This window comes from Parashewanella sp. 2304DJ23-3, assembly GCF_056591695.1.
The window spans coordinates 1-57671 of sequence record NZ_JBWQOH010000004.1 but is presented as its reverse complement, the minus strand read 5'-3'; the positions used below and the strand labels follow the sequence as shown (position 1 = coordinate 57671).

Annotated in this window: 52 protein-coding genes (1 of these 52 running past the window's edge); 34 read left to right on the top strand and 18 right to left on the bottom strand. The window is 39.7% G+C overall.

From position 1 onward, the window contains the following. The 4 genes from nusA to truB form a co-directional block, all read left to right on the top strand. Positions 1-286, top strand: the 3' end of a protein-coding gene (nusA, locus tag AC1EU2_RS10180) for a transcription termination factor NusA (RefSeq protein ID WP_480298178.1). Its footprint begins 1220 nt before the window's first position; 286 of the gene's 1506 nt are visible here — the last part of the coding sequence; its start codon lies off the left edge, out of view; it ends in the stop codon at positions 284-286. Between the two features lie 26 nt (positions 287-312). After that, positions 313-2958: a translation initiation factor IF-2 gene (infB, locus tag AC1EU2_RS10175; RefSeq protein ID WP_480298177.1), complete on the top strand. Its 2646-nt coding sequence runs from the start codon at positions 313-315 to the stop codon at positions 2956-2958. A gap of 68 nt (positions 2959-3026) precedes the next feature. Further along, positions 3027-3428 (top strand): 30S ribosome-binding factor RbfA, encoded by a 402-nt coding sequence (gene rbfA / locus AC1EU2_RS10170; protein WP_480298176.1) that lies wholly within the window; start codon positions 3027-3029, stop codon positions 3426-3428. Further along, positions 3428-4375 (top strand): tRNA pseudouridine(55) synthase TruB, encoded by a 948-nt coding sequence (truB, locus tag AC1EU2_RS10165; protein ID WP_480298175.1) that lies wholly within the window; start codon positions 3428-3430, stop codon positions 4373-4375. The genes rbfA and truB overlap by 1 nt, the downstream gene beginning before the upstream one ends. A gap of 37 nt (positions 4376-4412) precedes the next feature. Here truB and AC1EU2_RS10160 read toward each other — a convergent pair whose 3' ends face one another. Further along, on the bottom strand, positions 4413-4592 hold the full coding sequence (locus AC1EU2_RS10160; RefSeq protein ID WP_480298174.1) for a hypothetical protein: 180 nt from the start codon (positions 4590-4592) through the stop codon (positions 4413-4415). A gap of 388 nt (positions 4593-4980) precedes the next feature. Between AC1EU2_RS10160 and AC1EU2_RS10155 the strand changes: the two genes are divergently transcribed. From AC1EU2_RS10155 to rpsO, 3 genes are all read left to right on the top strand, one after another. Further along, positions 4981-5166: a hypothetical protein gene (locus tag AC1EU2_RS10155; RefSeq protein ID WP_480298173.1), complete on the top strand. Its 186-nt coding sequence runs from the start codon at positions 4981-4983 to the stop codon at positions 5164-5166. A gap of 59 nt (positions 5167-5225) precedes the next feature. Then, complete coding sequence (locus AC1EU2_RS10150) at positions 5226-5888, top strand: hypothetical protein (RefSeq protein ID WP_480298172.1); 663 nt, start codon at positions 5226-5228, stop codon at positions 5886-5888. 127 nt (positions 5889-6015) lie between these two features. After that, complete coding sequence (rpsO, locus tag AC1EU2_RS10145; RefSeq protein WP_129945363.1) at positions 6016-6285, top strand: 30S ribosomal protein S15; 270 nt, start codon at positions 6016-6018, stop codon at positions 6283-6285. 52 nt (positions 6286-6337) lie between these two features. Here the strand turns inward: rpsO and AC1EU2_RS10140 are convergent, their stop codons facing one another. After that, positions 6338-7666: a hypothetical protein gene (locus tag AC1EU2_RS10140; RefSeq protein ID WP_480298171.1), complete on the bottom strand. Its 1329-nt coding sequence runs from the start codon at positions 7664-7666 to the stop codon at positions 6338-6340. A 129-nt stretch (positions 7667-7795) separates the two neighbouring features. Continuing rightward, positions 7796-9862 carry a putative bifunctional diguanylate cyclase/phosphodiesterase gene (locus AC1EU2_RS10135; RefSeq protein WP_480298170.1) on the bottom strand — a complete coding sequence of 689 codons (2067 nt, stop codon included), beginning with the start codon at positions 9860-9862 and terminating at the stop codon, positions 7796-7798. Positions 9863-10032: 170 nt separating this feature from the next. On the opposite strand from AC1EU2_RS10135, the gene pnp reads away from it, so the two are divergent. Both pnp and nlpI read left to right on the top strand, forming a co-directional pair. Beyond that, complete coding sequence (pnp, locus tag AC1EU2_RS10130) at positions 10033-12141, top strand: polyribonucleotide nucleotidyltransferase (protein WP_480298169.1); 2109 nt, start codon at positions 10033-10035, stop codon at positions 12139-12141. A 98-nt stretch (positions 12142-12239) separates the two neighbouring features. Continuing rightward, on the top strand, positions 12240-13112 hold the full coding sequence (gene nlpI, locus AC1EU2_RS10125; RefSeq protein WP_480298168.1) for a lipoprotein NlpI: 873 nt from the start codon (positions 12240-12242) through the stop codon (positions 13110-13112). 94 nt (positions 13113-13206) lie between these two features. On the opposite strand, the gene AC1EU2_RS10120 is transcribed toward nlpI, so the two are convergent. After that, positions 13207-13401, bottom strand: a complete 195-nt coding sequence (locus tag AC1EU2_RS10120; RefSeq protein ID WP_480298167.1) for a hypothetical protein — start codon at positions 13399-13401, stop codon at positions 13207-13209. A 125-nt stretch (positions 13402-13526) separates the two neighbouring features. Here AC1EU2_RS10120 and AC1EU2_RS10115 point away from each other — a divergent pair, with 125 nt between their 5' ends. The 3 genes from AC1EU2_RS10115 (at position 13527) to AC1EU2_RS10105 (ending at position 15626) form a co-directional block, all read left to right on the top strand. Next, positions 13527-14108 carry a TetR/AcrR family transcriptional regulator gene (locus AC1EU2_RS10115; RefSeq protein ID WP_480298166.1) on the top strand — a complete coding sequence of 194 codons (582 nt, stop codon included), beginning with the start codon at positions 13527-13529 and terminating at the stop codon, positions 14106-14108. Between the two features lie 75 nt (positions 14109-14183). Then, positions 14184-14729: a hypothetical protein gene (locus tag AC1EU2_RS10110; RefSeq protein WP_480298165.1), complete on the top strand. Its 546-nt coding sequence runs from the start codon at positions 14184-14186 to the stop codon at positions 14727-14729. A gap of 9 nt (positions 14730-14738) precedes the next feature. Next, a complete protein-coding gene (locus AC1EU2_RS10105) occupies positions 14739-15626 on the top strand; it encodes a sterol desaturase family protein (RefSeq protein WP_480298164.1) in 888 nt (295 codons plus the stop codon). Between the two features lie 19 nt (positions 15627-15645). Here the strand turns inward: AC1EU2_RS10105 and AC1EU2_RS10100 are convergent, their stop codons facing one another. Next, positions 15646-17283, bottom strand: a complete 1638-nt coding sequence (locus AC1EU2_RS10100; RefSeq protein WP_480298163.1) for an acetolactate synthase large subunit — start codon at positions 17281-17283, stop codon at positions 15646-15648. Between the two features lie 114 nt (positions 17284-17397). Between AC1EU2_RS10100 and AC1EU2_RS10095 the strand changes: the two genes are divergently transcribed. The 13 genes from AC1EU2_RS10095 (at position 17398) to deoD (ending at position 32749) form a co-directional block, all read left to right on the top strand. Beyond that, positions 17398-18696, top strand: coding sequence for a M20/M25/M40 family metallo-hydrolase (locus tag AC1EU2_RS10095; protein WP_480298162.1), 1299 nt, complete (start codon positions 17398-17400; stop codon positions 18694-18696). Positions 18697-18788: 92 nt separating this feature from the next. Further along, positions 18789-19802, top strand: a complete 1014-nt coding sequence (arsB, locus tag AC1EU2_RS10090; protein ID WP_480298161.1) for an ACR3 family arsenite efflux transporter — start codon at positions 18789-18791, stop codon at positions 19800-19802. Between the two features lie 9 nt (positions 19803-19811). Continuing rightward, positions 19812-20246 carry an arsenate reductase family protein gene (locus AC1EU2_RS10085; RefSeq protein WP_480298160.1) on the top strand — a complete coding sequence of 145 codons (435 nt, stop codon included), beginning with the start codon at positions 19812-19814 and terminating at the stop codon, positions 20244-20246. 88 nt (positions 20247-20334) lie between these two features. Then, on the top strand, positions 20335-21921 hold the full coding sequence (gene prfC, locus AC1EU2_RS10080; protein WP_480298159.1) for a peptide chain release factor 3: 1587 nt from the start codon (positions 20335-20337) through the stop codon (positions 21919-21921). A gap of 90 nt (positions 21922-22011) precedes the next feature. Further along, complete coding sequence (locus AC1EU2_RS10075) at positions 22012-23118, top strand: acyltransferase family protein (protein WP_480298158.1); 1107 nt, start codon at positions 22012-22014, stop codon at positions 23116-23118. Between the two features lie 71 nt (positions 23119-23189). Next, positions 23190-24566 carry a sodium:solute symporter family protein gene (locus tag AC1EU2_RS10070; protein ID WP_480298157.1) on the top strand — a complete coding sequence of 459 codons (1377 nt, stop codon included), beginning with the start codon at positions 23190-23192 and terminating at the stop codon, positions 24564-24566. Further along, a complete protein-coding gene (locus AC1EU2_RS10065; RefSeq protein ID WP_480298391.1) occupies positions 24563-25327 on the top strand; it encodes a TatD family hydrolase in 765 nt (254 codons plus the stop codon). The genes AC1EU2_RS10070 and AC1EU2_RS10065 overlap by 4 nt, the downstream gene beginning before the upstream one ends. A 177-nt stretch (positions 25328-25504) precedes the next feature. After that, positions 25505-26767, top strand: a complete 1263-nt coding sequence (locus tag AC1EU2_RS10060) for a NupC/NupG family nucleoside CNT transporter (RefSeq protein WP_480298156.1) — start codon at positions 25505-25507, stop codon at positions 26765-26767. 315 nt (positions 26768-27082) lie between these two features. After that, positions 27083-27943 (top strand): nucleoside-specific channel-forming Tsx family protein, encoded by an 861-nt coding sequence (locus AC1EU2_RS10055; protein WP_480298155.1) that lies wholly within the window; start codon positions 27083-27085, stop codon positions 27941-27943. A 396-nt stretch (positions 27944-28339) separates the two neighbouring features. Then, positions 28340-29116 (top strand): deoxyribose-phosphate aldolase, encoded by a 777-nt coding sequence (gene deoC, locus AC1EU2_RS10050; RefSeq protein WP_480298154.1) that lies wholly within the window; start codon positions 28340-28342, stop codon positions 29114-29116. 217 nt (positions 29117-29333) lie between these two features. Then, positions 29334-30665, top strand: a complete 1332-nt coding sequence (gene deoA / locus AC1EU2_RS10045) for a thymidine phosphorylase (protein WP_480298390.1) — start codon at positions 29334-29336, stop codon at positions 30663-30665. Positions 30666-30675: 10 nt separating this feature from the next. Then, a complete protein-coding gene (locus AC1EU2_RS10040) occupies positions 30676-31890 on the top strand; it encodes a phosphopentomutase (protein WP_480298153.1) in 1215 nt (404 codons plus the stop codon). Positions 31891-32038: 148 nt separating this feature from the next. Then, complete coding sequence (gene deoD, locus AC1EU2_RS10035) at positions 32039-32749, top strand: purine-nucleoside phosphorylase (protein ID WP_480298152.1); 711 nt, start codon at positions 32039-32041, stop codon at positions 32747-32749. 53 nt (positions 32750-32802) lie between these two features. Here the strand turns inward: deoD and AC1EU2_RS10030 are convergent, their stop codons facing one another. Further along, the gene (locus AC1EU2_RS10030) at positions 32803-33891 is read right to left on the bottom strand and encodes a TonB family protein (protein ID WP_480298151.1); all 1089 of its coding nucleotides are present in this window, start codon (positions 33889-33891) and stop codon (positions 32803-32805) included. Positions 33892-33964: 73 nt separating this feature from the next. After that, positions 33965-34561: an AhpA/YtjB family protein gene (locus AC1EU2_RS10025; protein WP_480298150.1), complete on the bottom strand. Its 597-nt coding sequence runs from the start codon at positions 34559-34561 to the stop codon at positions 33965-33967. 42 nt (positions 34562-34603) lie between these two features. On the opposite strand from AC1EU2_RS10025, the gene serB reads away from it, so the two are divergent. Then, a complete protein-coding gene (serB, locus tag AC1EU2_RS10020; RefSeq protein ID WP_480298149.1) occupies positions 34604-35572 on the top strand; it encodes a phosphoserine phosphatase SerB in 969 nt (322 codons plus the stop codon). Between the two features lie 53 nt (positions 35573-35625). On the opposite strand, the gene AC1EU2_RS10015 is transcribed toward serB, so the two are convergent. Both AC1EU2_RS10015 and AC1EU2_RS10010 read right to left on the bottom strand, forming a co-directional pair. Beyond that, the gene (locus AC1EU2_RS10015) at positions 35626-35889 is read right to left on the bottom strand and encodes a hypothetical protein (protein ID WP_480298148.1); all 264 of its coding nucleotides are present in this window, start codon (positions 35887-35889) and stop codon (positions 35626-35628) included. A 201-nt stretch (positions 35890-36090) separates the two neighbouring features. Continuing rightward, a complete protein-coding gene (locus AC1EU2_RS10010) occupies positions 36091-38454 on the bottom strand; it encodes a PilZ domain-containing protein (RefSeq protein ID WP_480298147.1) in 2364 nt (787 codons plus the stop codon). Positions 38455-38661: 207 nt separating this feature from the next. Between AC1EU2_RS10010 and radA the strand changes: the two genes are divergently transcribed. Then, entirely contained in the window at positions 38662-40026 is a 1365-nt protein-coding gene (gene radA / locus AC1EU2_RS10005; protein WP_480298146.1) for a DNA repair protein RadA, read from the top strand. 12 nt (positions 40027-40038) lie between these two features. On the opposite strand, the gene AC1EU2_RS10000 is transcribed toward radA, so the two are convergent. Together AC1EU2_RS10000 and AC1EU2_RS09995 are read right to left on the bottom strand one after the other, a co-directional pair. After that, on the bottom strand, positions 40039-40419 hold the full coding sequence (locus tag AC1EU2_RS10000) for a PilZ domain-containing protein (protein ID WP_480298145.1): 381 nt from the start codon (positions 40417-40419) through the stop codon (positions 40039-40041). A 119-nt stretch (positions 40420-40538) separates the two neighbouring features. Then, on the bottom strand, positions 40539-40943 hold the full coding sequence (locus AC1EU2_RS09995; RefSeq protein WP_480298144.1) for a CBS domain-containing protein: 405 nt from the start codon (positions 40941-40943) through the stop codon (positions 40539-40541). Positions 40944-41081: 138 nt separating this feature from the next. Here AC1EU2_RS09995 and dapE point away from each other — a divergent pair, with 138 nt between their 5' ends. The 4 genes from dapE to cydX all read left to right on the top strand — a co-directional run bounded on the left by dapE (position 41082) and on the right by cydX (position 45455). Next, a complete protein-coding gene (dapE, locus tag AC1EU2_RS09990) occupies positions 41082-42293 on the top strand; it encodes a succinyl-diaminopimelate desuccinylase (protein ID WP_480298143.1) in 1212 nt (403 codons plus the stop codon). Positions 42294-42597: 304 nt separating this feature from the next. Next, complete coding sequence (locus AC1EU2_RS09985) at positions 42598-44196, top strand: cytochrome ubiquinol oxidase subunit I (protein WP_480298142.1); 1599 nt, start codon at positions 42598-42600, stop codon at positions 44194-44196. After that, positions 44189-45328 carry a cytochrome d ubiquinol oxidase subunit II gene (gene cydB / locus AC1EU2_RS09980; RefSeq protein ID WP_480298141.1) on the top strand — a complete coding sequence of 380 codons (1140 nt, stop codon included), beginning with the start codon at positions 44189-44191 and terminating at the stop codon, positions 45326-45328. Before AC1EU2_RS09985 ends, cydB begins: the two co-directional genes overlap by 8 nt. A gap of 13 nt (positions 45329-45341) precedes the next feature. After that, positions 45342-45455 (top strand): cytochrome bd-I oxidase subunit CydX, encoded by a 114-nt coding sequence (cydX, locus tag AC1EU2_RS09975; RefSeq protein WP_480298140.1) that lies wholly within the window; start codon positions 45342-45344, stop codon positions 45453-45455. Positions 45456-45477: 22 nt separating this feature from the next. Here the strand turns inward: cydX and olsF are convergent, their stop codons facing one another. From olsF to AC1EU2_RS09955, 4 genes are all read right to left on the bottom strand, one after another. Beyond that, complete coding sequence (olsF, locus tag AC1EU2_RS09970) at positions 45478-47205, bottom strand: bifunctional ornithine lipid synthase OlsF (protein ID WP_480298139.1); 1728 nt, start codon at positions 47203-47205, stop codon at positions 45478-45480. 11 nt (positions 47206-47216) lie between these two features. Continuing rightward, positions 47217-48092 (bottom strand): UDP-2,3-diacylglucosamine diphosphatase, encoded by an 876-nt coding sequence (locus AC1EU2_RS09965; protein WP_480298138.1) that lies wholly within the window; start codon positions 48090-48092, stop codon positions 47217-47219. 143 nt (positions 48093-48235) lie between these two features. Then, entirely contained in the window at positions 48236-49594 is a 1359-nt protein-coding gene (locus AC1EU2_RS09960; RefSeq protein WP_480298137.1) for a YjiH family protein, read from the bottom strand. Between the two features lie 256 nt (positions 49595-49850). Continuing rightward, on the bottom strand, positions 49851-51401 hold the full coding sequence (locus tag AC1EU2_RS09955) for a methyl-accepting chemotaxis protein (protein ID WP_480298136.1): 1551 nt from the start codon (positions 51399-51401) through the stop codon (positions 49851-49853). Between the two features lie 155 nt (positions 51402-51556). On the opposite strand from AC1EU2_RS09955, the gene AC1EU2_RS09950 reads away from it, so the two are divergent. Beyond that, positions 51557-52849 (top strand): APC family permease, encoded by a 1293-nt coding sequence (locus AC1EU2_RS09950; protein WP_480298135.1) that lies wholly within the window; start codon positions 51557-51559, stop codon positions 52847-52849. Between the two features lie 107 nt (positions 52850-52956). Further along, complete coding sequence (locus tag AC1EU2_RS09945) at positions 52957-54258, top strand: APC family permease (protein ID WP_480298134.1); 1302 nt, start codon at positions 52957-52959, stop codon at positions 54256-54258. An 18-nt stretch (positions 54259-54276) separates the two neighbouring features. Here AC1EU2_RS09945 and AC1EU2_RS09940 read toward each other — a convergent pair whose 3' ends face one another. Together AC1EU2_RS09940 and ubiU are read right to left on the bottom strand one after the other, a co-directional pair. Then, on the bottom strand, positions 54277-55131 hold the full coding sequence (locus AC1EU2_RS09940) for a U32 family peptidase (protein WP_480298133.1): 855 nt from the start codon (positions 55129-55131) through the stop codon (positions 54277-54279). A gap of 20 nt (positions 55132-55151) precedes the next feature. Next, positions 55152-56153: a ubiquinone anaerobic biosynthesis protein UbiU gene (gene ubiU, locus AC1EU2_RS09935; RefSeq protein ID WP_480298132.1), complete on the bottom strand. Its 1002-nt coding sequence runs from the start codon at positions 56151-56153 to the stop codon at positions 55152-55154. Positions 56154-56285: 132 nt separating this feature from the next. On the opposite strand from ubiU, the gene ubiT reads away from it, so the two are divergent. Beyond that, a complete protein-coding gene (gene ubiT / locus AC1EU2_RS09930; protein WP_480298131.1) occupies positions 56286-56798 on the top strand; it encodes a ubiquinone anaerobic biosynthesis accessory factor UbiT in 513 nt (170 codons plus the stop codon). A 200-nt stretch (positions 56799-56998) separates the two neighbouring features. Here ubiT and AC1EU2_RS09925 read toward each other — a convergent pair whose 3' ends face one another. Beyond that, complete coding sequence (locus tag AC1EU2_RS09925; protein WP_480298130.1) at positions 56999-57421, bottom strand: DUF4124 domain-containing protein; 423 nt, start codon at positions 57419-57421, stop codon at positions 56999-57001. Positions 57422-57671: the final 250 nt, after the last annotated feature.

Sequence of the window (57671 nt, the reverse complement as noted above, 5' to 3'; positions counted from 1 at the left end):
TGTTGAAGCATTGCGTGAACGTGCGAAATCAGCAATTTCAACTGCAGCATTAGCTTCTGAAGAAGCGTTAGATGGTGCAGAGCCAAGTGCAGATCTACTGGCACTTGAAGGACTAGAAAAGCACCTTGCTTACGTATTTGCAAGTAAAGGTGTGATTACACTAGAAGATTTGGCCGAACAAGGCATTGATGATTTGATCGAAATTGAAGAATTGACAGAAGAAAGAGCTGGTGAGCTGATTATGGCTGCCCGCAACATCTGTTGGTTTGGCGATGAAGCAGAATAAGTCGATCAACAGGGGGAGTTTAACTGATGTCAGAAACAACAGTAGAAAAACTGGCTGCAGAAGTACGAAATGACAAGAACGTTGATCGTTTGATTGAGCAATTCGAACAAGCTGGTATTAAAAAAGGCAAGAATGATTCTGTAACGGAAGATGAAAAGAATCAATTGCTTGATTTTTTAAAGAAACAACATGGCGGGGATGCCAAGCCTCAAAAAATGACTTTGCAGCGTAAGCAAAAGTCTACTTTGAGTGTTTCAAGTAGCTCAGGTCAGTCGAAAGACGTACAAGTTGAAGTTCGTAAAAAGCGTACTTTCGTTAAGCGTGATTCAGCAGAGCTAGAGCAGCAAGCGGAAGAAGAAGCGAAAGCTAAAGTAGAAGCAGAAGCGAAAGCTGAGGCAAAAGCGAAAGCTGAGGCAAAAGCGAAAGCAGACGCAGAAGCGAAAGCTAAAGCAGAAGCGAAGGCCAAAGCCAAAGCAGAAGCAGAAGCTAAAGCAAAGACTAAAGCAGTAGAAGTAGAAGCGAAACAAGATCCTAAAGAAGTGGAAGTAGCAAAACAAGAAGCTGAGCGCTTAAGAACTGCTCAAGAACAAGCTGAGAAACAAAAGCGTGAAGAAGAGGCTTCAAAAGCCGCTGATGAAGCACGCCGCTTAGCTGAAGAAAATGCAAAGCGTTGGGAAGAAGAAGAAGCCAAACGCAAAGAAGCTGAAAAAACAGCTGATCACCACATCACGACATCTCAAGCGGCTCGTGCTGCTGAAGATAAGTCTGATGCTGAAGAAGAGCGTCGTGGTCGTCGTCGTAACAAGAAAACAAAGGGTGGCGGTCGTGACCGTAACCGTAATAACCGCAACAACCGCAACAATAAATCAGTTGCTCCAGAGTCAATGGCTCATGGCTTCAATAAGCCAGTTGCAGCGGTAAACCGTGATGTTAAGATTGGTGAAACTGTTACTGTTTCTGAATTAGCACAAAAAATGGCAATCAAAGCGACCGAAATCATCAAGCAAATGATGAAGATGGGCAGCATGGTTACCATTAACCAAGTACTTGACCAAGAAACTGCACAAATGGTTGCAGAAGAAATGGGTCATAAAGTAGTGCTAACTCGTGAAAACGAACTTGAGCATCAAGTACTTGCTGATCGCGGTGATGATCTATCAGTTGAGCCTCGTGCTCCTGTTGTAACTATCATGGGTCACGTTGACCATGGTAAAACATCATTACTTGATTACATCCGTCGTGCAAAAGTTGCTTCTGGCGAAGCCGGTGGTATTACTCAGCACATCGGTGCATACCACGTAGAAACTGAAAACGGCATGGTGACGTTCCTAGATACTCCAGGTCATGCTGCCTTTACTTCAATGCGTGCTCGTGGTGCAAAAGCAACGGATATCGTAATTCTAGTTGTTGCTGCTGATGATGGTGTAATGCCACAAACAATTGAAGCGATTCAGCATGCTAAAGCAGCTGACGTACCTTTGATTGTTGCTGTCAACAAAGTTGATAAGCCTGAAGCTGATTTTGAGCGTGTAAGAAGTGAACTTTCTCAACATGGCGTAATGTCAGAAGAGTGGGGCGGAGAGCACATGTTCGTTAACGTATCTGCGAAAGTAGGTACAGGTATTGACGAACTTCTTGAAGGCATTTTGCTTCAATCTGAAGTACTTGAGCTTAAAGCAATTCGCGAAGGCATGGCGTCTGGCGTTGTTGTTGAATCTAAACTTGATAAAGGTCGTGGCCCAGTTGCTACTGTTCTTGTTCAGGAAGGTACATTACGTCAAGGTGATATCGTTCTATGTGGTCTTGAGTACGGTAAAATCCGTGCGATGAAAGATGAGAACGGTCAACCAATTACTGAAGCTGGTCCTTCAATCCCAGTAGAGATTTTAGGTCTTTCTGGTGTGCCACAAGCTGGTGACGAAGCTACTGTTGTTAAAGATGAGCGTAAAGCTCGTGAAGTTGCACTTTACCGTCAAGGTAAGTTCCGTGATGTGAAACTTGCTCGTCAGCAAAAAGCGAAACTAGAAAACATGTTCGCTAACATGACTGAAGGCGAAGTTGCTGAACTCAACATTATCCTAAAAGCAGACGTTCAAGGTTCACTTGAAGCGATTTGTGATTCATTGATTAAACTTTCAACTGATGAAGTTAAAGTGAACATCATTGGTCGTGGTGTTGGTGCATTAACAGAAACTGATGCAACACTAGCAGCAGCGTCTAACGCTATCATGGTTGGCTTTAACGTACGTGCAGATGCACAAGCGCGTAAGACCATTGAAGCTGAAAGCGTTGATTTACGTTACTACAGCATCATCTATAACTTAATTGATGAAGTTAAGTCTGCGATGAGCGGTATGCTTGCCCCTGAATTCAAACAAGAAATCATTGGTCTTGCTGAAGTTCGTGATGTATTTAAGTCGCCTAAACTGGGTGCCATTGCAGGTTGTATGGTTACTGAAGGTAACATTAAACGTAGCGCTCCAATCCGTGTACTTCGTGAAAACGTGGTAATCTACGAAGGTGAACTTGAATCATTACGTCGCTTTAAAGACGATGTTCAAGACGTTCGTAATGGCATGGAATGTGGTATTGGCGTTAAGAACTACAACGACGTAAAAGTTGGAGACCAAATTGAAGTCTTCGAAACTGTCGAAGTGGCAAGAACACTTTAAGTTGTGTTTTTAAAAAGGCGGCAATAGCCGCCTTTTTTAGTTTATGGCTTTTTATTTGAGTAAAGAAAATGGCTAAAGAATTCAGTCGTACCCGTCGCATTGGTCAACAACTTCAGCAGGAGTTGGCGATGGTGATACAGCGAGATATGAAAGATCCTCGCATTGGTATGGTGACCGTCAATGACGTTGATGTGTCACGTGACCTTAGTTTTGCAAAAGTATTCGTCACATTTTTTGATGAAGACCCAGAGCAAATAAAATCTAAGCTTGAAGCACTAACCAAAGCAGCTGGCTATATTCGCAGTTTAGTTGCAGGCCGCATGAAGTTGCGTGTTATGCCAGAATTAAAGTTTGAGTATGATAGTTCACTGGTCGAAGGTATGCGTATGTCTTCTTTAGTGACCGAAGTGGTTATTAAAGATAAAGAAAAAGCAAAATCAAGCGATCGCGATGATGAGGAAACGGCTTAATGGCTCGTCGCTCTAAAAAAGGTCGGCTGGTAAACGGTATTGTTTTATTAGATAAAAGCACAGGCATGAGCTCTAATTTTGCCTTGCAACGTGTAAAGCGTTTGTTCAATGCACAAAAAGCTGGGCATACGGGGGCGCTTGACCCGCTAGCAACAGGTATGCTGCCAATTTGTTTAGGTGAAGCGACCAAATTTTCACAACATTTATTAGATTCAGATAAGCGTTATTTAGTTACCGCTAAACTGGGTGTTCGTACGGACACTAGTGATTCTGATGGTGAAGTTGTTGAAACTAAACCTGTCGAGTTCACTCAAGAACAGTTGGATGCGGGGCTAGAACAATTCCGTGGTGACATTAAACAAGTGCCGACCATGTTCTCTGCACTCAAATATCAAGGTCAGCCTCTATATAAGTATGCCCGTGAAGGCATTACGGTTCCTCGTGAAGCACGTCCAATCACTGTATTCGATCTTACATTTATTAAGCTCGAAGGTGATGAGCTGACTTTAGACATTCACTGCTCTAAAGGCACTTATATTCGGACTATCATTGATGACCTTGGTGAGATACTGGGTTGTGGTGCTCATGTAATTATGTTGCGTCGTACTCATGTTGCAGACTATCCATACGAGCGCATTGTAACATTAGAACAACTGCAAGAAATGGTAGAAGGCACAGAGCCTGAAGACGAACATCGCTTTACTGAACTAGACAAACATTTATTGCCTATGGACAGTGCAGTAGCTCGATATCCAGAGCTTAACCTACCGATCGCATTGCTTGAACCAATTATGCAAGGACAAGCTGTGCCAGCTGCTGATCTGCAACCTGAACAGTTGGTCAGAATTACGCTTGGCGAGAATAAGTTGTTTGTGGGTGTAGGTGAGATGAACCAGAAAGGTTTGTTGCAACCTAAACGATTGGTTGTGTTGTCAGAAGGGAAGTAGGTTCACTTGGGAAAAAGTGAGTTTTGCTTTTGAAAGCTTACGCTTTCATTGTTAGAACTTCTTCGAAGTTTATAAAGTCGTGGTGTTGCACACCACACCGCCGAAAGGGGAAGCCTTCAGCTGCTTCCCCTTTAGAATCCCCTGAGCTGCCCATACGAAGCTGAAAGCTCCTCATTCCTTTTGGATAAATATCTAACGCTTTCGATGCTACATCCATGTAGCCCGAAACCTGCCGCAGCGTCCATGCTGCGGCTACGATATTTATTCCAATGTCATTCGACAGCTTCAATGGGAACCGTTGCAGCCTTCAAGTTTATTGATGAACTCTGGTAGAGCTGTTACGTCATACCCGTGAAAACGGGTATCCAGTGCCTTTTTGACTCAAAGCACCACTCTACTTTTAAAGCAAAGGCGTACAAACTCTTCCAGAGTTTACAAAGACACCAGATGCCCGACTAAAGCACTCGGGCATGACGGTAATTCTCTAAGCGAACATTCCAAATAACTTCGCAGGCTACGAAAAGTCCCATCGAAGCTGTTGAAGATATTATTGAATATAAAATGACGTGAATCCGACATGGATGTCGGATTAGGCTCTGAGGTACATGGATGTACCATCAGAGGCGTTAGTCATTTATTCAATAATATCTGAAACGCTCAGCTTCGTTTGGGCGGCATGGGGAGATAGAAGAGGGGAGTTTGCTGGAGAACTCCTCTTTTCCTTGGGTGTGGGCAAAAGCCCACGACGATTTAAAGTGCAAAGCACTTTCATGGGGGCTTTATCTTATTAAACCGAACAGGTAGTTTAGATAAGCGTTTAAGAACGGGTTACGAATTGAGGCTTATTTAAATGTTTTTTAAAAAGAAGAACGCATACTCTGCGATTAAGCTTTATTCAATTGGAAACGCCCAGATCAGTATTTCAAGGCCACAACTTCTAGATTCTATTTTTAAGGTTTTTGATGAGCAATTTTGCCAAAGGCCAAAGTGTTACGTAATTCATGACCCATACGGAATTAGAAAAGGTAGTACAGTTGGTCTTAAAGCCTTTAGAAATAAACTGTTAACCAAAGGGCATGATAAGTACAATACAATAACTGGTGAATCTGAAGAAACACTTGGTTTTAATCTATCTCTAGATTTTATTTCAGAAAATACAAATTACAGTGAGCTTGTCATTTGGTGGAAAAAAGATGATTTCACTCCTTCATTCAAGAAAATTGTAGAAACAGTTTTCCCTTTTTTTCCTATTAGTAGTGGTTTTTTGTTTGGAAGTAATGACACACTTCATATCGTTTATGAAGATATAGCCAAAAGAAGTATCTTGGGTGGAATTTCATATCAAGTTTCCTACGAACATTTGAAATGGATAAATAGTTATGAACAAGGTGGAGTGAGATGCGTTTTTGATAAGAACCTTTTAAGCGTAGAGCAACTACAAAATGCTCAAATAGATAAAAAAGATTATAAGATTGAAAGGTTTGCCAATTTGTATTTGGTTTATAAAAAATGACAATAAAAGAGAGCATCAATAACATACTCCAAGTTGTTTTTTCATCGTTTTAGCGTTAAAATGCGCAGCCCTCAAGCTGAGTTAGTGATTGGCTTGAGATAATTGACTTAAATATTTGGAGATATACATGTCACTAAGTCCTGAAGCGAAAGCAAAAATCGTAGCTGAATACAGCCGCGGTGAAAACGATACTGGTTCTGTAGAAGTTCAAGTTGCATTGTTGACTGCACAAATCAACCACCTGCAATCTCACTTCAAAGAGCACATCCATGATCATCACTCTCGTCGTGGTCTTCTACGTATGGTTAGCTCACGTCGTAAGCTTACTGCATACCTTAAGAAGAAAGACGCAGAGCGTTATACTGCTCTTATTCAGAAGCTAGGTCTACGTCGTTAATTTCGCAACGTATCCCAGTTTTAAAAAGAGGCTTTTTAGCCTCTTTTTTCGTTTATGCAGAACACATTCTATTGAAGTCTCTTAAAGGTTGAATATGAGACCATTTGTATTTAGGTAAGCTGGTATAGCTATCTTCCATTTCTATTCCAGAATCAGATATAGAGCTAGTAACACTTTCACTTTGAATACTGAGTGCTGTTTGATTCTCAACTCTAGGTATTTGTTCATCTGCAATTTCACGTGGTCTTCTTATCGGTATTGGAGGAGTTGCTGTTTCAATCTGTGATTCAGCATCATGTGTCTGTGATTTATTTTGTTTAAACCAAGTAGGAACAACAGAAGGACCGAAACGTTTGGCATCAATATCAATGGTTTCGCCAGTGTAAACTTGAACATGATGTCCAAATAGTTTTTGCTTAAGGCGATGTTTTACAGAGCAGCTGTCTAAGTGTGCCTTATCCACACTTTCGAATTTAGCTTTAAATAAGTCCTCTTTGTTAAGCTCTAACCCTTTGATTTTACAGCTGTGAATAAGCATGTATCTGATACCGCTTCGAGAAAGGATATGCACTCTTTCATTTACCTTTACACAAACTGCATTCGCTCGATTAAGCTTTTCACCATTGATAGGGCAGCGATAAGCAATGCTACTTTTTTCAATTTGATTTGCTGCCTCTGTTTTTGCTTCGGGTACCTTTTTAAGTTCGTTTATTCCTAATGTTTTAGTTCTTTTTTCAAAGGCATGGATTCTAGGCAAGCCAATTAACTGTTCAGGTGATGATAAGGATACTTGTTCTATCTGTTCTGGAGCCCCTAAAAACTCGTAAGTGTCAGGACACTGAGTTTTTTTATCAACCTCTAAGGCGAGTGCATCTCTGGTCAGAGTGCTGTGGGTTATCCTTGGCAGGTACATGTTGCAGCAGTGTTTACTTCTATTAGGTGAACCTTCATCATTACAACATTTGTAATCGTAGCCAACAGGCCTTATGCCTTCTTTTAAAATCGCTTTTTCGACTTTCTGGCAGTCTGATAACCCAAAAAAGCTTAAAATACGTTGTTTAAGCTCTTCTTTAAAAGTTGATGGTTTTGTCGAATAACGTTGAACTTTATAATAGCTAACTTCTGTTTTTGCAGTTGATTTATATAGAGTTGAAGAATTATATTTGCATTGAGACCCACAAAGTACAGTGGATTCTTTGTAGTTACCGTCTTCTATAAAACCTCTTGTTTGATGATACTTAGGGGTCAAAATGTATTCTTTACCATTATAGGAAAAACACTTAGAAGGTAGCGGAGAAGACCAAAAATGATCCGCCACAGCTTCGCAAAGCTGTGTTTCAGGGAATTGACGTTGTATAGAACTAACTACTTTAGCTGCCATTAGTTCTCATATAATTGTTTGTTTAATATTCAGATTATTGTTTAGCTAGTTGGTTCAAGCAACAAGTATGAATAAATGTTAATTTTGAGAAATGTTTTAAAAGGTGATACTGATTTAATATCTGGATGATTATAAGTCGAGAGAGGATTGTTCTGGTTCTAAGTACTTTTCTTCAAATTCTTGCTGAGAAAGTGGTTTATCAAAGTAAAACCCTTGTCCAATATGACAGTTTTGTTCTTTAAGCCATTCAAGCTGCTTTTTTTCATCAATGCCTTCAGCTACGATTTCAAACCCCATTTGTTCGCCGAGTAAAAGTATTGTTTTAGCAATGGCGTCATTTTCAGGTAAACCTTCTATAAAGGCTCGATCAATTTTTAAGGTATTAATTGGTAATAGCTTTAAATAAGATAGCGAAGAATACCCAGTCCCAAAATCATCAATAGCAACGTTAAATCCAGCTTTTTGCAGTTGCTCTATACGAGCGATCGCTAATTGAATATTATTAATAAATGAGCCTTCAGTAATTTCGATTTCTAATAAGTCTGGTGCAATATTATTTACATGTGTTGCAGCTTTGATTTGTTTTATTAAATTTGGATCAACAAAGTGCCGTGCGGCAATATTGATTGCGATTTTGGGTACTTGATTATAACTCCTCGACCAGTGTGCAATGGTTCGGCATGCATCTTTAATGACCCAGCGACCTAGAGCTATAATCAAATTAGACTGCTCTGCAATGGGGATAAATTTAGCTGGTGAAATAAGGCTGCCATCTTTTTTCCATCGAATTAGTGCTTCTGCACCGCATACTCTTCCTGTTGTTAAATCGATTTTCGGTTGGTAAAAAAGCTGCAGTTCATCGAGTGGTTCGTCACTGTCGAGTTCACGCATAATAGTAGAATGTAATTCTGCTTCTAATTCTAATGAAGCCACCGCATTTTCGGTCATTTTGTGGTTAAAGAATTCCCAATTTCCGTAATCAAGATCTTTGGCGTTATACATTGCGGTTTCAGCTCGACGAATCAAATCTTCTGCTGTGTGCCCATCATCGGGAAACAATGCAATACCTACAGCTGCGTCAGGGTGAAGCTCATGGCCATTTAGCTGAAGTGGCAATTGGATCTGTTCTAATAGTTTACGCGCAAATTCGCCAGCTCGGTTTGGGTCTTGAATATCATTAACTAAAATCGCAAATTCATCACCACCTAAACGTGCAACTACCCCCTTTTCCCCGGTGTGGCGTTTTAAGGTTCTAGCAACTCTTGTTAAATATCGGTCACCAATGTCATGGCCTAAGGAATCATTGATGTTTTTAAAACGGTCTAAATCTATATAGAAAATAGCGAATGTTCGTCGTTGGTTTTTAGCACGTTGAATCGCAATTTGTACGGTTTCAAGCAGTAAAGTACGATTGGGCAGTCCTGTTAAGGTATCTTTCGTTGCCAACTTCCTTAACTTAGCTTGTGTTGCATCAAATTGAATTAGAACTTGATTAAACTTTGTTACTAAGGTGCCTAATTCGCTTTTTCCATGATGCACTATGCGAGGAAGTAAACTGTCTTTAGGTGCTTCAGGGTTGATTCTATCCATAGATTCACAGATATGTACAACAGGCCGAGTCAGAAATTGATGGAACACAAGTGCGAGAATAATCGTTAAACCAAATGCTCCACTCAAAGAGACTAAAAATGTATGTTTGAGATGCGTTGTAAGCTGCGAACTTATGTAGCGGTCGTCATAATTAAGGGTTACTTTTGCAAAAGGTTTTTTTGTTGCAGTGTTTACTTTTTCAAAGAGTAATCCCGCTCTATAGAGTAAGTGAGTACTTGTTTCAGCTTCACCAATGAAATTGGCGAGGGTATTGGATATGAGTGATTGCGGCGCTTTTTGTTGCTTATTTGCACTGAAAAAGCGTCCTCCATTACTGAGCTCAACTTCAACAGATTTAACCCAAGGTAAATTAAGTGCTAAGTCGACCAATTTTTCAGCCAGAGGTAGTGTTTCGGTATTCCTATCTTGAAGGCTGACCTGTTCTAAACGTTGGATGAGTTGTTGCTGGTTGGCTTTAAGTCGGTGTTGTTCAGACTTTACAGTGATAATAAATTCGATAACAAAAATAAATACAGCAAACAGCAGCGTTGTTTTTAGCGCCAGAAATGCCTGCTTCCAAGTTAAAGAAGAAAATATTGCTGTCATCCTTGAAGCTCTTTTTCCCAAAATTTATAACGAGTTAGTGCCTAAATGAGGCATTTATCATGAAATATTTGTGATATCCACAATAGATCAGTATAGGTGCTTTATTCATGTACTGTATTTAAAGTATACTTACGCCCGAAAATTAAGGTAAATATTAAGGAATGGGTCTAGTGAATCCTATTGTAAAGAGTTTTGAATACGGTCAGCATACCGTTACTTTGGAAACCGGAGTAATTGCACGTCAAGCTGACGCAGCAGTTCTAGCAAGTATGGGCGACACCACTGTATTAGTGACTGTCGTTGGTAAAAAAGATACCGACTTGAGCCGTGGATTTTTTCCATTAACGGTTAATTACCAAGAAAAGACGTATGCGGCTGGTAAAATTCCAGGTGGTTTCTTCAAGCGTGAAGGCCGTCCATCGGAAGACGAAACTCTTATCGCTCGTCTAATCGACCGTCCTATTCGTCCATTATTCCCTAATGGTTTCATGAACGAAGTTCAAGTAATCATTACTGTTGTTTCTGTTGATCCAAACATTGAGCCAGATATCATTTCAATGATTGGTACGTCAGCAGCATTGTCTATTTCTGGTATCCCGTTCAATGGCCCATTGGGTGCAGCACGCGTTGGATACAAAGATGGCGAATATGTTCTAAACCCGAACATCGATCAAAAAGACGGTAGTCAACTTGATTTAGTTGTTGCTGGTACACAATCAGCAGTACTGATGGTTGAGTCAGAAGCACAAGCATTGCCTGAAGAAGTCATGTTAGGTGCAGTGGTATATGGCCATGACCAACAGCAAGTTGTTGTTGATGCTATCACAGAGTTCAAAGCAACAGTTGCTAAGCCTGAGTGGGATTGGACTGCACCAGAGCAAAACGAAGACTTATACGCAAAAATCAAAACTATTGCAGAAGATGCAATGGGTAAAGCGTATGAAATCACAGCAAAACATGAGCGCCGTGATGCTGTCATCGAATTGAAAAACAACGCTAAAGAGCAAATGGTTGCAGAAGACGCAGACGTTGATTTAGGCGAAGTTGACAAATTGCTTAGCACTTTAGAGAAAAACGTTGTTCGTGGCCGTATCATCCGTGGCGAACCTCGTATCGATGGTCGTGAGCCTGATATGGTTCGTGGTCTAGATGTTTTGGCTGGCGTATTACCACGTACTCACGGTAGTGCTGTGTTTACTCGTGGTGAAACTCAAGCATTGGTTGCTGCGACGCTTGGTACTGAACGTGATGCTCAAAAAATTGATAGCATCATGGGCGAAAGAACAAATCGCTTTATGCTTCATTATAACTTCCCTCCTTATTCTGTTGGTGAAACAGGTATGGTTGGTTCGCCTAAGCGTCGTGAAATTGGTCACGGTAAGCTAGCATGGCGTGGTATTAATGCGGTTATGCCATCAGAAACTGAGTTCCCGTACTCAGTACGTGTAGTATCAGAAATTACTGAATCAAATGGTTCAAGCTCAATGGCTTCTGTTTGTGGTACTTCTCTAGCTCTTATGGACGCTGGTGTACCAATCAAGGCTTCTGTTGCAGGTATCGCAATGGGTCTTGTTAAAGAAGGTGACGATTTCGTCGTTCTTTCTGATATTTTGGGTGATGAAGATCACTTAGGTGATATGGACTTTAAAGTAGCGGGTACTCGTGGTGGTATTACGGCTCTTCAAATGGACATCAAGATTGAAGGTATCACTAAAGAGATCATGGACATTGCTCTTCAACAAGCAATGGGCGCTCGTATCCACATCCTAAACGTGATGGATTCAGCGATTGGTACTCACCGTGATGATATTTCTGATCACGCTCCACGTATCACAACTATCAAAATCAACCCAGAGAAAATCCGTGATGTTATCGGTAAAGGTGGCGCAGTAATTCGTGCACTTACTGAAGAAACCAACACAACGATTGAACTGGATGATGATGGTTCAGTTCGCATCGCTTCTTCAAGCGGTGACGACACACGTGAAGCGATTCGTCGTATCGAAGAGCTAACGGCTGAAGTTGAAGTGGGTCGTATCTATGACGGTAAAGTTATCCGTATCGTAGACTTCGGTGCATTCGTTAACATTCTTCCTGGTAAAGATGGTCTGGTTCATATTTCACAAATCAGTGAAGAGCGTGTTGCTAACGTATCTGACCATTTACAAATGGGTCAAGAAGTTAAAGTTAAGGTGATGGAAGTTGATCGCCAAGGCCGTGTACGTCTTTCTATTAAAGAAGCAGTAGAAAAGAAAGCTGCTGAAGAAAGCGCTGAATAATTGAAACACTAAGTTTCATTTATCAAAAAGGAGATCTTCGGATCTCCTTTTTTGTTTGCTATAGTTGCTCAGTTTTCTAATTTTCAAAGGCTTTTTAGATGAAATTGAATTTGCGTGTGCTGTTAACCTTAGTTTTTGCTGGATGGTTAACGGGTTGTGCATCGACACAAAAGGGATTGTTGTTTGAGCCTGTTCTTCCTAATTATCAAACCGAACTTAATATTGCCAAGCTCAACGATATTCTTTCTACGGTAAAATTGACCGAGCAGCAACGTGCACGTTTTCATTATGATCGCGGTGTTTTGTACGACAAAGTAGGGCTAAGGTTACTCGCTCGTTACGACTTTAGACAAGCGCTAAAGGTTAATCCTCGCTTAGCAGATGCTTATAATTTTTTAGGCATTTATTATACTCAAGAAGGGGATTTTGATAATGCTTATGAAGCCTTCGACTCAGTATTAGAGCTTGCTCCAAATTATGACTATGCTCATTTAAACCTAGGCATTGCGTTGTATTACGGTAAACGTAATAAACTGGCCAGTCACAATCTTGAACAGTTTTATCAAGCGGACAGTCATGATGGGTATCGTATTTTATGGCTTTTCATTGCGAACAGAGAGAATGATAAGAAAGCGGCACTGGAAACGTTAAAAGCTCAGCGTGAGCAGTTAAACCCTGAAGCTTGGAGTACGGTTCTCGTTGACTATTATTTGGGTAAAGTCTCTGAATCTTCGCTACTCAAGCACGCAAAAGAAAACTTGAATGCTGAACAACCTGCCGTTGAGTACACTGAACGATTATGTGAAGCCTATTTTTATATGGCTAAGCAAGCTCGTATTCGTGGTGATAACAAGAAAGCGATTGAATACTTAAAACTTGTTTTAGCAACAAATGTGCATGACTTTATTGAGTATCGTTATGCAGGTATTGAACTGAGTTTAGCTGAGAAAGCACTGTTGGAATCAAAATAGGCTCATTTTATCAACATCCTCAGAAGGCTATCAGTGATAGCCTTTTTTGATGACAGTTTCTTTTTACTATTTGAATTAAGGCGGAAATAAAAAGCTATCCGACATAAAAACAACTGGCAGCAACGAATCCCCAAATCAACATAGTGAACCAATACATTAGTGGCTCTTCTGAACGTTCATAGGCTTGCCAGATGTATGCTCTTCCTCTAATTAAGTCAAATACTAACCAGAGTAGCAGGGTAAAACCCAACCAATAATTCCAAGACATCGATGAGAAAATTTCTGACATACCACTACCATTAGTTTATTTTCATTTTGACAATCTTAGTTTCTCAGAAAGAGAGGTTAATTGTCAAATTGAAAATTTAAGGTTATTTTAATCATCGGTAAATTTTTTGATGGATAGAGAAAGATATGGCAAGACCAAGTATGGCCGAGCAACGGAAAACTGAGATACTCGATGCACTTGAAGCCTGTATATTGGAACGAGGTATACAAGAAACCTCACTAGAAAATATAGCCGAAAAAGCGGGGATGAAGCGTACTATTCTGCGCCATTATATTGGTAATCGTGACGATATCATCTGTGCCTTAAGTCAACGCTGGAAGGTAAAGTACTCAGAACAATGGGCTGAAGCCATTAAGTGGCTTCCCCAAAATAATCAACATGTCGCTTTATTGGAGGGACTTTTTGCTGTTGGCTCTATGCAAGCCGTGCAAGAGACCATCATTGGTGATGAACTGTTTTCAGAAGCTCGACGACTCACTCTTGTTAAAGAAGATCAAAATACCATTATGAATGAATTCATTGAGCATTTTAACCAAGTGCTCACTGAGATGTATCCCAATGCAAAGCCTGAAGATATTGAGCTAGTAAGCTATGGTGTTTACTCAAGTTATCTAATGTCAAAGTCCATGGTATTACTCGAATTGGTAGAACCAATCCACAAACTAAAACACAGTTCGATATTGCTTTGTAATACACTGGCCGTGTAAATTATAGATTGTCATGATGAAAATTTACTGTTAGTTTGATAAGTAATTTTTATCGATGATGGACTAGGAGTGGCCGTGAATCTTTTCAATTCTTTAATGACTTCAGTAGTTGTAGTCGCTGCAATATGCGTAATTGCGCTCTACCAACCCAAATATGCTTATGCTGAGCCCCAAATAAAAGCCTTAACAAGTAAGGTTGAGAATGCTTCAAATGCAAAAACAGTAGAACTAAAACTCGTGGGAGTCAGCGGGCAAGTCACTAATTATGATGTCACTTCATTGGAAAGCTTATTAAGAAAAAAAGAAGAGCAGCTTTATTCTTCGTTCAACGTTCAGCCTAAACAGCTTTACATTGTGTACCAAAATTTTACTGATGATTTTCAGACAATGACGGTCACTATGGGTTATGACAGCCGTATTTTTCGAGGTGAGCAACAGACTTACCCTTACCCAAAAGGTAAAACACAACTACTACTGTCTAAAGGTAAGCGCACGAGTGATGAATTGCTGAATGCTTGGAATAAAGTTGATTATTCCAGAGCAGTTAAAGCGGTGATTGAAGTTAAATATTTGGCTGAAGACGGCTCGACTTCAGCGACTGAACTTAACGTGCTGTATTAGGAGTTAATTATGGATATATTACTGCAGCCTTTTAAGCTAGAAGAGTTAGATTATCTATATACCTTAATTGATGACTGGTTTTTTGTCGTTGCACTTGGGTTATTTGGTGTTGAACTTCTGAGGTATGTCTTTAAAAAACAATTTACTCGAAATCTTCTGGGAGATAGCGTTGCTAACTTTGTCACTCTTGGTCTGTTTCTGTTCACGCTATTGTTTACGGCATTAGCTTATACATCAGTGTTTTTCTATGTGTATGATAATTTTAGAATCACAGAGTTACCTTTTACCATGTGGACCATTTTTTGTTGTATCGTCCTTGCCGATTTAGCGTATTACTGGGAGCATCGTTTCTTACACAGTAATGGGTTTGCTTGGGCAACTCATACCGTGCATCACAGCTCACCACACTTCAATATTTCGGTGGCTTATCGACATGGGCCGTTGGATTGGTTTTTCCCATTATTTTTCCATCTACCGCTTGCCGTTATTGGTTTTAATCCAATCATCATTTTCATATCAGAAATGCTAGTGCAGTTATTTCAGACTTTATTGCATACAGAAAGTGTTAAAAAACTGCCTCGTCCATTTGAAGCGATTTTTAATACACCTTCTCACCATCGAGTACACCACGCAACAAATACAAAATATATTGATAAGAACTATGCTGGCATTTTTATCATCTGGGATCGTATGTTCGGTACGTTTGCGAGAGAAGAAGAGACAGTGCGTTATGGTGTTTTCCCGAGAATCAATAGTGTGAATCCGATTAAGATCTATTTTGATGGATATTGGAAGTTGCTAAAACGATTTATTACTGCTCCAAACTGGCGATACCGGTGGAACTTATTTGTGAAGCCTCCTATCTGGACTTGGCAACAAGAAAGAAAAAATAAATAACCACTTTTTGTAGCCTGCATCAAATAATGCAGGCTATTTCTTTAGTAATGACATTAAGAATGTGATGATTCAATGAATAATCAACCGGCAAATCTATTACATGAACGCCTTCACTATAGAGTGCAGCTTCAAGAATTGTCTCAAGTTCATCATGAGATTGAGGTCGATGGCCAACAGCACCAAAGCTTTCTGCATACTTCACAAAGTCAGGGTTATTAAAATCTAACCCGAAATCTTCAAAATCTCTGCCTTTTTGCTTCCACTTGATCATGCCATAAGCGTTATCGTTTAAGATAATTACGACCAAATCGAGCTTCATACGAACAGCGGTTTCAAGTTCCTGTGAATTCATCATAAAGCCACCATCACCATTAATGGAAACGACTTTTTTAGAAGGGTTGAGCTGCTTGGCGACCATTGCCGATGGAAGCCCAGCTCCCATAGTTGCAAGTGCATTATCGAGAAGTAATGTGTTGCTTGAGTGGCAAGCATAATTACGTGCGAACCAAATTTTATAAATGCCATTGTCGAGCGTAACAATGTCCTGATCATCCAAACGTTTTCGTAAGACTCGGACTAATCGTTGAGGCAGTATTGGAAAGCGCTTGTCATCAAAATACTCTGAAACTTTCTCATCAACGAATTGTTTAACTCTTTTAAAGTAACTGAGATCTTGGGTTAATTTTTTTGTGGCGCATGTCAATGCTTCAACGGTATCGCTGATGTCTCCAGCAATGTTCAATTGCGGGAAATACACTTCGTCGCATCGTGCTGGAAAGAAATTGATGTGAATGACTTTTGTACCATTTTGCTCCATAAAAAAAGGCGGCTTTTCTACAATATCATGTCCGACATTGATGATTAAATCTGCACGTTCAATAGCACAATGTAAAAAATCGTTTTCAGATAATGCTGATGTTCCTAGAAATTGTGGATGCCTTTCATCAACAACCCCTTTACCCATTTGAGTATTGAAAAAATAGATACCCGTTTTATCAATAAATTTGGTCAGTGCTTCTGTTGATGACTTCCTATTTGCACCTGCGCCGATTAACAGTAGTGGTCTTTCTGACGCATCAATCATTTCGATTGCATGCTCGATGCAAACCGGATTTGCTTGTGAACGACGACATTGAATCACATCGTAAACTTCTGAATCGGTAATGGATGCTGCTATGTCTTCGGGCAATTCAATGTAAGCAGCTCCTGGTCGTTCTTCGCTGGTTAACCGAAATACCTCTCTGATCATATAAGGGACATTATTACCATCACTGATTTGCTCAGAGTATTTTGTTATTGGTTTCATCAAACCAACAACATCTACAAGTTGAAAACGGCCTTGTTTCGATTTTCGTATGGGTTTTTGTCCACCTAACATTATCATTGGCATTGCGCCTAATTGAGCATAAGCAGCAGCGGTGACAAAATTAGTTGCACCTGGACCTAAGGTGGATAAACACACGCCTGGTTTGCCAGTGAGACGCCCATAAGTTGCTGCCATAAAGCCAGCTGACTGTTCATGGCGAGTAAGAATAAGTCGAATTGAAGAATCCACAAGCGAATTTAAGAAGTCTAGGTTTTCTTCACCGGGAATCCCGTAAATATATTCAACACCTTCATTTTCTAATGCTTTTACGAATAAGTCCGAAGTTTTCATTTCCTATCCTGAATACGAGCAATCTAAGTAAGTATAGAAAAGCATTTGTGGTTCGTTGGGCTAAACTGTTTTTATTAGAAAGTGATGAGTTCGTTTTTACCTTAGGAGAAAAATATGCGTAACAAATGTGTGCATTTTTTAGCGGTAGCACTGCTTCTGTTTCACCCTCTGTTATCTATCGCTCAGCAAACCGATAAACAGAAACAAATGAGCGAATTCATCCAAAGTAATAAAGGCCAAGCCATTAACGATCTCAAAAATATTGTGAATATCAATAGTGGTACCTTTAACGTTCCAGGGGTTAAAAAGGTGGGTGAATTTTTTAGAAAAGAATTTACTGAACTTGGGTTTAAAAGCTATTGGGTCGAATCACCGCAAAGAGCCGGTAACTTATTTTCTACCTACGGTGAAAATAGTGGTAACTGTATTTTAATGATTGGGCACCTTGATACTGTGTTTGCTAAAGAGTCTCCGTTTCAGAAGTTTGTTTTAGACGGGGATAAGGCTCATGGCCCGGGTGTGGTCGATAATAAAGGCGGGAATCTTGTCATCTTGTACGCGATGAAAGCATTAGCACACACCAATCAGCTTAAGGGGAAGTGTATTTTTGTTGCATTAATGGGGGATGAAGAAAACAGTATTGGTGGAGCCAAACTGAGCAGGCAAAACTTAATCAAATTCGCAAAAAAATCGAAAGCTGCACTCGGGTTTGAATGGCAAATTGCTAATAAAGGCACAATTGCAAGACGTGGTTACACGAGCTGGAAGTTAACCAGTTCATCAATGGCCATTCACTCTTCAAAAATCTTCTCTAAGGAAGTTGGGTTTGGTTCAGCCTATGAGCAAGCGAGAGTATTAAATGCATTTCGTAAAGCGTTTTCTGATAGTAATGGGTTAACTGTCAACCCGGGGAAAATCGTAGGTGGCTCTTCGGTTAAGTTTAAAACTGAGAATGACTACGAAGGGTATGGTAAAGATAATATCACCGCAGGAATTGTTGTGAGTGAAGGTGACTTGAGGTTTAAAACTCAAACACAACTCAAGAATGCAAAAGCGATGATGAAGAAAATTGTTGCAACACCTCTTCTCAAAACAAAAAGCCAAATAGAATTTTTTGATGAAAAACCCGCAATGGCGGCTACACCTGAAAATATGGCACTTTTCAATAAATATGCTGAAATAGCTGCACAAGTGGGCGAGCATAATATTACACCGCTTGATGCTAATAAGAGAGGAGCCGCTGATATAAACCACGTTGCCCCTTTCGTTCCAACGCTTGGTGGGTTAGGTGTGCTAGGTACTGGTCTTCACTCAGTACAAGAAACGATTGATTTAGCAAGCTTTCCACAAGCAATGATTAAAACAGCGTTATTGGTAAACGCTATATCAGTGGATAGCTACACAATAAAATAAACACCGACACACTAAGAATGTGATTGACTTCAAATTCCATATTTGTATATTCGTATATATTAAAAAGCATATATTAAATATTGGGTATAAAAATGGGAATCTTTGAACGTTATCTATCTTTGTGGGTTGGCTTAGCTATTGTTGTCGGTATTGCACTTGGCAGTTTAATGCCAAGTGCATTCAGTTACATTGCGTTGCTTGAATATGCCCACGTAAATTTACTTATTGCTGTTTTAATTTGGTTAATGATCTATCCAATGATGGTGCAGATCGACTTTTCGTCTCTGAAAGATGTAGGTAAAAAGCCAAAGGGGTTAGTACTCACACTTGTTATAAATTGGTTGGTGAAACCGTTTTCGATGGCATTATTAGGTTGGCTTTTTTTTAAAGTGTTTTTTGCCAACTGGGTAGACGCTGAAACAGCGACACAATATATATCAGGAATGATTTTGTTAGGAGTTGCTCCCTGTACTGCGATGGTATTCGTATGGAGCCAAATGACAAAAGGCGATGCTAATTACACTTTGGTGCAGGTCTCTGTTAATGATGTCATCATGATATTTGCATTTGCTCCTATTGCGGGTTTGCTGTTAGGAGTCAGCGATATCACAGTGCCATGGGATACACTGGTATTATCTGTTGTGCTGTACGTGTTATTTCCGCTCATCGCTGGTGCGTTGACTCGACATAAATTGAATAAAAGTGGTGAGCGAAGACTTGAACAGTTCAGTAAAAAATTGAAACCATGGTCTGTTTTTGGGCTGATATTAACCGTGGTTTTATTATTTGGATTCCAGTCAGAAGCTATCATCGATAAGCCGCTTGTGATTGGAATGATCGCAATTCCATTATTAATACAGACTTATGGAATTTTCGCACTTACTTACTATTTTGCGAAAAAGCTAAAGCTAAAACATAACATTGCTGCACCAGCTTGCATGATTGGCGCTTCAAACTTTTTTGAGCTTGCTGTTGCTGTCGCAATTTCATTATTTGGCTTACATTCAGGTGCTGCTTTAGCGACTGTAGTTGGTGTGTTGGTTGAAGTTCCAGTCATGCTTTCATTAGTTTGGTTTGCAAATCGCACCAGAAATTGGTTTGAGTAGGAGCAAGTTATGATTGTTGTGCATCATAATCCAGACTGCGGTACATCTCGTAATGTGCTTAATATTATCAGAGCGGCGGGGTACGAGCCGATTGTAGTGGAATATTTAAAAGTAGGGTGGACTCGGCATCAATTACTGGCGCTATTTGCCGCTGCGAACCTAACTCCTAAGCAAGCATTGAGGAAAACGAAGTCACCCGCTGAAACGCTTGGGCTACTTAATGAGACTGTTACTGATACTGAAATACTCGATGCCATGTTGGAATACCCTGTGCTCGTTAATCGCCCGATAGTTTGCTCTCCCAAAGGAGTTAAGCTGTGTCGTCCAAGTGAATCTGTGCTGGATATGTTAGACACATGGCCTACAGGGCCTTTATTCAAAGAGGGCGGAGAAATGATCCTTGATGAATCAGGGCAACAACCAGTTTCTGATATTGATGCTTAGCTAGGACTTTTGCCTTTTTCGTTGTATCTGCACGTCAGATCAGCGAAAATAGCGCCAATTTTATATTTCCTTTTGATAGAAAAAATCAATGTCTAACACTGTTATTCCTGAAGAAGTGTCGAAACGTCGCACGTTCGCCATTATCTCTCACCCGGATGCGGGTAAAACTACGATTACTGAAAAAGTATTACTTTTCGGACAAGCGCTGCAAAAAGCGGGTACGGTAAAAGGTAAGAAGTCTGGTCAACATGCAAAGTCTGACTGGATGGAAATGGAAAAAGATCGTGGTATTTCGATTACTACTTCTGTCATGCAATTTCCGTATAACAATGCTTTAGTCAATCTACTCGATACTCCTGGTCACGAAGACTTCTCAGAAGATACGTATCGTACTCTAACGGCTGTAGACTCTTGCTTAATGGTGATTGATTCGGCCAAAGGTGTAGAGCAGCGAACCATTAAGTTAATGGAAGTAACACGTTTACGTGATACACCAATCATTACCTTCATGAACAAGCTTGACCGTGATATCCGTGATCCCATCGAACTGATGGATGAAGTTGAAGAGGTCTTAAAAATCGCTTGTGCGCCAATTACTTGGCCAATTGCTTGTGGTAAAGAGTTCAAAGGTGTGTATCACATGCTTCGTGATGAGACGATTCTTTATCAAACAGGGCAAGGTCATACTATTCAAGACTCTGTGGTAATTAAAGGTCTTGATAATCCTGAACTCGATGAAGCTATTGGTTCTTATGCTGAAGATTTACGTGAAGAATTAGAGCTTGTGCAAGGTGCTTCACATGAGTTCGATCTGGAACTGTTTTTAAAAGGTGAGTTAACGCCAGTATTCTTTGGTACGGCATTAGGTAACTTTGGTGTTGATCACGTACTTGACGGTGTTGTTGAGTGGGCTCCGACACCGCTTTCTCGTGAGACGGAAGAGCGAGTCGTAGAGCCGAATGAAGACAAGTTTTCTGGTTTTGTTTTTAAAATCCAAGCGAACATGGACCCGAAACATCGTGACCGTGTGGCGTTTATGCGTGTTTGTTCTGGTGAGTACCGCCAAGGTATGAAAATGAAGCATGTGCGTTTGGGCAAGGATATAAACGTCAGCGATGCATTGACGTTTATGGCCGGCGACCGAGAGCGTGCAGAAACCGCTTACCCAGGTGATATTATTGGGTTGCACAACCACGGTACCATTAAAATTGGTGACACGTTTACACAGGGTGAGTTAATGCGATTTACAGGTGTACCCAACTTTGCACCTGAATTGTTCCGTCGCATTCGTTTACGCGATCCTCTGAAACAAAAGCAGTTACTTAAAGGACTTGTACAGTTATCAGAAGAAGGCGCTGTACAGGTATTTCGCCCTATAAACTCCAATGATTTAATTGTGGGCGCTGTTGGTGTGCTCCAGTTTGAGGTTGTTGTTGGTCGTTTAAAAACAGAATACAATGTTGAAGCCATTTATGAGGCTGTCAGCGTTGCGACAGCTCGTTGGGTGTACTCTGATGATGACCGTAAACTTGATGAGTTTAGACGTAAGTGCAGCTCGAATTTAGCGCTAGATGGTGGTGATAACTTAACGTATATCGCACCTACTATGGTAAATTTGAATTTGTCTATGGAGCGCTATCCAGATATTAAGTTCTCTAAGACGCGAGAGCACTAATACTCATAAACGTTATTAAAATAAAAAGGTCGCTAAAAGCGGCCTTTTTGTTGGTGCAATGTAAAGAACGTCTCATACGGGAGATATTATTTGAGAAGTCATCATTCCCGCTATATTCCACAACTCGACCACCTTCGTTTTTTTGCCGCCATGCTCATTGTGATATTTCATATTTTTAATGGTGAATTTCACAGATTGTTTCATCGTCTTCATTTTGACATTGGCGTCACTGTATTTTTTACTTTAAGCGGATTTTTATTTTTCAATATCGCCATAAACTCGCAGTACAAAATAATCTATAAAAAATTCATTTTGAATCGATTCTTAAGAATCTACCCAATGATCATCTTTTTGTTCTTCTTATTAGTGGTGTTAATTAAAGATTTCACATTCATTGACTATCTAAACTTATTTAGCCTTAATTTTCCTGGGACAAAAGTAATCTCTTGGGGGGCCGGTGACTGGGGGTATCAGTACTTATCTTTCAATTGGTGGACTATTGGCGTTGAGTTTGTTTTTTACTTAATTTTTCCATTTCTTTTTCAATTTTATAAAGCTAACGGCATAAAGTATTTATGGTCAGTGCTCTTTCTGATTATTTTTTTCAGGTTTGGTCTTTTTGAATTAAAGCTTGGTGAGTATGGATTCAAAATGCTTTCAATTAAACTCAATTATTCGGTTATCGGTAATTTAGATTGCTTTATTGTTGGTATGATAGCTGGTCACTTCTATCACTTTTTCTTAGCAAAGCGTTTGGCTGTAGCGAGAGAAGATCATCCCGTTTGGGTTCAGTTTTTCTTTGCCTGTTATGTATTGGCCATGTGGGCTTTTTTAATCGCCTATTTAGATGATTTTAGCCAAGTGTTATCTCCACTTGTGAGTAGCCTGTTATGTGCCGGATGTATTGTACTGTATATCAGCTCGTTTTCAGATCAGTCTCGCTATTCTAAAGTTTTAAGCTATTTAGGAACATTGAGTTTTTCAATATATCTATTGCACTCATTTATTGGTGATTTAGTATCACTAGTGCACTTCGATATAGTAATACAGCAATACACTCACATACCTCTTGAGTACGCAAAAGTCGGTCAGTTTCTACTGATAACCTTGCCGTTAACTATCATTATTTCGTCAATTACCTATTCAACGATTGAAAAACCATTTTTGCAAATGAGAGTTAACTATTTTAATTGTTAAATTCAGTCAGCAAATGATCAGCATGATTCCGTTAGTCTTTGAATCTAATTGGAATTTAATAAGGCAAAGTAATGCTGGATATTGCAATTGTAGTAATTTTCTTTGTAATCAATATCCTTATAGGAGTATATAGTGGTCGGAATATCACTAATTTTACTGAATATTCAGTTTGGAAACGTTCTTTTGGCAGTTTTGCCATCTGTGCTTCCCTAACCGCTTCATTTTTAGGGGGCGGTTATATCATGGGTAATTCAGCCAAAGCATATTCTATTGGGATGGTCTATGCTTACGGCCTTATCGGTTTCTCATTAAAAGAACTCCTTGTCGGTTTACTTATTGCACCCAAAATGAGTCAGTACAGCGATTGTCATTCTGTTGGCGATATAATTGGACGGCATTATGGTGCCAAAGCAAAATTAATGACCGGAATTTTTTCGTTACTCATTTGCATCGGAATATTGGGATCTCAAGTTAGCGCTATAGGCGTACTGTTCAGTTTATTTTTTAAAATACCAATGCACATCGGAATTTTCATTGGTTTTGGAATTATTATATTTTATTCCGCTTTAGGTGGAATGCGAGGAGTCATATACACAGATACCTTCCAATTTTTGATCATCATGATAGGCATCCCTTTAATTTTAGTTTGCGGTGTTTCTTATCTTGGTGGATGGCAACACTTTATTGCCAATGTCCCCCCAGAAAAACTTAACCCGTTTAATCATCTACATTCTCAATTGGCATTTTTTAGTTTATTCATGACGTTTCTTGTAGGCGAAGTTTTAGTGCCTCCCTATGTGCAAAGACTGTTTATGGCTAAGTCGACCAAAGAAACAAAAACAGCAACTGTGGTCGCTTCAATATTATCGGTACCCATTTTTATTATCGCCGGGTTTATTGGGCTTGTAGCACTTCAACTTAATCCGCATTTAGCGGCCAATGATAGTATGCCTTATGTCGTTAAATACGCTGTTCCAGTAGGTTTAAAAGGAGTTGTAATCGCCGGTTTAATTTCTGTAATTATGTCGTCAGCTTCCAGCTTTTTAAATGCAGGTGCAATTGCTTTCACTCACGATGTATTACCCAGTATTATTGAGTACGATCATTTTAATAAAAAAAGACAGCTCAGAATCGTCCGTTTAGTTTCTATTTTCCTTGGTATAGGCGCAGTGATAATGGCTATGAGTGTACAGAATATTCTTGATATACTGATTTATAGTTACAGTGTGTGGGCTCCCGTGATACTCGTTCAGCTTGTGGCAGCGATTTATGGAAGGCCTGTATCCATGAAAGGCTTTTTTGTATGTGCTGGCGTTGGTGTAATAGCTACGGTTATGACCTCAGTACTTGCTTCACATAACAGCTTAATGAGTCCGAATGTTTTAGGTGTTCTTGGCAGTTTAATTACATTTTGGATATTAAAATCTAAGGAAAGAAAAACGTGTTGATCGACTCCCATGCTCATATTGACTTCCCCGAATTTGATCTCGATAGAGATGCGCTTTTTGAGCAGATGAAACTTAATGGTATTTCAACTGTACTTATTCCAGGTGTTTCATCGGCTCATTGGCAAAAACAACTTTCTATTGCAAAAAAGTATCAGTGTCCTTTCGCATTGGGGATTCATCCTTGGTATGTCACGGAAACATTCGAACAAGAACTCGTCGAATTAAAAAAAACCATCGATCAGCATTTAGAAAGCGATCACATTGTCGCAATAGGGGAGTGTGGTCTCGATAAAATTAAGTCTAATAACTGGGCGCAACAAATATCAGCCTTTGAAGCTCAACTTCAACTTGCCGTAGATTATCAAATGCCATTGATTGTTCACTCAGTAAGAGCGCATGGAGAAGTATTAACGTTATTAGCAAAATATAAATTACCTAAAGGCGGCATAATCCATGGTTTTTATGGCTCTGTTGAAGTTGCGAAGCAATACGTAAAACTTGGATTTAAGCTAGGGATCGGCGGCTTAATATTAAATAGTGATGCGAAAAAGCTTCATAAAACGGTTCAAAACCTACCGATTAGTTCGTTTGTGGTTGAGACAGATTCCCCCTCAATGTTACCAAAAAATCGTGACCAAAGTCGCAATACGCCACTTCTCATTAATGAAATTGTCACAAAAATAGCGGTTTTGCATGCAAAACCATTCGTTCTCATTCGAGAACAATTAGCGGCATCTGTTTCTCAAGTTGTTGACATTTAAGGGTTCTCTTCGAAACAGTTGTGGTTAACGGGTTGCGGTGTCGTTAACTTATTGATACTTAATTCCAAAAACTTGATCAAGGCAACGATTTTTCAAAATAGCTCAGGTATAATCTCACCCCGAAATGGGTTGGTTAACAACAAAATTATAAAACGTTAACAATTAGGGTGATGGTTAATGAATATTCTAATGAGCTTGGTAGGTATCGTTGTTCTACTTGGTATAGCATTTGCGCTATCCAACAATAAGAAAGCGATCAACTTCCGTACAGTTGGTGGTGCTTTAGCAATTCAAGCACTGTTCGGTGGTTTCGTACTTTACGTGCCTTTTGGTAAAGATGTTCTTAAAACAGTTTCTGATGGCGTTTCAAGCGTTATCGGTTTCTCTCAAAGCGGTATCAGTTTCCTTTTCGGTGACTTAGCAAACTTTAAAGTTGGTTTCATCTTTGCAATCAACGTACTGCCAGTAATCGTATTCTTCTCTTCATTGATTGCTGTTCTATATTACCTAGGCATCATGCAGTGGGTTATCCGCATCATCGGTGGTGGTCTACAAAAAGCACTAGGTACTAGCCGTACAGAATCTATGTCAGCAACTGCGAACATTTTCGTAGGTCAAACTGAAGCACCGTTGATCGTTCGTCCATTCATTGCAACTATGTCTCAGTCTGAGCTATTTGCAATCATGGTTGGTGGTCTTGCTTCAATCGCTGGTTCTGTTCTAGCTGGTTACGCTCAAATGGGTGTACCAATTGAATATCTAGTTGCCGCTTCATTCATGGCAGCACCAGGTGGTCTATTAATGGCTAAACTGATGCACCCTGAAACTGAAGAAGTTAAAGATGACACATCTGATCTTCCTGAAGATCCAGACAAGCCTGCTAACGTATTAGATGCAGCAGCAGCTGGTGCTTCATCAGGTATGCATTTAGCACTTAACGTTGGTGCAATGCTTCTAGCATTCGTTGGTCTAATCGCAATGATCAACGGCATCATCGGTGGCATCGGTGGTTTCGTAGGTGTTGAAGGTCTTAGCCTTGAACTTATCCTAGGTTACTTGTTCATGCCATTAGCATTCTTAATCGGTGTACCTTGGAACGAAGCTCTTGTTGCTGGTTCATTCATCGGTCAAAAGATTGTTGTTAACGAATTTGTTGCTTACTTAAACTTTGCTCCATACATGCTAGACCCAGCAGCTGAAGGCTTCAAAGCTGTAGCTGAAACTGGTGTTGCTATGACTGGACGTACTAAAGCAATCATCTCGTTTGCACTATGTGGTTTCGCTAACTTATCTTCAATTGCGATTCTACTAGGTGGTTTAGGTGCTATGGCTCCTAGCCGTCGTCATGACCTAGCTAAGCTTGGTCTACGCGCTGTAATCGCTGGTTCTCTAGCGAACTTAATGAGTGCGACTCTTGCAGGTCTATTCTTAGCACTGTAATGAGATTGAGGCAGCGATAGCATCGCTGCCTTTTTTATAAAGTAAGTAGTTTTAAGCCTGTTAACGACCATATTTCATTGTTTCATTGAGTTAGACCTTAGAACGTCAACGACTAAACCTAAAGCTGAATAATAAAGCTTTAAAAAGTTGATAACTCAATAAAAACAAATTTGCGATTTTGTTCACATTTAAGAATTTAAAGTTTGTATTTTTACGCTAACCTATTGTGCTTCTAGCCAATAAAAGTAAAATGCACACACCATAAAAAAAGACGCTGCCCTCGATGGCAGGAACCTAAAATAAATGGGGTTGATGATGAAAAATGTTAAAAACTTTGCTTTAGCTGCAACTGCAGTAGCTGCAATCTCTGGTAACGCATTTGCTGCTGACCGTACTGACGTACATGCTGGCGATTACAAGTGGATGCAAGCTAACTTAATGTATTCAATTGGTGAAAAACCAACATCTAAAGATCAAAAAGGTGGCGATACTCATAACTACCTAGAACTTGAGTTTGGTGGTCGTGCTGGTGTTGTTGATTACTATGGTTACTTAGACGTATTCAACTTAACAAACCGTAGCACAAGTGATTCTGACAAAGGCACTGGTTCAAGCAAAATGTTCCTTAAGTTTGCACCACGTTTCTCTTTAGATGCAATCACTGGTAAAGATTTATCTTTCGGTCCAGTTAAAGAAGTTTACTTCTCTACTTTATTAAACATCGGCGGTGGTGCAATTGACACTCAAGCTGGTGGTGCCGGTGATGTTAACCAGTCTTTCTGGGGTTTAGGCGCAGATGTTGAAGTACCTTGGTTAGGTAAAACTGGCATGAACCTTTATGCTAACTACGACATCAACACTAAAGAATGGAATGGTTATCAGTTCTCTGCAAACTGGTTCAAGCCTTTCTACTTCTTCGATAACAAGAGCTTCTTATCTTTCCAAGGCTACGTCGATTATCAATTCGGTGCTAGCGACAAAGGTAACGAATTTGTACCTAAAGTTAGCTCAGGTGGTGCAGGTTTCTTAGGTCTATACTGGCACTCAAACCGTTATTCTCTAGGTTATGGTCTAAAAGGTTATAAAGACGTATACACTCTAGAAAATAATGCAGGTATTGTTGCTCTAAGAACAACTGGTATCTCTCATTACTTCGCTGCTACTTACAAGTTCTAAATTTAACTTGTTTGTGAATGGAGTCGCAATTTGCGGCTCCTTTATTTTGTAAATTAAATAATAAATACAAGTCATTATTCGAATTTAGTTTTATAAAAAATAACTTCAAATACTGATTTTTTCTTGCGCTAAAATGGATTTTTCGCGGAAAAGTGGACAACCTTTCTCTTCAGTTTCCTGAAAAGCGCTCCTCTCTTCCGGTCTTCAAGGATTCAAGTCGTGGCATTATCGAAAGATAATTTTTTGAGCTTTTAGCTCATGACATTGAATACTTTTTTAAGCATTAACGATTTCATTGTTGATGCAGCAGATCTAGCCAATGGCTAAAACAAATCAAAATTGCCAAATAGGGATCTGCTATTCCGATTTCTAATTTTATTTTGTTGGAGAAAGCAAATGACTGATTTAAAACAAGCGGCTCAACGCGGCATTTCATTAATGGATCTTACTACGCTTAATGACGACGATACGGATCAAAAAGTAATTGATCTATGCCATAAAGCATTGACTCCAGCTGGTAAAACTGCAGCTATCTGCATTTATCCTCGTTTTATTCCTGTTGCACGTAAAACATTAAAGGCACTAGGCGCTGAAGATGTTCAAATCGCAACAGTAACTAACTTCCCACATGGTAATGATGATATCGAAATCGCAGTAACTGAAACGCGTGCTGCAATCGCATACGGTGCTGATGAAGTTGATGTTGTTTTCCCATACCGTGCGCTAATGGCTGGTAATGAAGAAGTAGGTTTTGAGCTTGTAAAAGCGTGTAAAGAAGCTTGTGCTGAAGCAGACGTACTTTTAAAAGTGATCATTGAGTCTGGCGTTTTGAAAGATCCTGCTCTTATTCGTAAAGCTTCTGAGTTATCAATCGATGCAGGTGCTGATTTCATCAAAACTTCAACAGGTAAAGTACCTGTTAATGCAACGCTAGAAGCTGCAGAAATTATGATGACTGTGATTAAAGAGAAAAATACGAAAGTAGGTTTCAAGCCAGCTGGTGGCGTTCGTGATGCTGCTCAAACTGCAGAATTCTTAGGCGTTGCTGAAAAATTATTAGGTGCTGACTGGGCGACTCCACGCACATTCCGTTTTGGTGCTTCGAGTTTATTGAATGCTTTACTTCATACTTTAGAGTTAGCTGACGCTCCTAAACCAAACCAAGGTTACTAAAAGTCGACTCTTAGGGTGTGAAATGATTGATTGATCAAATTATTGAACATCCTTAACCAGAGTTCAGATTTATAACAAGAAAAGTGTGATCAAACTCCCTTTGGTCACCGCAAAACTTCGATAATATGTACGTAAAATTACTACAGTTTTGTTTTTAAATCTTGCAAAGGTGTAAGCCGGGATGATGAATTCTCGGTTACATTCTGGAGGCTACACCATGTTTCTTGCTCAAGAAATCATTCGTAAAAAGCGTAACGGTCAAGCGCTATCTAAAGAAGAAATCCAATTTTTTGTTGATGGTATTACCAACAATAATGTTTCAGAAGGTCAAATTGCTGCTTTTGGTATGGCGGTGTATTTTAATGACATGAACATGGATGAGCGCGTTGCAATTACGACGGCGATGCGTGACTCAGGTATGGTATTAAATTGGGATTCAATGAATTTTGATGGACCTGTAGTTGATAAACACAGCACCGGTGGTGTTGGTGACGTTATCAGCTTGATGCTTGGCCCAATGGCAGCAGCTTGTGGCGGTTATGTACCAATGATTTCTGGACGTGGTTTAGGTCATACAGGCGGTACATTAGATAAGTTTGATGCAATTCCAGGTTATCAAACTGAGCCAGACAGTGACTTATTCCGTAAAGTGGTTAAAGAAGCGGGTGTGGCAATTATTGGTCAAACTGGTGATTTAGTGCCAGCGGATAAGCGCTTCTATTCAATCCGTGACAACACCGCAACTGTTGAATCAATTTCTTTGATTACAGCGTCAATTCTTTCTAAGAAATTAGCGTGTGGTCTTGACGCATTAGCGATGGACGTGAAAGTCGGTAGTGGTGCATTCATGCCAACTTATGAAGCATCTGAAGAGCTAGCTCGTAGTATTACTGCCGTTGCAAATGGTGCTGGTACTAAAACCACAGCATTACTTACTGACATGAACCAAGTTTTGGCATCGTGTGCTGGTAATGCTGTTGAAGTTAGAGAAGCGGTTGATTTCTTGACAGGTAAATATCGTAACCCTCGTCTTTATGAAGTGACTATGGGTCTTTGCCAAGAAATGTTGATGCTTGGTGGTATTGCGGCAAATGAAACTGAAGCTAGAAATAAACTGAACACAGTACTAGACAACGGCCGAGCGGCTGAATTATTTGGTAAGATGGTATCTGGTCTAGGTGGTCCAACTGATTTTGTTGAAGCCTATGATAAGTATTTGCCTGAAGCTTCTATTGTTCGACCTGTATTTGCAGATAAATCAGGTTTTGCACACAGTATGGATACTCGTGAACTGGGTCTTGCTGTTGTTACATTAGGTGGCGGTCGTCGCAAGCCAGGTGATGCACTTGATTACAGTGTAGGTTTAACTAACGTTTGTGCGTTAGGTGATGAAATTAATACTGACAAGCCACTTGCTGTGGTACATGCTCAGTCAGAGGCTGCATTTGAAGAAGCAGCTGCAGCAGTGAAAGGCGCAATTCAATTAAGTGATACTCAGCCAGAGAAACAAGTTGAGATTTACAAAGCGATTCGCGCTGAAGATCTGTAAGGAAAGATTTATGAAACGTACAGTTATTTTAATGCTAGATTCTTTTGGAATCGGTGCAGCAGGTGACGCTGAAGCCTTTGGCGATGTAGGTTCAAATACATTTGGTCATATTGCTAAAGCGTGTGCAGAAGGTAAAGCTAATATCGACCGTGAAGGTGAGCTTAAACTGCCAAACCTTGCAAAATTAGGCCTAGGTCATGCTGCTAAAGAAAGTACAGGCGCTTTCCCTATGGGGTTTGACGACAATGTTGATCTGATTGGTTCGTATGGTTACGCAGCTGAAATCAGCTCTGGTAAAGATACGCCAAGTGGTCACTGGGAAATGGCAGGTGTGCCAGTTCTATTTGAATGGGGTTATTTCAGCGATCAAAATAACTCTTTCCCTAAAGAGCTAACGGACAAAATTCTTGAACGTGCGGGTTTAGACGGTTTCTTAGGTAATTGCCATGCATCAGGAACAACCATTCTTGAGCAGTTAGGCGAAGAGCACATGAGTTCAGGGAAGCCAATTTTCTATACCTCTGCTGACTCAGTGTTTCAAATCGCTTGTCATGAAGAGACTTTCGGCTTAGAAAACCTGTACAAACTTTGCGAAATCACACGTGAAGAGCTAGAACCATATAATATTGGTCGTGTAATCGCTCGTCCATTTAATGGTCCGAATGCGAAAGAATTTGCACGAACAGGTAACCGTCGTGACTTCTCGCTTGAGCCGCCAGCGAAAACAGTACTGCAAAAGCATGCTGAAAATGGTGGTGAAGTTGTAAGTGTCGGTAAGATTGCTGATATTTACGCACATTGCGGTATCACTAAAAAAGTAAAAGGCAATGGCCTTGAAGCTTTGTTTGATGCAACACTTGAGCAAGTTAAACAAGCTGGCGATAACACGATTGTATTTACCAACTTCGTAGACTTTGACTCTCACTATGGTCATCGTCGTGATGTTGCTGGTTATGCCAGAGGTCTTGAGTATTTCGACGCTCGTCTGCCAGAGTTGCTTGAAATTCTTGATGATGATGACTTTTTATTGCTTACTGCTGACCATGGCTGTGATCCAACATGGCCGGGTACAGATCATACTCGTGAGCATGTTCCAGTATTGGCGTATGGCGCTGGTTTAGGCGCTAAATCTCTAGGCGGACGTGACACGTTTGCTGACATGGGACAGTCAATTGCAAGTTATTACAAATTAGAGCCAATGGAATACGGCCAGTCATTTTTATAAATATTTAATGAGCCTGAAATATCATGCTCATAAGCTGTCCAATCAACACATATCGGACAGCTTTTATAGTGACGAACACGAATAAAATGGGTAACTTACCCACCAAATTAACATAAGGCATAGACCTTAAAACATAGGGGTTATATCGATGGCAACACCACACATTAATGCTGCTGACGGTGCATTCGCTGAAACAGTACTTTTTCCAGGTGATCCACTACGCGCTAAGTACATTGCAGAAACTTTCTTAGAGAACGTTGAGCAAGTTACTGACGTTCGTAACATGCTAGGTTTCACTGGTACTTATAAAGGTACTCGCGTTTCTGTTATGGGTTCAGGTATGGGCATTCCTTCTTGCTCAATCTACGCAACTGAACTAGTAAAAGACTACGGTGTTAAAAACTTAATCCGTGTAGGTTCTTGTGGCGCAATCAGCCTTGACGTTAAAGTTCGTGACGTAATTATCGGTATGGGTGCTTGTACTGACTCACAAGTAAACCGTTTACGCTTTGGTGGCCAAGATTTCGCAGCTATTGCTGACTACGGTCTACTTTCTGCCGTGGTTAAAGCTGCTGATGAGAAGAACATTAAGCACCGTGTTGGTAATGTTTTCTCTGCAGATCTTTTCTATACGCCACAGCCTGAAATGTTCGATACCATGGAAAAAATGGGTATCTTAGGTGTTGAGATGGAAGCGGCTGGTCTTTACGGTGTAGCTGCTGAATACGGTGCAAATGCACTTTGTGTTGTAACTGTATCTGATCACATTCGTACTGGTGAAGCGACATCATCTGATGAACGTCAAAGCACGTTCAACGAAATGATTGAAATGACTCTAGAAGCTGTTGTAAACCTATAATTTACACTGTTGCTTCATAAAAAAAAGCCGCTTTTGCGGCTTTTTTTATAGGTCTAGATCGATTTCTTTAGTGTGTAATCTAGTCTAATTTTCGTCTTTGCTTCAACGACTTCCCCGTTTACAAACTTAGGGGCGTAACGCCAGTCTTTGAGGGTTTTAATTGATGCCCTTTCAAAACTTTTACCGCCCTCGCTGTCTAAAATTTCAATATCTTCAACAAAGCCGCTTTTATTTACGACAAACTCTAATGTGACATAGCCAGTTTTACCTTTTTTAGCAGCCCAAGATGGATAGTGATTTGCAGAGCGATATAATGGTATTTGCTGTTGCACATTATCATCCCAAGGCTTCATTTTGCCAATGGCGACACAATGTGCAGTCGACTTTGTACTCTTGCCTTGTTTTTCATATATAGGAACAAGACGAGCATGAGAAGCTAATTTATATGGATGGCTATAATCTAAAACGTCCATTTGTTTTACCACTTCTTCAAATAACGCTGCAGCTTTAGAATGTTTTTTTTCTGCTTCGTAAATCCTTGCAACATTGAAGCTAGCTCTTACTCTTTCCATTGAGTTTTCAGGTAATTTTTCTTTATAGATTTCGAGGGCTTCTTTGGCAAAACGTCCCAACTTTTTGCTGTAATACTTTGACGATAGCATTCTAAAGGCTTCTAGTTTTACCTTTGCCTCTAATAACTCTGAGTTATCAGCGATATCTATCGCATCTTCAATATGTTGATAGGCAATAGATTTATTTTTCGCTGTTTCTGCGAGTTTGAGTTGAGCATCAATGATGTCATTTTTAAATTCTGAGTCCTGAGATACATAAATGCGCAATGCTTTTTGGTACAGCTTATAAGCTTTGGCGTGCTGATCTTTCTGTACATTCTGTTCATCAATGTGATTTTGAACTGCAGAACCGTAATTAAGTAATAATGCAGCAATGTTATGACTATTCTCAGAATATTTTTGCAGTCCAAGCTGATAGGCAGATTTTGCAGTATCAACAATAAGTTGCTTATCTTCTCCGCCTAACGCTTGTTGGTAGGCCTTGTAAGCATCTGAAAAATTTTCTGCTTGAGTAATGGGGGAAAAGCTAATGACGCCGACGAGCAAGGGGATTGAAATATTTTTTAACATGATAAGTCCTTTTTTTGAATATGCTATCCAAATGTGAACGAATGTTAAAGAATATTTAGTGATAACACTACTGTCATTTAAGCCTTTTTGTTATGCGAAGAAAGTTCGCCCTTTTTATTGATAGTGAACGGCTCAATAACATTCCAATGATCACCGAGATTAGCAGCAGTAATTGTTGTTGCTCAGCGTTGTGTTTTATGTCATTTCTTAACACGGCTAAAAAGGATGATTCATTAAAGCGTAGTTCTACATAACCGATGCTTTTTTTATTCAATATTACTTTTTTGATGTATGGTGAAAATGCGGACAGATTTACCTGATTCACCTTACTATCTTTAATTGCATGGTGATCACTTTGTGCAAATGCCTCTCTACGGCCTTTAGCATCATAAATCGCTGCTGAAATGACTCTAGGATCTTGGGTTACACTTTCCACTAACCATTGCAGTTGAGATGTTTCTTGGTTTTGTAATGCAGAACTGGCTGCGTAAGTCACATTGTCTAAGAGAAGATATGACATTTTGTTAGCTTGTTTTTCTAGTAAAGATTCAGATTGTAAAAAGTTCGCTTGCCAAAGTTGAATGGTAAGTACGATGAGCGCTAAAGCAATTGCAAATTGGATAAGCAAACTGAATTTATGACTTTTTTTTAGTTTTTTAAGATGTAACACTAAACACCTCATTAATAATAAAAAGTTGGAGTAGTTGATAGTATGAGCGCATTGTTTAACTGGTTAAAAAACTCTGTAGAGAGTCAATTTTTGGGATTAACAAACCAGGTCACTCGCTATCAAGAAGGACAGGCTCCCTTGTCATCAACTAAGATACTACGCCTTGTTTGGAAGGATAATCAACTTGATGATGTTATTGAGCTCTGGCTGGAGTCACTTGGAGTTGATTTTCAGGTTTGTTCATTAAAGCGTGATCAAGCATTAAACGGTGTTGAAATTTGTTTAACTCAAGAGGTTACTGCCGAAAGATTAAATTCATTACGATTAAACACTGGAATAGAAGTGTTTGAAGTTAATGAACCATTACCACAACTTAACTCACCTGGTGTATTGGTTATGGATATGGATTCAACCGCTATTCAGATTGAATGTATTGATGAGCTTGCGAAAATGGCAGGTGTAGGTGAAGCTGTATCAGAGGTCACTGAGAGAGCAATGGCTGGTGAACTTGATTTTGAAGAAAGTTTAAGGGAAAGGGTTAGCAAATTAAAAGGCACTTCATTTTCAGTTGTTGACGATTTACTCTCCGAGTTACCCTTGACTGAAGGGCTGACTTCAATGTGTTATGAACTTAAAAGCCACAACTGGAAAATTGCACTAGCATCTGGTGGTTTTACCCCTTTTGTCAACGCATTGAAAACTCAGTTAAACCTCAGTGCAGCATATGCAAACCACCTAGAAGTCGAGAGTGAAGTATTGACGGGGAAAGTGTTAGGTAAAGTTGTCGATGCAAACTTTAAGGCTGAAGTGATCACACAAATATCCAGCGAGTCCAATATTAGTGATCAACAAACTGTGGCAATTGGTGATGGCGCGAATGATATTCCTATGCTTAAAAGGGCTAGGGTTGGTGTCGCATTTCATGCGAAGAAGTTAGTTAATGAAAACTCAACTTTTCAAATTAACCATCTAGGGTTGGGTGTTTTATTGTATTTGGTTGAGGTTAAGTAAGACTAAGAGAAATAAAACAGCCGTACTTATGATAAGTACGGCCCTAATCTGTGTTATGCGCCCATTTTTACCGTAAAGTTAGGTTTATTTTTCTTTCGGCGCTTTATCGGTGGAAAGTAGCCAGCCATTGAATGAAAATCAAAAAACTCTCTAGAATACTCATCTTGATTTTCTTTTTCCTCCTCTTCTTCATCGTCGAAAATACGATAAGATTTACCGGAGATCATTAACTTTAAAGCTGAATTTCTACCTCTTTTTGAACCCACTTCAATAATGGGTTCTGATGATGTAAACATGATGCGTGTTATTGAAACCATGATGCACCCCCTATAACCAATGAAACCACTCCTTTGGGGCATGAATCCGATGCTCATCGACTCATCAGAGATATGTTAGCTCGAATATGACTCAACATTAATTCTATATAAATAAAAATTAATTTCGAGATTTACCTTATATATAGACAGTATTTTATATCCTTCAATGATATATAGGTAGGAATGTAAACTTAATTTAATCTAGGGTACATATTGAGCTAATAATTTAGCTTCAGAGGTGATGTCGAGAATGTCACCAACACCAATGGTATTCCAGAGTTTTTCATCTAAAATTTTGGCTTTATGTGCAGCATGGACAGCAATGTAATCACGCTCTTGAGCAATATAGCGATTATCAGGTTTTCCTGTAACGCCATAAAAGACTCTGAGTGCAATAAAACGTCCAGTATCTTTGCTCTGTTCAATAAAGCGTTTTTTCTGTTGATTTGTTTTGAATTGGTCGGCTCTAATGCAGTGCAATTGAAATTGCCCGCGAGATTGGTTGGTTAAACGTAAGAACAAGTCTACAGAAACCATCTCATTGGTTGATTTCATTTTGCGAAGCGCATTTAAAATTGTGGGTTTAAATAAACCTTGTTCGAATATTGGTGCCAAGTTGTATTCCATTCCATTCGCTACTCCGCTGGAGAACAAATCTGTGATCTCATTATTCTGCGTGGAGATACCAACGGCGGAGAGTTTGGCTGATTTTTTAGTTTTTTCGATAAAAAAAGGTGTAGAAGGTAACTTACGCATCAGTAAGTTTTTCATGCCGTCAGACAACTCTTTAACATTATCATCACTGTCAGAGAGTTGTTTGAGCTTTTCTTGGTTATGAATAATCAGGCGATTGAGAAACTCTACACCTACGTGTGGCTCATGACCGATATTTGCGGCAAGGTGTAATTGTTTACCACTCTTTCTTTTTTTAACGATTCGATATGGGAGCTCAACAAGCTGGGCTTTACCGGCAAGCGTCTGTAACTTAGGAAGTGCAATCTTTATCGGTTGGTTTTCGTCCAAACCACAAGGTTCAGTAAAAATGACTTGAAGCCCTTTCGTTGATATATCACCAGTGATACCGGAAACACTTTTATCACCTTGAATAATATCGACTTGAGTCTTAAATGAGTACCTAGGCTCCTGTCGTCGTTCTGTAAAGTTCAATGAAATACTTTTTACTTTATTTTTTGCCTCTTTTGCTTGAGCAAAAACCTTGAGTTCATTGGGGCTAGCTTGGCTTCGTACGTTTCTTAATGTCTCAAGTGCCACATCACTGGTTAAGTCGACAAGATTAATGACATGACTAAACTGGGAAAGCTGTTGCTCTACTAAAGGTGAGTAGTGGCTATCATCGCCGGGTAATACAGCTGTTTTGTAGGTTTGATCATGATCAATACTTTCAAGTTTCAATCGGAAAATTTTAAAGCTGGTTTTATTCGCACCAAATTTAAAAAACAGTTCGGTGAAGTTAGAGCTCATTAACTCTGCGAGTGTTGCGCTATAAAAGTAAAGTGTTTCTCGCACACTATGGGTGAAGCAAAAAAGTAAGTTATGCTCAAAATTGTTTGGATCAGCTTGGAGTTGACTTAATCGAGTTGAAGATAGCGTTTGAGGTAATTGGCAAATGTCCCTTTCATCGTTAAAAAAGCTTTTCAATCCTTGGTTTTCAGCACTAAGTAAACAATGGCTTATTACTTTTTTAGTTGAATTTAAGAAAAGCGGTAAATTCCGATAATGCGGTAAATAATGACGTTCATACCCTAAACCAAGTGTGTTTGTATAGACTTCATTGACATCAACTTTGTAGCGGAACTTATAACCTCGTATCAAGTTGGTCAGAATTTTAACCAGATCATCCGAACCATTAATTCGCTTTAGCCTAAAGATGGCGTGTTCACCATCTAATGTAGAATCAACGATTTCGTATTCAATACCTTGATGGAGATCTTCGTAATAATACTCTTCATTCAGCTCATGCAATTTCAATAGAATAGGTTGGTCTATATCAAGGCTATGTTTGGCAGAAACTTTGATTCTTGCGCCGCCAACAGATAAGTCTATCGTTGTTCCTTTAGCTTCTGTTCTGCCCGACTGAGAAGCCGTTATTTGGATGCTGTAATTCATTCGCTCTTCACAGCGATTGAAGTAAGTACCAAGTACAACGCCAGGCACAATAAAACTATCATCAGAAACTTTTTGAGCGTCTTGCTTAAGAGAGAGCAGTCTACTTCGATGTTCTTGTATCACTTCTTCGTAAACACCAACGGTGTATTGTTGTTGATAACGGACAAGTGCAGCAAAAAAACTCTGTTTTGCAGGTTCATCTAACATGTGAGTCTGTTGATTAAACTCGACGGCTTCACACGTTAATTCTGTTTTATCACGTAAATCGATAATGCGACTGCAATGTCCTGCTAGTCGATTGAGTTCCATTTTTAATAAAAAGCGATTAGTGCTTGTTTCAGACGCAGTGAGTTTATCGAACATATCAGAAAAGTCAGGTTCCATTAATAATGGTTTGAGCTGTTCGATTAATGCACTTTTTACTTCTTCAAAACTCATGTGTCGATTCTTTGTCGTGATAAATTGATGTCAGCCTGATAGGCTTAGCTATTAAGTTTGTTACATTTTTCAGTCTAGCACTGAAATCTAAAGCATATCTTGATTTAGATAGGTAAAATAAAGCAAAACTAATGCCAGTTAATAAAATGTTAACCATATATAGCTGGTAGTTTAACCGACATTAAGTAGAGAAAATACTCAAAGTTTATGGCAAAAAATAAAACAGCATTTGTTTGTAATGAATGTGGACAAGACTTTCCTCGTTGGCAAGGGCAGTGTACTGCATGTAAAGAGTGGAACACGATTACTGAAGTTCGCTTAGGGTCGGTAAAGCCAACGACATCGAGCACGTTTTCTGGCTATGCAGGTGCTGGTCCAAGTGAAGTACAAACATTAAATCAAATTGATTTAAATGAGCTTCCGAGAATCTCAAGTTCATTTACTGAGTTTGATCGAGTATTGGGCGGCGGAATTGTGCCGGGATCGGCAATTCTGATTGGTGGTCATCCTGGTGCAGGTAAAAGTACTTTATTGTTGCAGACGTTGTGTCAACTTGCTCAAACAATGCCAGCACTTTATGTGACTGGCGAAGAGTCTTTGCAACAAGTGGCTATGCGTGCCCATAGGCTTGGATTGCCAACCGATAAGCTGAGAATGCTGTCGGAAACGAGTGTTGAACGTATTTGTGATATCGCAATAAAAGAAAAGCCAAAATTAATTGTGGTGGACTCGATTCAAGTCATGCATATGGCTGATGTTCAATCATCACCGGGCAGTGTGTCACAAGTCCGTGAATCTGCGTCATACCTTACACGTTTTGCAAAGCAAGAAGGCATTGCAGTAATCATGGTTGGCCATGTAACTAAAGATGGTAGTCTTGCTGGTCCTAAAGTGCTTGAACATTGTATCGATTGTTCCGTAATGTTCGAAGGTGACAGCGACAGCCGTTATCGAACACTTCGATCACACAAAAACCGCTTTGGTGCAATTAATGAGCTTGGCGTTTTTGCGATGACAGAACGAGGATTAAAAGAAGTCGCTAATCCATCTGCCATTTTCTTATCTCGCGGGGAAGGGGAGTCATCTGGTTCATTGGTTATGGTGGTTTGGGAAGGTACACGCCCATTGCTAGTAGAACTACAAGTGCTTGTTGATAGTTCAACAATGTCTCATCCGAGACGTGTGGCAGTTGGCATGGATGCAAATCGTCTTGCTATGTTGCTTGCAGTGATGCACAGGCATGGTGGCCTACAAATGTCTGACCAAGATGTGTTTGTAAACGTAGTCGGTGGGGTGAAAGTCAGTGAAACGAGTGCTGATTTAACCTTGCTTTTAGCGATGGTTTCCAGTTTTAGAGGAAATATATTACAAAGTGACATGGTGGCATTTGGCGAAGTGGGACTGTCTGGCGAAATTCGTCCTGTACCCAACGGTCAAGAAAGATTGATTGAAGCAGCAAAACACGGCTTTAAAAAAGCGATCGTTCCAAAGGCTAATGTACCCAAAAGTGGCATTCAAGGCGTGGAGATTATTGGTGTGAACAAGTTACATGAAGCCTTAGATGCACTCTAAATGTAGGAAAAGTTAGCAAGCATAGGCTAATTTGGCATGTTCACGAATAAACTGTGGTAGTTCTCGATGAAGTAAGTCTGAGCTACCACTGTTGAGCTCTATAAGTCTCTTAAGATGACCCATACTATCGACGTCAATATCAACACAACATAAGCCAATGTTGTTATTACCACTGTATACAACTTGAGTTTGCATTGAAATTTCTACATTTGAGTCCATTAACGATAGTGTTAATGTGTATGAAGAATCATTAATTTCAAAACTTTTAGGAAGTTGTATTAATGCGCCATTTAAGCTGATGTCTAAAACTTGCGTCTTCCACAGCTTTGGAAGTTGAACAATTTTTGCTTGAGCATTAAACAGTACCCTAGAAAATTTACGTCTGTCGTTCATCAAGTATCTCCCTACATCATACTAATACTTTACCGAGTTATGGGTAGAAAATATAGCGAATAGTTATAAGGATAGATGATTTTAAAAAGCATGACGAAATTAATCGGCATTCAATTAAATTAATGATTGGAATAGTAACTTAACAGATCTTTCCAAGTAATAATCCCTGACAGTTTCCCTTTTTCAGTAACAGGTAGACAACCTATGTTGTGCAGTAGCATAGTTTTTGATGCATGATTTATTAATGTGCATTCATCAATGCAAATTGGATGTTTGTTCATAACCTGGTGAACCCTCTGTTTCAAAGTATTCAAATCTTTAATCGACTCAGAAAGTGAATCTAGGTGAGGGCTTAGTGCTCTATAAACATCGTGTTTAGATATCACGCCAACAAGTTCGTTTTCTTCTAAGACAGGCAAGTGATGAAAAGGTGCTTGATCAAATATCTCTTTAGCTACCGATAACCGATCGTATAGATCAATCGTTGCAACTCTAGACTGCATGATTTCTTTTACTTGTCTCATACATACTCCTTGCGTGGCATATATTTATATATCGGCTAAGGTTTTAATATCATGAGCTTTATCTCGTATTCGTTTATGTCATTTAACTGTCAAAAACTGCTGTTTTAATTATATGGTTATCTTCAATGGAGCGTCGCAGTGCCTGTAAAAACGCCTTTATCGACATTGTCAGAAAGTCCAGAGCCTGAACAGAATCTTCATACCGCAATCGAGTATTCTCGATTTCTCATAAAAAAGCGCTCAATAACGCCAAATGACGACGGTTGTCAGCGTTGGATAGCAGAAAAACTACAAGCGATTGGTTTTCACATTGAGCATTACCAAAATAATGGTGTAACTAATCTTATTGCCAGTAAGGGGAAAAGAGATTCAAATAAAACATTTGCATTTGCAGGCCACACTGATGTGGTGCCAACGAATCAATTAGAACTTTGGCAAGTCGATCCTTTCAGTGCGTCCATCATTGATGACAAGTTGGTTGGGCGCGGTGCTGTTGATATGAAAACCGCTTTAGCGGCAATGATCGCAGCAATGGAAGACGTTATAAGCCAAGGGCATCAACCTAAAATGCAGTGGCAAGTATTGTTGACCAGTGATGAAGAAGGCGAAGCAGAGTTCGGTACGAAGACCATTGTTGAAACACTCACTGAAAGAGGGGAGTTACCGGACTACTGCCTAGTTGGCGAACCTACCAGTGATGTTCAGACGGGGGATGTGATTAAGGTTGGGCGTCGTGGTTCTATTTCAGGCAAGTTAGAAGTGATGGGTAAACAAGGGCATGTCGCTTATGCAGGAGTGAGTCGTAATGCTATCCATCTAGCGTCTGAAATTATTTATGCTTTAGAGCACATTGATTGGGATCAGGGAAGTGAAGACTTTCCGGGGACGTCATTGCAGGTTACATACATAAATTCCGGTGAGTTCACTGATAACATCGTGCCGGGAAAGTGCGAAATCTGTTTCAATATCCGTTACAGCCATCGATATGAGTTAGAAGATATTCAGCGTACGGTTAAGAAAAAGATAGAATCTTTGCCCATTTCTAAATCTACTATAGATAGCTTACAAATTGATTGGGATCGACACTGTGTACCTTACTTTACCAACAATGTGGAAGAGGACAGTTTGATCTCTGTAGCTGAAACTGCAATTCATCAAGTTTCTGGAATTTTTCCTCGGCTTTCTACTTCTGGTGGAACTTCCGATGGCCGCTTCTTATCGAGTGAAAACACTCAAGTGCTTGAGCTGGGCTTACCCAATAAAACGATTCATCAAGTCAATGAAAGAATCTCAATTCACGAAATCATTAAATTGTATGACATTTACAAACGCATTCTATTAAGCTTTTAATCTTTGTAATGTCTAATTAACACATTTTTTTAGTGGGATTAAAAAGTGTATTGTTAATTGAACAAAGTGAACAAGTTTAGTGACCCTTTCGTAATGAGTTATGCTTCACTAGATGAAAGTACTGGTAATTATAGGTTTTTTAGTTGAATGAGCTGAATGATTACGTCTGTATTGTCGGTTTTTTTATCGTTAGATCAGGAGTATATTGGCTATCATTGTTCAATTGGCAATACTATCTCTAGTCTTAAATAACAAATAGTTATCAACATTTGACTATAAAGCTCTAGTAACGCAGGAGTCGTAAATGATCCTTGATGAAGTTGTTGAGTTATCCCGTTTGCAGTTTGCATTGACTGCTATGTACCATTTTCTCTTTGTTCCGTTGACCTTAGGTTTGTCTTTTATCCTTGCCATCATGGAATCTCTCTATGTCATGACAGATAAAAAGATATATCGAGACATGACGAAATTTTGGGGGAAGTTATTCGGTATTAATTTCGCATTAGGTGTAACAACCGGTATTGCCATGGAGTTCCAGTTCGGGACCAATTGGTCATACTACTCGCACTATGTTGGCGATATTTTTGGTGCTCCTTTGGCACTCGAAGGTTTGATGGCATTCTTCTTGGAATCGACCTTTGTGGGTATGTTTTTCTTCGGTTGGGATCGCCTCTCGAAAAGACAACATCTTGCTGCGACTTGGTTAATGGCATTAGGTACTAATCTATCTGCACTTTGGATTTTAATCGCAAACGGCTGGATGCAAAATCCTGTCGGGAGCGTATTTAATTTTGAAACGATGCGAATGGAGATGACGAACTTTGCACAGGTAATATTTAATCCAGTTGCTCAAGTGAAATTTGTTCACACCGTTGCAGCAGGTTATGTCACTGGTGCTATGTTTGTTCTCGCTATTAGCTCGTATTACATTCTCAAAAAACGCGATTTACCTTTTGCAAGGCGTTCATTTGCAATTGCTGCGAGTTTTGGCATGGCATCCATTTTGTCGGTTATGGTTCTCGGTGATGAGTCGGGCTATGAAGTGGGTGAAGTTCAGCGAGTTAAGCTGGCTGCGATTGAAGCCGAATGGCATACGGATACTCCTCCAGCAGCATTCACGGTTGTTGGTATTCCCGATCAGCAAGCCGAAGAAACGCATTTTGCCGTCAAAATTCCTTACTTAATGGGGATTATTGCAACGCGTAGCTTCAGCCAAGAAGTCACTGGGCTCAAGGATTTAATGAAAGAGCATGAGGCTCGAATTCGCCGAGGTATGAAAGCGTATGCCTTACTTGAGAAGCTTAGGGCTGGGGATAAGTCACCTGAAAACATAAAAGCCTTTAATGAATTTAAGGGCGACTTAGGCTATGGGTTATTGTTAAAACGTTTTACTAATAAAGTTACGGATGCAACAGAAGAACAGATAATGGCGGCCACGAAGGATAGTATTCCTCATGTGGCACCGATATTCTGGTCATTCAGAATAATGGTCGCATTTGGTGTCATTATGCTCATCGTATTTTCTGCGGCATTCTGGCAAAGCACAAAACATAAAATCGCTGAGAAAAAATGGGTGTTGAAGGCCGCTTTATACAGTTTGCCTCTACCGTGGCTGGCCATTGAAGCTGGTTGGTTTGTGGCTGAATATGGTAGGCAACCATGGACAATTTCAGGGATCCTTCCGACGCACATGTCTGCGTCATCATTAAACCCAGGTGATATTTGGTTCAGTATTGCAACGATTACGCTGTTTTATACTGTGTTGCTGATCATTGAAGTTTTCTTAATGAGGAAGTACATAAAAATTGGGCCGAGCAGTTTAAAAACCGGTCGATATCATTTTGAAGATGAACAAAATACGCTGAGTTATAATAAAAAAGCGCAGGAGCATCCACATGTTTGATTATGAAATGTTAAGGCTAATCTGGTGGGTACTGATCGGTGTGCTGTTCATTGGATTTGCGATAACTGATGGCTTCGATATGGGGGTCGGTGCGCTTCTCCCTATTATAGGAAGGGACGATGTCGAACGGCGAGTAATGATCAATACTGTGGCTCCGCACTGGGACGGTAATCAAGTATGGCTGATTACAGGAGCTGGGGCATTATTTGCTGCATGGCCGATGGTCTATGCAGTAGCCTTTTCGGGCTTTTACATTGCTATGATGTTGGTGCTGTTTGCTTTATATCTTCGTCCGGTAGGGTTTGATTATCGTTCTAAAATTGAAGACCCTAAATGGCGTAGTGCTTGGGACTGGGCATTGTTTGTCGGTGGCTTTGTGCCACCACTCATCATCGGCGTAGCATTTGGTAACTTACTGCAAGGTGTTCCATTCACTTTTGATGAGTTTTTACGTGCAACTTATCACGGTAGATTTTGGCAACTGCTTAATTCGTTTGGACTGTTAGCTGGTATTGTTTGTGTGTCTATGTTTATGATGCAAGGGGCTTCATGGCTGCAAATGAAGACCGAGGGGATGTTAAGAAGTAAGGCTGTAACTGCATCCCAAGTAAGTGCGATGGTATTAATCGTCTGTTTTGCAATCGCTGGATATTGGGTCATAAATGGACTTGATGGTTATGTGATTACTTCTAAGCTTTCAACGGATGGAGTGTCTGATCCAAGAGTTAAGCAAGTTGCAATTCAAGCTGGAGCTTGGCTACATAATTACGAGTTGTATCCAATTACGAAACTGTTTCCAATTCTGGGGCTTGTAATGCCTGTTTTGGTTATATTGATGAGTCGCATAAATCGGTCTGGCTGGGCTTTCTTGTTCAGTTCATTAGCGATTGCAATGGTAATATTGACTTGCGGTAGCGCAATGTTCCCATTTGTGATGCCATCATCTTTACAACCGAACTACAGCTTAACAATTTGGGATGCTACGGCCAGCAAAATGACCTTAGGTATCATGACGTTTGCTGCGAGTGTGCTCGTTCCAATCGTAGTGTGCTACACCGTCTGGACGTACATCAAGATGTTTGGGCGCATTGGTCGTAAGGACATTGAAGAAAAATCGACTTCACTCTATTAAGGAGAGCATAGGTATGTGGTATTTCACTTGGATATTAGGCGTTTTACTCGCTTGTGCTTTCGGTATCATCAATGCCTTATGGCTTGAGAATACTGAAAATATGGATAGAGAAACGGACGATGATTAATTAAAGTAGAGCCCTGATTTATTCAGGGCTCTATGTATTTTGCCTTTTTCTTAGGAAGTAGTTTTTTCAAATCCACCAAAACTAGCCCGTCAATACAATCATTAAAGTCAGTATCTACGCCAAAATCTAAGAATTTGACACCACCAGGTTCGCATAATTCCGAATATTGCTTAAACAAAGTAGGTACTGCTACACCTAGCTCAGATAATGTCTGTTTTAAAACCCGAAAATTTGAATTGTAAGTATCTTTATCGTTGGAACTATAGTCATACAAAGTATCGAGACTTTGCTTTAATTCTGTTGGAATCATATAAGGTGACTTTGAGTTCGCTAAACAAATACAAGGTAGAAATTGAGTTTGATAAAAGTGAACTAATAAAACTTTTGCTCGTTCAGGCAGTTGCCCGCTTAATGATACTGGCCCAAAAAGATAGCGATATTGCGGATGCTTCTGTAAAAAGGCACCAATGCCGTACCAAAGATATTCTAAGCTACGCTTTCCCCAGTATTTTGGCTGAACAAAGCTTCGGCCAAGCTCTAGCCCTTTTTCAAAATATGGGCCAAACTCCGATGTATAGTTGAATAAAGATTGACTGTATAACGCTTTTTGACCAACACGTTGATGGACATCATCTACCTTTGCAAAGCGGTAAGCCCCCACGATTTCTAAATCGTTTTTATCCCATAATATTAAGTGGAGATAAAATGGATCGTACTTATCGGTATCACGGCGTTCTCCGGTTCCTTCACCAACAGCTCTAAATGCAATTTCTCGAAGCCTACCGACTTCACGCATAATTGGACTGGAGTCGTTGTGTTCATAAAGGTAAATCAATTTACCGTCAGCAGTTTCACCCAGTTGTTCACATTGATTCAGTGCATGTTGTAGATCTGCTCGAGACTCAGGATGAGCGATTGGACTTTGAGTGTTAAACAACCCCTGGCTATTTCGACCGACACGGTAGAGGTGATTTTTGAGCAGTTTAATTTTCACCTTGAGCGGGAAGTCATTATTTTTAAATGCATCAATAGGAATAAGTTCGCCAATACGAATCGGCATGGTTTTCTTTGACTGTTTGAACATCTCCTTCACCAACATCAATGTAGCTAAAGGCTTATAGATCATCGAAGCGCCATAGAAAGCGGCCGAATTTTTTGCATCGGCAAACATAGGGAGCAGTGGCGCATTACAAGTACAAGCCATTTTATAGAACCCTGATTGCCAACTGGTATCTCTAACACCCTGAGGTCGGAGTCTCGATACCTCACCAGAAGGAAAAATCAATACCGCACCTTCATTTTTTAGATGCTCATGAATTGCGGTTAAATTTTGTTTGGGTGTGCCACCCGTCATGTTTTTCACTGGTAATAGAATATTATGAAGTGGTCCCAGCGCCATAAGAAGGTCGTTAGCGACAACCTTTATGTCACTTCTTACTTTGCTAATGAGCTTAATCATGGCTAGTGCATCAAGCGAGCCAATTGGATGATTAGCGAAGATAACTACACGACCTTCACAGGGAATATTTTCGATTTCAGTATTTGGCACTGAATAGTTGAAATTAAAACTTTCTAATACCTTTTCGACAAAGTCTACGCCTGTTAAATGAGCGTGTTGCAATGCTATCTCATTACACTCTTTTTCGTTTAACAGGTACTTAAGCATTGTTTTCGTCGGTTTGGCCAGCCACGGCTTTTGCTCAATTTTCGGAAGGTTTTCCTTAACTACTTTATCTACAGTGAAAATCATAAGTCTTGTCCCTAAGCAACGTTTTCTTTTGGTTGCTGTTGTTTGTTTTTATTGGGTGATAAAACTTGTAGGGTAGAATCGATTTGCGATAAGACTTGAGTGCAATTCCATTTGTCATCCCACTGAAGTAATTGTAGTTCCCCCAGTTCTGTTTCAGCGATTAAGGTACAATTTTCTATCCAATCACCGTGATTGCCATAAATTACAGCGTCTTGCTGAATTAATTCCGGCTGGTGGATATGCCCACAAAATATGGCATCAACGTTTTGCTGTTTTGCATAACGAATTGCTGCTTGGTGATAGCGCTCGATGGCTTGCTGAGCTTTAGGAACTTTCTTTTTAATGTAACTTGCTAATGACCAATAAGAGTGGCCAAAGCGTTTTCTTAGCCCATGAATAGAACGATTTAAAAAGAGAAGAAAGTCATACAAATGATCGCCCAACTTTGCGTAATATCGGCTTACACAAACTTCTGAATCAAATTGATCACCATGAACCATGAGCAGTTTTTTTCCTGATATCGTGTGATGCAGGAAAAAGGGATGAATCTCAATATTTGCAAAATTGAAATAGTGATAACTCTTTAGTAACTCATCGTGGTTACCCGGTATAAAGATAACGTGAGTATCAGATTGAGCGATTTCGATAATTTTTTGTAGAACTTTGTGATGACTTTCTGGCCAATGTGGCCGTTTCTTTAACGCCCATAAGTCAATAATGTCGCCGACTAAATACAAATTATCGAACGTTGATGTTTGTAGAAGCTGCAATAAAAATTCAGCTTTGCAATCTTTACATCCAAGATGAATGTCGGACAGCCAAAAAGCATGATAATGCTTTGCTTTTAAACTGTTTTCCTGTTCATGTGCTGTACTGCTAAACGTCATTGTTTATCCTAAAGCATGCATTTACACATAAAGGATAGACAGTGAAATTTAAGTTTAAATTAAAATTTTATGACGGAAGAATGACAATAAAAAAGCCCAAACCTTGTGAAGGTTTGGGCTAAAAATAATATTGATTTTTTCGCCTAGAATATCAGGTGCGCAATGCCAGAAATTACTGGTAAAGTAACCAACGTTCTAAGAATGAAAATCATCAATAACTCTAAAAAATTAACAGGGATCTTACTTCCAATTAAAAGTGCACCCACTTCACTCATATAAATCAACTGGCTCACAGACATTGCCGCAATGATAAAGCGTGTCATTTCTGAATCGATGCTAGCAGCTAAAATTGCAGGTAAAAACATATCTGCAAACCCAACAACGATAGTTTTAGAGGCTGCTGTTGCTTCAGGAACTTGCAGTAATTCCAATAAAGGAATAAACGGCTTACCTAAATATTCAAATAAAGGTGTTGTATCAGCAACTACAAGTGCGATAGTACCAATGGCCATTACGATTGGTAAAACACCAAACACCATGTCAATGACGTTTTTGAAGCCTTCTTCAAAAAACTGTTTCACATTTGGGGCTTTTTCAGCTTTTTTCAAAGCAAGTTCATAACCCCAAGAAAGAGAGCTTCTTCCTGCTGGAACAACATCATCATCTTTCAATCTTTCTTGACCGTTGATGAAAATGTCTTTCTTACGAGAAAGAGGTGGTAGTTTCGGGACAATCAGCGCTGCTGAAATACCTGCTGCACACACAGTTAAATAAAATGGTAAGAAGTAAGCACCCAATCCAACTTGCTCAATGACCACTAAGCAGAAGGTGATAGATACTGCAGAAAATGTGGTTGCAATAACGGCAGCTTCTCTTTGAGTAAAGGTATTATTTTCATACTGCTTAGCCGTCATCAGAATGCCAACACTACCATCACCAAGCCAAGATGTAATACAACCAATAGCACTGCGACCTGGCAGCTTAAACACAGGGCGCATAATTTTAGTGAGTAATGCGCCTGCAATTTCCAAAAGCCCAAAGTTCAATAGTAAAGGCAGCAATAAACCTGCAATTAAGAACACTGAAAAAAGCACGGGCAGTAAGTCATGGAAAACTAACCCGCCAGTGTCAGGACTTCTAAGTGCTTCAGGGCCAAACTCAAAAAAGTTCATTGCAATGAATACTGAGCCAAGAGCTCGGGTTGCAGTCCAGAACCAGTTTGGGTTAAGCAGTTCATTTAAAAAGTGATGATTCGTAACGACTTTAGGCTTAATCAACTTTATTAATATCGTAACTATGCCCATACCCATGACCACAAAAGCAATGAGTGGTAGTGCAATATGCTTGAATTCACTTTGGATTAACTTGGCAACTACTGCGATAGGGATCGTATAGCTGTCACCGTGCCCAACTGGAGTCATGAATAAAAATAACCCCAGCAAAGATGGAAGCAAGAAGGTTAATATCGTTTTGATGTTATGTTTTTGTTTTTTTTCTTCCACAATTGAAGCCTCAAAACAAGAATTAAGATTTGGAAGTTGACTTAGAACACCTTCCACTAAATATGCAATCGCCCACTTTTGTTATGTACAGAAGTGAGCGATAGAGTATGCGTGCAGATTACCGATATAATCTTCAGCTGTAAATTGATTCACTCAGATTTTTATTATGAGTGAGATATTATTCATAAATTTTGTTTAAACCTGCATTTCGTTTGAGTTTTAAAGACTCTTTAATGAACGCATTGTAGAGTTTAAGTTAACTAAACGTGTCTCTGAGCCCACGAGCTTTGCTGGCATTGTTACTCACGTCAATGGCTGAGCTTTCAATGTGATTTAATGCTTCAACGTTTTCTGTACTTAGCTCAGAGATTTGATTCATATTACAAGCCAGTTCAGTGACTACTTGATTTTGTTGACTTGAAGCAACGGCATTCTGCTCTGCGAACTCGCTCACTTGTAAGATCCCTTGATATACCTCTCCAACTTTATCGGCAGACTGCTGAATGGCTTCTGCACAGTCGTTCGCTTGTTGTTTTGATTGTTCCATTTGTAGGGCCCAATCCTTTAGCATACTGAACATTTTATCAACGCTCTGTGAAATGCTGCTGGTGGATACTCTCGTGCGACTGGATAACGCTCGAACTTCGTCTGCAACCACTGCAAATCCTCGTCCTTGTTCTCCTGCTCTAGCAGCTTCAATTGCCGCATTTAATGCAAGTAAGTTAGTTTGCTCTGCAATCGCATCAATTTCAGACATTGCATTGGCAACGTGTTCAGCTTCTTCGTTTAACTGAGCGGCATTATTTGCAGCATCTGACACAGCGTGAGATAGAGCCTGAATATGTTCACTGTTTTGCATCATATTTGAATTAGACTCCTGACAGCGTTCACTTGCAGCGTGAATTTGCTCAGAGGTTGCTTTTGCATTATCAGTGATTTCACTAATGGTACATTTGAGTTGCTCGATAGCTGTTGCAACTTGCTCAACTTCTTGTTTTTCTTGCTCGATACTTTGATGAGCTTGTTGTGTTGTAGTAACGAGCTGTCCTGCGATAGTTTGTAATTGATCTGCCTGATCTTGTGTTCTGCCTAAAATACTGTGCATTTTCGCTTGTTGCAGTAACAACTGAAAACTCAGAATCGAAGACGTATCGTTGCCGCTGTAGATCAATCTACTCACTGAATCGAATTCTTGTTGCATTTCCATTAATCGTTTTGGAATTCGAAATGCCTCGTCATAAAATATAGCCAGATTGAGTCCCATCAATAGGCTACCGGCAATGATGACTGGCCAACCCCAAAAATAACCTGTTATCGCTAAACCTAAAGTGGCTAAAACACCTGAAAGTATTCTTTTTTGGTTAAGGCTGATACCGCTTTTTAGAGGTTTATTTTGATTAAGCCTCGTATAGATGGCTTCGGCTTTCGAAACGTACTTTGGTTTGGGCATGGTCCGTACGGATTGGAAACCGATGATACTTCCTTTATCAAAAAGAGGTGTTACAAAGGCATCAACCCAATAGTAACTACCTTGCTTCGAGCGGTTTTTGACAATACCACGCCAAGATTTTCCTGATAGAAGTGTTGTCCACATTTCTTTAAATGCGGCTTTAGGCATATCTGGATGGCGGATTAAATTATGAGGCATACCGATAAGTTCGGCTTCACTATAGCCTGAGACCTCAATAAACCTTTGGTTTACGTAGGTAATATTGCCTTGTTTATCCGTCGTTGAAATTAATTCATCACCAGGAGCTAGACGAATTTCCCTTTCAGAGGCTTTAAAACTGTTTGTGTTTATATCCATAGTTACTGCAGGCTATTTTTTAATTATTAGAGCTGAAAACGTGCGTATGTTAACACTAACGAAAACGCTAAAGTCGATCTGGGTCAAGTTTTTGTTGTTACTGATTATCAATTGCGACTATAAATAAGAAAACTGAATTCATAAATGGGTCATTGATGAAGAGAGTGTTAAGTTTGCCTGCGCTAACACTGTTTGGTTTAGCATATATGTCACCGTTAGCGGCCTTCGTGACTTACGGGATTGTTGCAAAACTCACCGTAGGTCATCTTTCTACCGCTTATTTAGTAACTTTGATCGCTATTTTATTTACAGCCATCAGTTACGGGAGAATGTCTAAGGCGATACCTGCATCTGGTTCTGCTTATATCTATACAAGAGAGAGTTTTGGGCATTTAATCGGTTTTATCGTTGGTTGGACATTACTGCTCGATTATTTGTTTGCTCCCATGATCAGTTATCTCGTCATTGGTATCTATTTACAAGATTACTTTCCAAGTATAGATAGTGCTGTTTGGATATGTTTGTCATCGGCAATTGTGTGTTTACTTAATTTGCTGGGTATTAAACTCGTAACAAAAGTGAACTTGGTACTCGTCGGTTTACAGTTAATCTTCGTCTTATTGTTTATTGGTTTATCCGTGGTGATTTTGCTCAATACTCCAGAGCCAATCGACTATTTAAAACCGTTTTATGAACCTCAAATGAAATTGTCACTCATTATCAGTGGCTCTGCTATTTTATGCTTAGCATTTCTTGGCTTCGAATCTGTTTCTACGCTGGCTGAAGAAGCTATTGAGCCAGAAAAAACTGTTCCTAAAGCAATTATTCTTTGCACAGTCTTCAGTGGGCTTCTCTATATTCTCGTTGCTTATTTCGGCCAATTGGTATTCCCCCACTGGCCTGATAATGTTAACCCAGAAATTGTAAGTTTGAAGCTGGTTACCTTCATTGGAGGGGAGCGGTTTAATACGTTTTATATCGTGATGTCAGTTGTTGGTTGTATCTCGTGCGCAATGGCATCATTAGCCAGTGTTAGCCGAGTATTATACGCAATGGGCAGAAGCAATATATTGCCAAAACAATTCGGATATTTAAGTAAAACTTACCAAACACCTTGGCTAGCGATCATAGTTGTGTCGATGGCATCTTTAATTTCGATTGGGATCAGCTTAGAGCTAGCATCGAGTATGATCAGTTTTGGTGCACTCACTGCTTTTACTTTTGTAAACTTGTCGGTGATAAAGCATTACTATTTTAAGCAAGAAGAACGGCATTGGTTTCAAAATATGTTCATGCCGATTATGGGGTTCTTATTAACCATATGGTTGTGGTTATCATTGTCTAAAATGTCAATTATTGTTGGACTGTGTTGGTTATGTTTCGGGGGGATTTATTTGGTAGTGCGGCTCAAGAGAAATATTAATTTCAGCATTTCTAACTTTGAATAAGAAAAAATGACTATCTAACTCAAAATGAATATTTGCTAATTCATGTAGTCTTACTATGTTAACGATATCAGAGTAATTTTTTCCTAATAAATTCCTAGGTTGATGCTATGAAGAGAGTCCTGAGCGTAACGGATTTGACGGTTGCAGGTATTGCTTACATGACGCCGGTAACGGTTTTTACCACCTATGGAATCGTAACTGTTGGGACCGATGGGCATGTAGCTGCAGCCTATTTAGTGACATTGTGTGCCATCATGTTCACTGCAATAAGTTATGCCAGAATGTCGAAAGCAATTCCAGCGTCAGGATCTGCTTATACATACATCAGCCATACTTTTGGAGGTGGTTTAGCCTTCATCGTTGCTTGGGCATTGCTGTTAGATTATATGTTATTGCCAATGGTTAATTATTTAGTCATTGGTTTATACCTTCCTGAATACTTATCTTTTCTTCCTAGTGCGTTTTGGATTATTGCTAGTATCATTTTAGTAACCGTTCTCAACCTTATAGGTATAAAGCTAGTCACTAGAGTGAATGTGATTCTAATTGGGCTGCAAATACTATTTATTATCACTTTTTGTGCTTTAGCCATCAATGAGCTTTCAATATCAGGACAGCAAATTGATTATCTCGCTCCATTTTACTCTTCAAATATGAATATACCTGCTGTTGTTGGTGGTGCAGCGATTTTAAGTTTTTCTTTTCTAGGGTTCGATTCAGTTTCTACTTTGGCTGATGAAGCCAAACATCCTAAAAAAGACGTACCGAGAGGTATCATCTATTGCACATTAATTTGTGGGGTTTTATATGTGATTGTTGCTTATTTAGGACAGCTGGTTTTTCCTAATTGGCATCTGTTTAATGATCCAGACACAGCCAGTTTACAGCTCAATCAAACCGTAGGTGGTATGCGCTTAAACGAGCTTTATATTTTTATTTATATGTTTGGCTTATTTTCAAGTGCACTTGCTTCTCAAGCAAGTGTTAGCCGAATTTTATATTCTATGGGGAAGAGTGGTGCGTTACCTAAAATTTTGTCATTGCAAAATAAAAAATATGAAACACCAACGTTTGCTATTTTACTCGTATCATTTGTGTCACTGAGTGCATTGTCTTTGAGTTTGGAACTAGCCTCGAGCATTATAAGCTTTGGTGCCCTAGTCGCCTTTTCGTTTGTTAACCTCGCAGTAATCAAACATTTTTATATCGATAATCAACAGCAGCAGTTAATAAAAAATGGACTCGTGCCTTTAATTGGTTTTTTAATGACAGTATGGCTATGGACGCAGCTATCGGGAGAAGCTTTCGAAGTTGGGTTACTTTGGTGCATGTTCGGTGTTGTTTACTTACTTGCATTAACGAAGTGGTTTTCAGTGAGAGCCCCTAAAGCGAAACTTGAGGGGCAGTAAAAGACTTTTTATTCTATTTTAATTGTTTTCAAATCCGGCTTCGCCGTACCAGTAGCCGTTACATGGGTTAGCAGGGGGCGGAATGGGTTGACCAGCGATCAAAGCTTCAGCAATCTCAATGGTATTTTTTCCTGTTGGCGAAACTCTAAAGTGAGTCACTCCCATTTGTTTCATTACTTCAATTTCGTTGCTTAGGTCAGTACAGGCTGCAGCTTGAGTTTGAATACCATTAAGACGCAATAGTGGCTCGTCTTCCTGTGTCTGTGCAAGCAAGCCTTTAGGGTACTCAATACACACCGTCTCACAATTATCTTTAGCAATACCTTTATGTTTTGCGGTAAAACAACGAGCGGAGTATGCCAATGGAGAATGGCCATAACCAAACACTTCAATACCCAAAGGTATGTCACCTTCGCGAGAGTCAATAACTTTGCTGAGCCAATCTTTAGATAATTCGACAGGCATGACGAAGCGTTCCATACCCCAACTCTGCATTTTATGTAAACTGGACAGGTTATAGTTGTTGATACTCGGACCACAAACAAACGGAATGTTATTTTCTTTTGCTACATATACGGCCGCTACATCGTTCGCTTCGATTTTAAAGCCGCAGGTTTCAATCTGACGTTTTAACTCAGTATACTCAGAAGGTGTTTCCAATAAGGCTAATGTAGAGAGGTAAACTTCTTTACCCGCATCCTTAAGCATTGTTGCTAGTTCAAGATAGTCCTTAAATTTGAGTTCTCTACGACGAGTACATACCGCTTCCCCCAAGTACACTACTGGGATATTACTTTCTGCTACTTGACGGTAGAAATCGAATACTCGTTCTTTTGACCAAAAATAAAGAAGTGGTCCTAAACTGATTTGCATGTGTTTTATCTCCGTCGTCTTTATTGCCAAGTGCGCTCATAAGCGCCAAGCGTTGTAGTCTGACCTTCTGATACTTTGTTTAAAGCTGCGTTCCACTCACGTTGTGTTTCATAACCGGCAGGATTATCAAGATAAGCATCAATCGCATTACGCCAAACTCGAGTTACTTGCTCAACATAAGCAGGACTACGCTGGCGGCCTTCAATTTTTAGTGAAACGATTCCGGCCTTTCCAAGCTCAGGAAGTAAAGAAAGCGTGTTCAAACTAGTGGGAGACTCCAGCATATATTCTGTATCACCATTATCTTCTGCAACATACTTGCCTTTGCAAACAACGGGGTATCCCATTTGCTCGTCTTTACCTGATTGATCAATCAATACATTATTGAGTTTAGTTAACTGCTGGCCGTCTTTTTCTTCCCAACGAACATGTTGTGCTGGTGAGCAACTACCGCCAGTATTAGGTGATTGGCCTGTAACATAAGAGGAAAGGTGACAGCGACCTTCTGCCATAATGCATAAGCTACCAAAAGCAAACACTTCAAGATCAACAGGTGAAACTTTCGCTAGATCTCGAACTTGCTTCATTGAAAGCACTCTGGGAAGAACAGCTCGTTCAATATTAAATTCTTCCTTATACAAGCTTAAAGCGCCAAGGTTGGTAGCACTTGCTTGAACTGAAAGGTGCAATGGTAGTTGTGGATGCCGGCTGTGAGCATAATCAAGTAGAGATAAGTCAGCCATGATTAACGCATCAACACCTAAATCAGCGGCCATATCGATAGCTTGATACCAACGGCCTTCTTCAGTCGGTTTTGGAAAGGTGTTGATCGTTAGAAATATTTTTCTATTCTGATTATTAGCAATAGATACGGCTTGCTGCAGCTTTTTAGGACTAAAGTTCAACCCTGCAAACGAGCGAGCATTGGTATCATCTTTTAAGCCTAAATAAACCGCATCTGCCCCTGCATTGAATGCGGTTTTAAGTGCCGCCAGATTTCCAGCTGGGCAAAGCAATTCCATAGTAAATCTCTCAAGTATTAATTTTGATGGAAGTTTACTGATATTTGTTTTACCAAGAATTGATGTAGAACAGGTTTAAAGTGATAAAGCTTGATTAGAATACTGTGATATAAAAACTTAAGGTGAACGAAAATGTTTGCAAAGATTCCTGCTCCAGCAGCAAAACATATTCTAAATAAAATTCCCACAGTGGCTCAACTGAGTTTAGCTATTGTTCCTTTTTCATTAAAAGCAAAAGCAATTACTGAATTACTCAAGGTAATATTAAAGGAGCAAATGGAAGACGAGGAACTCGAGTTCTTGAAAGATAAATGGGTGAGAATTGAAGTCACCGATTTTAATTTGAAATTTGAAGTAAGTTTCGATAAAGAGTGGTGTGTAAGAGAGCCCCAGCAAGCAGATGTTACTTTTTCAGCTGACTCTGCATCACTCATTAAAGTTGCAGCAGCAAAAGAAGATCCAGATACACTATTCTTTCAACGCCAATTACAAATTAAAGGTGATACAGAGCTAGGCCTAGAAGTAAAGAACTTACTTTTAAGTATTGAACTGGACGAAATGCCCAAGCTAATGAAAGCATCTGTCGATAAACTTGCTTATACCGTAGAAGTTCTTGAAACAAAAAGTCGTCAAATAGCATCATAACTTAAGAACTAGAGACGATGAGTGCTACCACGCAGCAATTTTCGAATATTACAGCATCGTATTTATTGTAGTAGAGTGGAGATGAGGACGAAGTGCTTATTTGAGTTGGTTTCACTTGCAAGTATCCTGATTGAATTAAGAATGAAGGTTAGGTCTTCCCTTATACATTCTTAGAACCAGAGTTACTGAACCTTCAACCATTATTTTTTACAAAAAGCATCTATTCGTTGTTGCTCTTGCTTAATAGATGCTTGTCTTTGTTCCTCTGTCAAAGCAACAGGCTCTGTGGAGTCATTGGTTTGTTGCAGTAATCGAGTGTGAGTTTGCAGTAACTTTAAATTATGAGTTGCACGGTTACAGATTTCCTTTGATTGAAGCGAGTTGGAAATGTCTGTATTTACAGCCTGTTCTTGAGAGTCTTCTTTTAAACGCTTTGGAACTATCGTACCAATCTTCTTCGGTCGTAGTGTTTTAGCATCAATTTGTTCCGATTGAACCCCAGTTGGCTCCTGATTACTGTAGTGGGTAACGCCATTATTATCTACCCACTTATATATATAGGTAATGTTAGCTGTCGTTCCGCTTAAAATGCCTGTGAGTAAAATATAAGTGGAAAGGACCATGAGTAGCTCCGAATATAAAGTTTCTATATTCATAATGTAGCTAAATATCAGATAAAACTAAATAAAATCTTGGTCTTAGCAGCATGTGAGTCATTAAATATATTACTAACATTAATTTTTATTAATAAAAAACCTAGTTAACTCATGAGCTTAGTTGTGTATGATGTCTCTCTGCCTCGATTGAAGTAGTAAATTAGAGGTGATAAAAAGGCCATTGTGATCGTTAATTGTGCGAACGAGTTTTTTTTTC

What these genes read in the sequence shown, in the direction of transcription:
- AC1EU2_RS10000 (WP_480298145.1), bottom strand. Translation starts at nt 40,419, where the DNA reads ATGAACGACAGACGTAAATTTTCTAGGGTACTGTTTAATGCTCAAGCA.
- AC1EU2_RS10140 (WP_480298171.1), bottom strand. Translation starts at nt 7,666, where the DNA reads ATGGCAGCTAAAGTAGTTAGTTCTATACAACGTCAATTCCCTGAAACA.
- AC1EU2_RS10105 (WP_480298164.1), top strand. Translation starts at nt 14,739, where the DNA reads ATGGATATATTACTGCAGCCTTTTAAGCTAGAAGAGTTAGATTATCTA.
- deoD (WP_480298152.1), top strand. Translation starts at nt 32,039, where the DNA reads ATGGCAACACCACACATTAATGCTGCTGACGGTGCATTCGCTGAAACA.
- AC1EU2_RS09995 (WP_480298144.1), bottom strand. Translation starts at nt 40,943, where the DNA reads ATGAGACAAGTAAAAGAAATCATGCAGTCTAGAGTTGCAACGATTGAT.
- deoA (WP_480298390.1), top strand. Translation starts at nt 29,334, where the DNA reads ATGTTTCTTGCTCAAGAAATCATTCGTAAAAAGCGTAACGGTCAAGCG.
- ubiT (WP_480298131.1), top strand. Translation starts at nt 56,286, where the DNA reads ATGTTTGCAAAGATTCCTGCTCCAGCAGCAAAACATATTCTAAATAAA.
- AC1EU2_RS09985 (WP_480298142.1), top strand. Translation starts at nt 42,598, where the DNA reads ATGATCCTTGATGAAGTTGTTGAGTTATCCCGTTTGCAGTTTGCATTG.
- ubiU (WP_480298132.1), bottom strand. Translation starts at nt 56,153, where the DNA reads ATGGAATTGCTTTGCCCAGCTGGAAATCTGGCGGCACTTAAAACCGCA.
- AC1EU2_RS10135 (WP_480298170.1), bottom strand. Translation starts at nt 9,862, where the DNA reads ATGACAGCAATATTTTCTTCTTTAACTTGGAAGCAGGCATTTCTGGCG.
- AC1EU2_RS10100 (WP_480298163.1), bottom strand. Translation starts at nt 17,283, where the DNA reads ATGAAAACTTCGGACTTATTCGTAAAAGCATTAGAAAATGAAGGTGTT.
- AC1EU2_RS10060 (WP_480298156.1), top strand. Translation starts at nt 25,505, where the DNA reads ATGAATATTCTAATGAGCTTGGTAGGTATCGTTGTTCTACTTGGTATA.
- AC1EU2_RS10030 (WP_480298151.1), bottom strand. Translation starts at nt 33,891, where the DNA reads ATGTTAAAAAATATTTCAATCCCCTTGCTCGTCGGCGTCATTAGCTTT.
- AC1EU2_RS09925 (WP_480298130.1), bottom strand. Translation starts at nt 57,421, where the DNA reads ATGGTCCTTTCCACTTATATTTTACTCACAGGCATTTTAAGCGGAACG.
- arsB (WP_480298161.1), top strand. Translation starts at nt 18,789, where the DNA reads ATGGGAATCTTTGAACGTTATCTATCTTTGTGGGTTGGCTTAGCTATT.
- cydB (WP_480298141.1), top strand. Translation starts at nt 44,189, where the DNA reads ATGTTTGATTATGAAATGTTAAGGCTAATCTGGTGGGTACTGATCGGT.
- AC1EU2_RS10085 (WP_480298160.1), top strand. Translation starts at nt 19,812, where the DNA reads ATGATTGTTGTGCATCATAATCCAGACTGCGGTACATCTCGTAATGTG.
- AC1EU2_RS10160 (WP_480298174.1), bottom strand. Translation starts at nt 4,592, where the DNA reads ATGGATGTAGCATCGAAAGCGTTAGATATTTATCCAAAAGGAATGAGG.
- deoC (WP_480298154.1), top strand. Translation starts at nt 28,340, where the DNA reads ATGACTGATTTAAAACAAGCGGCTCAACGCGGCATTTCATTAATGGAT.
- prfC (WP_480298159.1), top strand. Translation starts at nt 20,335, where the DNA reads ATGTCTAACACTGTTATTCCTGAAGAAGTGTCGAAACGTCGCACGTTC.
- AC1EU2_RS10015 (WP_480298148.1), bottom strand. Translation starts at nt 35,889, where the DNA reads ATGGTTTCAATAACACGCATCATGTTTACATCATCAGAACCCATTATT.
- truB (WP_480298175.1), top strand. Translation starts at nt 3,428, where the DNA reads ATGGCTCGTCGCTCTAAAAAAGGTCGGCTGGTAAACGGTATTGTTTTA.
- cydX (WP_480298140.1), top strand. Translation starts at nt 45,342, where the DNA reads ATGTGGTATTTCACTTGGATATTAGGCGTTTTACTCGCTTGTGCTTTC.
- AC1EU2_RS10055 (WP_480298155.1), top strand. Translation starts at nt 27,083, where the DNA reads ATGAAAAATGTTAAAAACTTTGCTTTAGCTGCAACTGCAGTAGCTGCA.
- rbfA (WP_480298176.1), top strand. Translation starts at nt 3,027, where the DNA reads ATGGCTAAAGAATTCAGTCGTACCCGTCGCATTGGTCAACAACTTCAG.
- rpsO (WP_129945363.1), top strand. Translation starts at nt 6,016, where the DNA reads ATGTCACTAAGTCCTGAAGCGAAAGCAAAAATCGTAGCTGAATACAGC.
- AC1EU2_RS09955 (WP_480298136.1), bottom strand. Translation starts at nt 51,401, where the DNA reads ATGGATATAAACACAAACAGTTTTAAAGCCTCTGAAAGGGAAATTCGT.
- AC1EU2_RS09965 (WP_480298138.1), bottom strand. Translation starts at nt 48,092, where the DNA reads ATGACGTTTAGCAGTACAGCACATGAACAGGAAAACAGTTTAAAAGCA.
- infB (WP_480298177.1), top strand. Translation starts at nt 313, where the DNA reads ATGTCAGAAACAACAGTAGAAAAACTGGCTGCAGAAGTACGAAATGAC.
- AC1EU2_RS10095 (WP_480298162.1), top strand. Translation starts at nt 17,398, where the DNA reads ATGCGTAACAAATGTGTGCATTTTTTAGCGGTAGCACTGCTTCTGTTT.
- AC1EU2_RS10155 (WP_480298173.1), top strand. Translation starts at nt 4,981, where the DNA reads ATGGATGTACCATCAGAGGCGTTAGTCATTTATTCAATAATATCTGAA.
- AC1EU2_RS09940 (WP_480298133.1), bottom strand. Translation starts at nt 55,131, where the DNA reads ATGCAAATCAGTTTAGGACCACTTCTTTATTTTTGGTCAAAAGAACGA.
- AC1EU2_RS09945 (WP_480298134.1), top strand. Translation starts at nt 52,957, where the DNA reads ATGAAGAGAGTCCTGAGCGTAACGGATTTGACGGTTGCAGGTATTGCT.
- AC1EU2_RS10120 (WP_480298167.1), bottom strand. Translation starts at nt 13,401, where the DNA reads ATGTCAGAAATTTTCTCATCGATGTCTTGGAATTATTGGTTGGGTTTT.
- AC1EU2_RS10010 (WP_480298147.1), bottom strand. Translation starts at nt 38,454, where the DNA reads ATGAGTTTTGAAGAAGTAAAAAGTGCATTAATCGAACAGCTCAAACCA.
- AC1EU2_RS10070 (WP_480298157.1), top strand. Translation starts at nt 23,190, where the DNA reads ATGCTGGATATTGCAATTGTAGTAATTTTCTTTGTAATCAATATCCTT.
- AC1EU2_RS10115 (WP_480298166.1), top strand. Translation starts at nt 13,527, where the DNA reads ATGGCAAGACCAAGTATGGCCGAGCAACGGAAAACTGAGATACTCGAT.
- nlpI (WP_480298168.1), top strand. Translation starts at nt 12,240, where the DNA reads ATGAAATTGAATTTGCGTGTGCTGTTAACCTTAGTTTTTGCTGGATGG.
- AC1EU2_RS10150 (WP_480298172.1), top strand. Translation starts at nt 5,226, where the DNA reads ATGTTTTTTAAAAAGAAGAACGCATACTCTGCGATTAAGCTTTATTCA.
- AC1EU2_RS10040 (WP_480298153.1), top strand. Translation starts at nt 30,676, where the DNA reads ATGAAACGTACAGTTATTTTAATGCTAGATTCTTTTGGAATCGGTGCA.
- radA (WP_480298146.1), top strand. Translation starts at nt 38,662, where the DNA reads ATGGCAAAAAATAAAACAGCATTTGTTTGTAATGAATGTGGACAAGAC.
- AC1EU2_RS09950 (WP_480298135.1), top strand. Translation starts at nt 51,557, where the DNA reads ATGAAGAGAGTGTTAAGTTTGCCTGCGCTAACACTGTTTGGTTTAGCA.
- serB (WP_480298149.1), top strand. Translation starts at nt 34,604, where the DNA reads ATGAGCGCATTGTTTAACTGGTTAAAAAACTCTGTAGAGAGTCAATTT.
- olsF (WP_480298139.1), bottom strand. Translation starts at nt 47,205, where the DNA reads ATGATTTTCACTGTAGATAAAGTAGTTAAGGAAAACCTTCCGAAAATT.